This is a genomic window from Streptomyces sp. NPDC005263 (genome assembly GCF_042872365.1).
GTDB lineage: Bacteria > Actinomycetota > Actinomycetes > Streptomycetales > Streptomycetaceae > Streptomyces.
In genome coordinates, this window is sequence record NZ_JBIAKJ010000002.1 from 1,318,832 (window position 1) to 1,375,474 (window position 56,643).

Here is a 56,643-nt window from a genome sequence, read left to right on the forward strand (position 1 = left end):
CCAGGGAAGACCGGCCGCCACCGGCGCCGAGACCGCCCCCGACGCGATCGCCGACAGCGGCGCGACCGGTAACTCCCCGTACTACACGGACCTGCCGCCGCTCAACAGCCCGAACCCCTCGCCGAGCGCCGACCCGCCCGCCGCCCAGGGCGGCACCACCGCAGGCGTTCCCGCGACCGTCCTCGACGCCTACAAGAAGGCCGCCGCCGAGTTGCGGGGGTCCAAGCCCGGCTGCAACCTGCCCTGGGAGCTTCTCGCGGCCATCGGCCAGGTCGAGTCGGGCCAGGCCCGCGGCGGCAAGGTCAGCGCGGACGGCACCACGCTCTCCCCGATCCTCGGCCCGCAGCTCGACGGCAACGGCTTCGCGCTGATCAAGGACACCGACAACGGCGCCTACGACGGCAACAGCTCGTACGACCAGGCCATCGGCCCCATGCAGTTCATCCCGTCCACCTGGGCGTGGGCGGGCCGCGACGGCAACGACGACGGCACGAAGGACCCCAACAACGTCTACGACGCGGCGCTCGCGGCCGGCCACTACCTGTGCCGCTTCGACTGGGACCTGTCGACCGACGCCGACCGTGACAGCGCGATCCTCAGCTACAACAACTCGCAGGACTACCTGAACACGGTCCTGACGTGGCTGGAGTACTACCGCAAGGGCACCCACGAGATCCCGGACGGCACCGGCACCCTGCCCGGCAACCGCAGCGACGGCAACACCGGGTCGAACCCCGGCTGGACCCCGCCGTCCTCGGGTGGGCCGGCCAACCCCGGCGGCCGGCCGGGCCACGGCACCCAGAGCCCCACCCCGCCCGCGACGACGCCACCGGCGACGACCCCGCCCGCGACCACGCCGCCGAGCACGCCCCCCTCCACCCCGCCGAGCACGCCGCCGAGCACGCCGCCCAGCACCCCCCAGACCCCCACCGAATCGGTCGATCGCCTGGAGGACGCGGGCACCGCCAAGCTCACCGCGACCGCCGGTGACACGTTCACCCAGAAGATCCGCACCCGTGCCGAGACCAAGCTGGGCGTAGCCGTCGCCAAGGTCCGCGTCCGCTTCACCATCGTCGGCGACACCGACACCACCTTCACCGGCGGCGAGAGCGTCGCCACGGTCGTCACCAACACCACCGGCGTGGCCGTGGCGCCCGCGCTGAAGGCGGGCGAGAAGACGGGTGACTTCACCGTCCGTGGCACCGTCGTCGGCCGCTCGATCAGCGCACCCGACTACAAGGCCACCGTCACCGAGCGCACCGCCGACGCCCTCACCCGCACCAGCGACACCGCGCTGACCTGCGCCCCGGGCGGCGAGTTCGCCGACCAGGTCGAGGTGAAGGCCACCGACCAGGGCGAGATCGCCGACCAGGTCGCGGTCACCGCGACCCTGGTCAAGTCGGCACTCGACCCGACCGAGAACGACAAGGGCCCCTACTTCAAGGACGCGGACGGCAAGACCGTACGCACCCTCACGGGCCTGAAGACGGACGCGAAGGGCCTGCTGAAACTGCCGAAGCTGTACGCCGACGACACCGCCGGTTCGTACATGCTCCGCATCACCACCGCGGGCGGCGCCTCCCTCAACGTCCCCCTGACCGTCGCGGCGGCCGAGACGTCGTCGCCGAGCCCGTCCCCGTCCGGTAGCAGTTCGGACAGTGGTTCGACCAGCGGTTCGGCCGACGGTTCGGCCAGTCCGAGCGCATAGCACCCACGACCGACACGGCGGCGCCCCTCTTCGGAGGGGCGCCGCCGTTGTGTGCGCGTGTGTTCTCATCTCACCCGCCCGTTGCTACGGTGCCGGACCTGACGATGCATCAGTTCCAGCTCGCCCGGAGGCAGGCATGCGCGCACTGATCGCCGCCGCGACCGGCCTCGCCGTCGCGCTCGCCCTGGTCCTGACCATCACGGCCATGGGCTCCCCGACCGGGAGCACATCCCCGAAACCCATGCTGACGACGGTGCCCGCACACCCGTAACGATCCGGGAGGGAGACCGAGATGCGCCGTAAGACCAGTCTGGTCCTGCTCGCCCTCGCCGTGTTCTTCGCGGCGCTGTCCCCGCTGATGCGCTGGTACGCCTTCCCGCGCCTGGCCAAGATCCCGGCGAACCAGTACCAGGACATGGTGCTGGAGGCGAGGAACGCGACCCTCCTCGACTACAGCGACCAGATGAAGGAGAAGAAGGTCTCCAAGGTCACCATCGTGCAGACCCTCAAGGGCAACGTGGAGGCCTCCGAACAGATCGAGAAGACGGCGGGCAGAGACGTCGTGGTCTGGGACGGCCTGTCCTACATCCAGGGACCCGACGGCAAGATGGTGTCCAGGATCCCCGAGCGGTACATCTTCGACGCCCACAGCCAGGAACCCGTCCACGCCACCGGCGAGATGGTCGACGGCGACCCGGTCAAACGCGAGGGCATCGAGTTCAAGTGGCCCTTCCTGACCGAGAAACGGGACTACGAGTACTTCGACGCGCAGACCCGCACGACGTCCCCCATCCACTACCGGGGCACCCGGAACTTCCGGGGCGTGGAGGTCTACTACTTCGAGCAGACCATCCCCTGGACCAGGGTGGCGTTCCCCAAGACCATGCCCGTCGCGGGCATCACCCCCGAGACGGTCGCCAAGACCGGCACCACCCGCTGGTACACCACCGTCCGCAAGTTCTGGGTCGAACCTCTGACCGGTGCCCCCGTCTACGGCGAGGAGATCCACAAGGAGGAACTGCGCGGCGGCAGCCTGCTGGGCGGCCGGGAGAAGGTGACGGCGTTCGCCGGGCACGTGAAGATGCGCGAGGACTACATCGAGCACACCGTCGACCTGGTCAAGTCCAACCGCACCCTCGTCCTGCTGCTCACCTCGTACCTGCCCTGGGGCTTCCTGCTGCTGGGCGTCCTGCTGCTGTCCCTGTCGCTGTATCTGGAGGCCCGCGGCCGGCGCCCCGGCGACGCGGCCCCGGCCGAGACGACCGAACCGGAACCGGTCACCGCCTGAGCCGCGCGTTGGTGTGCCGCGTCGGCTCGGCGACGGCCGGGTCCTCGGGCCACGGATGCTTCGGATACCGGCCGCGCAACTCCGCCCGTACGCCGTGGTAGCCGTCCTTCCAGAACGACGCCAGGTCGGCGGTGACGGCGGCCGGCCGCCCGGCGGGCGACAGCAGGTGCACCAGCAACGGCACCCCCGCGACCCGCGGCGACTCCTGCAGCCCGAACATCTCCTGCAACTTCACCGCCAGCACCGGCTGCGCCGGATCCCGGTAGTCGATCCGGATCCTGGACCCGCTCGGTACGGCGATCCGCTCGGGTGCGAGCTCATCGAGCCGGGCGGCGTCCCCGGACGCCCAGGGGAGCAGCCGCGCGAGCCCCGCACCGGCGTCGATCCGCGCGAGGTCGGCGCGCCGCCGCGCCCGGCCCAACTCGGGCTCCAGCCACTCGTCCACCCGCGCGTGCAGCGCCTCGTCGGACATGTCGGGCCACGGCTCCCCGAGACGCGATCGCAGAAAGGCGAGCCGCTGCCGCAGGCCGACGGCATCGTCCGACCACCGCAACAGGCCGAGCCCTTCGAGCCGCAGCCCCTCGAGAAGCGCGTCGCGTACGAGCCCGGCGTCAGGGTCGCGCATCGGACGCACGGTCAGCTCGACGGCCCCCAGCCGCTCCACCCGCCGCGCGACGACATCCCCCTCGGCCCAGCGCACCTCGTCCCGCACATCCGCCAGTGAGCCCGCCGCCAGCCGGGCCACACCCTCGTCCACGGCGGCCCCGAGCCGCACGCGCGCGTGCCCCTTGCCGACGGGCCGGTCGGCGACCGCGACGGCGATCCAGGGCGCGCCGCGCAGAGCGGTGCCCTCGCCGACCTCGGCGCGGGTGCCGGAGACCATGAGGTAGGAGGCGCCGTCGGCCTTGGCGACCCGCTCCGGGAACGCCAGCGCGGCGACGAATCCGACGAGACCGTCCTCCCCGGCGTTCACCGGAGGGTCCGTGGGAAGGGAGACCCGGCCAGGCTCCGTAGGGGCTTGCGCGGCGAGGGCGCGAAGTCGCCGGACCTCCGCTCGCCACCGTCCCCCGTAGGCGTCGGCTCCACGCCGCGCGGCCCGCACGGCGGCCGCCAGGTCGTCCCCGTACTCCCGAGGCGGCTCCTCACTCAGCGACGCGACCACCTCGGACGCCCGCTCCACCCCCACCACCGCGGCCGCGTCCAGCAACGCGCGCCCCAGCCGGGGATGCAGCCCCAGCCGCACGAGCCGCAGGCCCCGCTCGGTGGCCCGCCCGCCGGAGTGGACCGCCCCGATCGCCGTCAACACGTCCCGCGCCGCCGTCATCGCCCCACCCGGCGGCGGATCCAGCAGCGCAAGCCCGGACGCGTCCGGGTCCCCCCAGCACGCCGCCTGCAGGGCGAACGCCGTCAGATCGGCCACCTTGATCTCCGGCGAGGGGAAGCGCGGCAACCGCACGTCCTCCGCCTCGGCCCAGCACCGGTACACCGTCCCCGGCGCCTCACGCCCGGCCCGCCCGGCCCGCTGCCGTCCCGCCGCCTGCGACGCCCGTACCGTCGTCAGCGCGCTCAACCCGCGCGCGTGATCCACCCGCGGCTCCCGCGCCAACCCCGCGTCGACGACCACCCGCACCCCGGGAACCGTCAGCGAGGACTCCGCCACCGACGTCGCGAGGACCACCCGGCGCCGCGGAGCGGGAGCCAGCACCGCGTCCTGCACGGCCGCCGGCGCCCGCCCGTGCACCTGGAGCACGTCCACCGCACCCAGACCGCCCAACTGCCCGGCGACCCGCGCGATCTCACCCACCCCGGGAAGGAAACACAGCACGTCTCCCTCCCGCTCGGCGAGCGCCCGCCGCACCACCGACGCCACATGCGTCAGCAACGCCGGATCGACCCGCATGCCGTGCGGCGGCCGCACCGGCCGCACCGGCGGAGCCCACACCACCTCCACCGGGTACGAGACACCGGCCGCCTCGACCACCGGCGCCCCGCCCAGCAGCCGCGCCCAGCCGTCCGCGTCGGTCGTCGCGGACGCGGCCACCAGCCGCAACTCCGGCCGCAGGGTCTCGCGCACGTCCCACAGGAACGCCGCCGCCGTGTCCGCGTCCAGGTGCCGCTCGTGGCACTCGTCCAGCACCACCACGTCGACACCGGCCAACTCCGGGTCCCGCTGCACCCGTTGCAGCAGCACACCCGTCGTGACGACCTCCACGCGCGTGTGACGCCCGACCACCCGCTCCCCGCGCATGGTGAACCCGACGCTCCCGCCGGCCTTCTCACCCAGCAGCCACGCCATCCGCCGAGCCGCCGCCCGCGCCGCGATCCGCCGCGGCTCGGCCACCAGCACCCGCCGCGCGGGCCCCTCGCCCAGCAGGCCCGCCAGGGCCAGCGGCACCAGCGTCGTCTTGCCGGTACCGGGCGGCGCGACGAGCACGGCGGTGCCGTGCCCCTCCAGGGCGTTGTTCAGACCGGGCAGGGCCCCGCGTACGGGAAGGGCGTCCAGAGCGTCGTAACGGATCACGCCCCCAGTGTCGTACGCCCGCGAACAGCCTCTCCGGCCGCGGGCGTCAGTCCCGCTCGCACACGAAGATCGCCGTCCCGGGGATCAGGTTCCCGCGCAGCGGTGACCAGCCGCCCCACTCGGACGTGTTCCAGGCCGGCCACTCCGGCTCGACCAGGTCGACCAGGCGGAAGCCCCCGGCCACCACGTCCCGGACCCGGTCGCCGATCGTGCGGTGGTGCTCGACGTACACCGCGTTCCCCTCCTCGTCCTGCTCCACGTACGGGGTGCGGTCGAAGTACGAGGAGGCGACCGACAGCCCCTCGGGGCCCGGCTCGTCCGGGAACGCCCAGCGGATCGGGTGGGTCACCGAGAAGACGAAGCGGCCGCCGGGCCGCAGCACCCGGCGCACCTCCTTCAGGACCAGCACCGGATCGGCGACGAACGGCAGCGCCCCGTACGCCGAGCACGCCAGATCGAAGGAACCGTCCGCGAAGGGCAGCGCGCCCGCGTCGGCACACACCAGCGGAAAGGAGCCGCCGATGCGCAGCGCGTGCTGGAGCTGGCGGTGGGAGAGGTCCAGGGCGACCGGGCGGGCCCCCTGGGCGGCCAGCCAGCGCGCGCACTGGGCCGCGCCGGCGCCGATCTCGAGGACGTCCTGACCCTTGAGCTCGTCCGGGGGGCCGAGCAGCTCGGCCTCCACCTCGTCGAGGCCCTCGGGCCCCCACACGAAACGGTCGTCGCCGAGGAACGTGCCGTGGTCGACCTGGTACTCGTCCGCGTTGCGGTCCCACCAGCCCCGGTTGGCCCGGGAACTCTCCGTGACACCGGCGGTGCGCCGGGTGGCTTCCGGCTCGGACGCGTCGGGCTCGGGCGCTTGAGGCTCTTGGATGATCGGCTCCCTCGTATTAATGTGCGGGCTCGCCCGCCCCCGCTGTCGCGGTGACGCCACGAATGGGACGTCGTCGGGCCCGCGTGGCCTCGTGAGACAGGTTTTGTGCCGGGTATGCGGCGATCCGCCCCTGGTGTGCGCCTTCGCGCATTGACCCTGTCCGGCTGCCCCCGTATGCTACAAGTTGCGCTGCGAGCTTGCGCTCCTCAGACCTAGCAGGCTGCGCTCGCATCTGTTGTATGTCCCCTCGGTTGTCGAGGCGCCGCCAGAGTTTCTGGTGTGGCGCTTCCTTGGCTGTCCGGCTTCTTCAGAGCGAAACGGGCTCCCGGCGTAAGCAGTACCTACGACTTCAATGTCCGTACCGGAGCCCTTTCCCACATGACGAGCAGCACCGAGACCACCGCAACGACCCCGCAGGTTGCGGTCAACGACATCGGTAACGAGGAAGCCTTCCTCGCCGCGATCGACGAGACGATCAAGTACTTCAACGACGGCGACATCGTCGACGGCGTCATCGTGAAGGTCGACCGGGACGAGGTCCTGCTCGACATCGGTTACAAGACCGAAGGTGTTATCCCGAGCCGCGAGCTCTCGATCAAGCACGACGTCGACCCGAACGAGGTCGTCGCCGTCGGTGACGAGATCGAGGCCCTTGTTCTCCAGAAGGAGGACAAGGAAGGCCGCCTGATCCTCTCGAAGAAGCGCGCCCAGTACGAGCGCGCCTGGGGCACCATCGAGAAGATCAAGGAAGAGGACGGCATCGTCACCGGTACCGTCATCGAGGTCGTCAAGGGTGGTCTCATCCTCGACATCGGCCTCCGTGGCTTCCTCCCGGCCTCCCTGGTCGAGATGCGCCGGGTCCGCGACCTCCAGCCCTACGTGGGCAAGGAGCTCGAGGCGAAGATCATCGAGCTGGACAAGAACCGCAACAACGTGGTCCTGTCCCGCCGTGCCTGGCTGGAGCAGACCCAGTCCGAGGTCCGCCAGACGTTCCTCACGACCCTCCAGAAGGGTCAGGTCCGCTCCGGTGTGGTCTCCTCGATCGTCAACTTCGGTGCCTTCGTGGACCTGGGTGGCGTCGACGGTCTGGTCCACGTCTCCGAGCTGTCCTGGAAGCACATCGACCACCCCTCCGAGGTTGTCGAGGTCGGCCAGGAAGTCACCGTCGAGGTCCTCGACGTCGACATGGACCGCGAGCGCGTCTCCCTGTCGCTGAAGGCGACCCAGGAAGACCCGTGGCAGCAGTTCGCCCGCACCCACCAGATCGGCCAGGTCGTGCCCGGCAAGGTCACGAAGCTGGTTCCGTTCGGTGCGTTCGTCCGCGTGGACGAGGGCATCGAGGGTCTGGTGCACATCTCCGAGCTGGCCGAGCGCCACGTGGAGATCCCGGAGCAGGTCGTCCAGGTCAACGACGAGATCTTCGTCAAGGTCATCGACATCGACCTCGAGCGCCGTCGCATCAGCCTCTCGCTGAAGCAGGCCAACGAGTCCTTCGGTTCCGACCCGGCCTCGGTCGAGTTCGACCCGACGCTGTACGGCATGGCCGCGTCGTACGACGACCAGGGCAACTACATCTACCCCGAGGGCTTCGACCCCGAGACCAACGACTGGCTCGAGGGCTTCGAGGCGCAGCGTGAGGTGTGGGAGAACCAGTACGCCGAGGCGCAGACCCGCTTCGAGCAGCACCAGCAGCAGGTCATCAAGTCCCGTGAGGCGGACGAGAAGGCCGCTGCCGAGGGTGGCGGCGAAGCCGCGGCTCCGGCGGCGTCCGGTGGTGGTGGCGGCGGCGGTTCGTACTCCTCCGAGGGTGCCGACACGTCCGGCGCGCTGGCCTCGGACGAGGCGCTCGCCGCGCTGCGCGAGAAGCTGGCCGGCGGCCAGAGCTGACGCTCTCCGCTGGGATTAGCCGGTAACTGAGGGGCCGCACCTTTCGAGGTGCGGCCCCTCAGCGTTGCCCGGGGACAAGGCGGGTCGGGCAGGCGGGTCGGGCAGCTCCTCGACGTCGTTTCATGAAAACCCGGCCAGGTGTGCCTGATCAGGGCCCCGGACGGGAATGCCCATGTCCTGCGCCGTGTTGTGGAGTACGAACACGAGGAGGAGCGGTCACAGTGCTTGATCCGCAGGGTTTGTACGCATGGGAGCCGAAGGGCCTCGCCGTCGTAGACATGGCGCTCGCCCAGGAGTCGGCCGGACTTGTCATGCTCTACCACTTCGACGGCTACATCGACGCGGGCGAGACCGGCGACCAGATCGTCGATCGGCTCCTCGACTCGCTGCCCCACCAGGTCGTCGCCCGCTTCGACCACGACCGGCTCGTGGACTACCGCGCACGCCGCCCGCTGCTGACGTTCAAGCGCGACAGCTGGGCCGAGTACGAGGAGCCCACCCTTGACGTGCGGCTCGTCCAGGACGCCACCGGTGCGCCCTTCCTGCTGCTGTCCGGGCCCGAGCCGGACGTGGAGTGGGAACGCTTCGCCGCGGCCGTCCAGCAGATCGTGGAGCGGCTCGGCGTCCGCCTGTCGGTGAACTTCCACGGCATCCCCATGGGCGTCCCGCACACCCGCCCGGTGGGCCTCACCCCGCACGGCAACCGCACCGAGCTCGTCCCCGGCCACCGCAGCCCCTTCGAGGAGGCGCAGGTGCCCGGCAGCGCCGAGGCCCTGGTCGAGTACCGCCTCATGGAAGCCGGCCACGACGTCCTGGGCGTCGCCGCGCACGTCCCGCACTACATCGCCCGCTCCCCGTACCCGGACGCGGCGCTGACCGTCCTGGAGGCCATCACGGCGGGCACCGGCCTGGTCCTCCCGGGCATCGCGCACGCCCTGCGCACGGACGCGCACCGCACGCAGACCGAGATCGACCGTCAGGTCCAGGAGGGCGACGAGGAACTGGTCGCCCTCGTCCAGGGCCTCGAGCACCAGTACGACGCAGCCGCCGGCGCCGAGTCCCGCGGCAACATGCTCGCCGAGCCCGTGGAGATCCCCTCGGCCGACGAGATCGGCCTCGAGTTCGAGAAGTTCCTGGCGGAGCGGGAGGGTGACGGCTGAACCGGGCCGAGGCCCCAGGGGCGCGTTGTCGGTGCCAGGCCCTAAGCTACCGCTCATGCTGAAGGTGGGCCTGACCGGCGGCATCGGTGCCGGTAAGAGCGAGGTGTCACGGCTGCTCGTGGAGTGCGGTGCCGTGCTGGTCGACGCCGACCGCATCGCGCGCGAGGTCGTCGCGCCGGGAACGCCGGGCCTCGCGTCGGTCGTCGAGGCCTTCGGCACCGACGTGCTCGCCGCCGACGGAAGCCTGGACCGGCCTCGCCTCGGTTCGATCGTCTTCTCCGATCCCGAGAAACTCGCCGTCCTGAACTCGATCGTCCACCCGTTGGTGGGCGCCCGCTCCCGCGAACTGGAGAGTGCCGCCGCCGCGGACGCGGTCGTCGTCCACGACGTCCCGCTCCTCGCCGAGAACGGCCTCGCCCCGCTGTACGACGTCGTGGTCGTCGTGGACGCCGCCCCCGAGACCCAGCTCGACCGCCTCGTCCGGCTGCGTGGGATGACCGAGCAGGACGCACGCGCGCGCATGGCAGCCCAGGCGACGCGCGAGAAGCGCCTGGAGATCGCGGACGTCGTCATCGACAACGACGTTCCCCTGGAAGACCTGCGGCGAAGGGTCCTGGACGTGTGGACCGACCTCGTCCGCCGAGCCCACGCGGCACCGGGCCCGCCGAAATAGCGGCCCCCCGCCCGGGCGTTGAACCCTAGGAGTGAGGGAAGGACTCAGCCGTGCCCGACACCAGCGGATCGACCGGACGTACTCCGGAGACGCATGTCATCGACTTCCGCGCCGCCGAGCAGTTGCTCGCCGCGCGGGACCCACGGGGCGCGGTGAAGCTGCTCGACTCGGTGATCGCCGCGCACCCCGAGAACACCGCGGCCCGGCTGCTGCGCGCGCGTTCCTTCTTCGCCGCCGCGCAACTGAGACCCGCGGAGCTGGAGTTCACCATCGTCCTGGAGCGCGAGCCGGACAACGCGTTCGCGCACTTCGCGCTGGCCCGGACCTACGAACGTCAGGGCCGGCCCGAAGAAGCCAGGCGTCACTTCCGGCTGGCCGCCGCGCTGGACCCGAAGCCTGAGTTCCTGAAGGCGGCCCGCTTCGAGGAGTGAGACGGGCACCCCGCACGGCCCGGGCGGCGGGAACTCGTGGGCGCGTCGCGTCCTCGGCGAGGTGTCCTAGGTGTATTGACCTAGCGGCGACGACTGTCCGGGGGCGGGTACGGCGGGATGTCAGGGCCCGGCTGGAAGTGCGGGCCCTGGCGCATGTGCCTGACGATCAGGGCCAGGTCGACGGTGATCACCAGCCACAGCACCCCGCAGGCGATCGCCCACCCGGGGCGCCCGGCCAGTGCGAACGCGGCCGTACCGAAGACCGCCCAGACGACACCCCACACGCTCAGCCAGAACCGCGCTCGCAGCGCACTGCGCGCGGTCGTCGGCTCACTGCCCGTACGCATCCCGGATCACCGTTCCTCTCTGCAACGTACCCTTCGGAACGGACGTGCACCACCGCGTCCGAACCGTTCACCACAAGGTCCCGACAGGGGGTTGTCGCGTGCTTCCGGATGCCGATGAGCTGGCCGAGGTGCTGCTGGACCTGGCGGTACCGCACGAGGACATCAACGACCTCGTCCGAATGGGACGCAGAGTCACCGACGACCCGGAGCTGAGACGGTTCCTGGAGGCGTCGGTCGAGGAACTCGTCCGGGACATGGGGGAGATCGGCGGCGCGGCCGACCTGCCGGAGCTCGACTGGGCCGAGGGCGCGCTGCGGCGCTGCTTCCCCGCGTACGTGTTCGTGGCCGCGCTGCCGCACACCCGCGCCCACCACCGTGAGCGGGGCATCCCCGCCGAGGTCTCCCGGCGCACTCTCGCCGACCTCGGGCGGAACATGGCGGTGTACCGAAGGCGCCATGGCCGAGCCGGTGTGCAGGCCCCGTGGTGGCTCACCCACCACTTCCGGGGTGAGCTGTACCAGCTGGGCCGATTGCAGTTCGAACGGGCACGGCACGGGGCGCGTACGGCTGTGGTGCTCGCGGCGGCCGGACTGGACGTGGCCCCGGGCACGCCCTGCCTGAACCTGCACGTTCCCGACTTCCTCGGTCCGCTGTCACCGGCCGCCTGCGACCGCTCGCTGGCACTGGCCGGCGAGTTCTTCGCGCGGCACTACCCCGGGGAGACGTACCGGGCCGCGCTCTGCCACTCCTGGCTGCTCGACCCGCAGCTGAAGAGCTACCTGCCCGACGACTCCAACGTCATCCGGTTCCAGGAGCGCTTCCGGGTCGCCCGCGCGGACCGGGAGCCGGCGGACACCGAACCGGTCCAGTTCGTGTTCGGCGACCCGGAGCTGCCGGTCGAGAGCCTGCCCCGCCGGACGTCCGTGGAGCGGGCCGTCGGCGACCACCTGCGGGCCGGCGGACACTGGTACATCGGTCACGGCTGGTTTCCCCTGCCAACCACCGGTCGCTGAGGGCGAGTTGGTTCCGCGACATGCCGGCCGCCCCCGGATGCCACTCGGACGGGTGAACGTGTGCGAGGCGGGAACGGACATGCGCATACGGGCCGTTGGACGGGCATGGAGCTGAAAATGCGAGCGGGACATGAGGGGACCGGTCCCGGGGCCATCACCCCGGACGGCTGCGCGGTCGAGTTCTACGCACGACTCGCGGTGGGGCCCGAGCCGGACATCATCGCCGGTGCCGTGCCGGCGGGGGCAAGCATCCTGGAACTGGGCAGCGGGGTCGGGCGCATGACCCACCCCCTGCTGGAGCGTGGTTTCACGGTCACGGCGGTGGACGAGTCCGCCGAGATGCTGGAGCGCGTCCGCGGGGCGCGCACCATACACAGCACCATCGAAGACCTGGACCTGGGCGAGACGTTCGACGTGGTGCTGCTCGCGTCGTTCCTCGTCCACAGCGGAGACGTCCGGGTGCGGGACGCGCTGCTGCGTACCTGCGTCCGGCATGTCGCACCGGGCGGCTGCGTGCTGATCCAACGCGAGGGCGAGGACTACCACACCAACGTGCCGCGGGAACGGAAAGACCCCGGCGGCTTCACCGTACGGATCGCCTCATCGGAGCCCCTCGGCGACGGGGCCCACATGGTCCGCGCGGAGTACGACTTTCCGGACGCGACCTGGACTCAGACGTTCCGGGCCCGTCCGCTGACGAAGGAACAGTTCGAGGAGGCGCTCGCGGAGGCAGGGCTGGAGGTGGACAGATATCTGACGGAGGACCGGACCTGGGTGCGCGCCGTACGGAGATGAGTTCGGCGTCACTGCTGCTCGGGGTTGCCCTGGCCGAACAGCCCCCGCAGGCGTTCCAGCTCGCGGCGGTCGCGTTTGGTGGGGCGGCCCGCGCCTCGGTCACGGACACCGGCCGGGGCGACGGCCGCACGGGGCGGGGGCGGCGGGCTGTTGTCGATGTAGCACTGCGCGGCCACCGGGGCGCCGACCCGCCTGCGGATCAACCGCTTGACGACCACGATCCGCTCCCGGCCCTCGCCGCGTAGCCGCACCTCGTCGCCGACGTGCACGGTGTAGGCGGGCTTCACCCGCTCGCCGTTCACCCGGACATGGCCGCCCCGGCAGGCGTTGGCTCCGATGGAACGGGTCTTGACCAGCCGGACCGCCCAGATCCAGCTGTCGAGACGCACGGTCTCACCGGTCTTCGGAGCGGCGGCCTCCGCGGCGGCCACCGCTTCGGCGATCTTGGCGTCCACGCCCAGCGGGCCCGCACCCGGGGTGGGGGAGGGCTCGGGGCTGGTTCCTTCACTGCCGGTCACCCCTGCGGCGTCGGCGTCGCTGGTCCTGCGGGTCGTGTCCGGGCCGGTCGACCCGCTCGGCTTCTTGTCGTCCGCGTGCTCCACAGCCATGCTTGCGACCTTAGTACGCCGGGTCGGGCGGCACGGACGGGTTTTCCCGGCGGAGCGGACCGGGCGGGCCGGACCAGGCCGGACCAGGCCGGGGAGGGCCGGAGCGGGGCGGATCGGAGCGGAGCGTGCGGACGGGACCGGGCCAGGGCAGGGAGGCGGCGAGGCAGTGGCCAGGGCTCCGTACGGTGGAGACATGAACACCAGCGGCGGTTCCGGACCCGAGGGACCCGGTGGACCCGGTGGACCCGGCGGGTCCGGGGGCGTCGGCGGGCTTCGCGGGCTGGACGAGCGGGTGGCGGGGTGTCGGGCCTGTTCCCGGCTGGTCGCCTGGCGGGAGGAGGTGGCCCGCGTCAAGCGCGCCGCCTTCGCCGACTGGACGTACTGGGGCCGCCCGGTACCGGGCTTCGGACCGCCGGACGCCCGGCTGCTGATCGTCGGGCTGGCCCCGGCCGCGCACGGCGGCAACCGGACCGGCCGGATGTTCACCGGCGACCGTTCCGGGGACGTGCTGTACGAGGCGCTGTACGACGTGGGGCTCGCCTCGCAGCCCACGTCGGTCTCCGCCGACGACGGCCTGGAGCTGCACGGAGTGCGGGTCACCTCGCCGGTGCACTGCGCCCCGCCCGCCAACAAGCCCACCCCACAGGAGCGGGACACGTGCCGGCCCTGGCTCGTCCAGGAGCTGAACCTGTTGCGGCCGACCCTGCGAGCCGTGGTGGTGCTGGGCGCCTTCGGGTGGCAGGCCGCGCTTCCGGCGTTCGCCGAGGCGGGTTGGCGGGTGCCCCGGCCGCGCCCCGTCTTCGGCCACGGCACGCACGTTCCGCTCGACGGCCTGGAGCTCTTCGGCTGCTTCCACGTCAGCCAGCGCAACACCTTCACCGGTCGGCTCACGCCCGCGATGCTGCGGGAGGTGCTGGGGACGGCGGCCGAGGCGGCCGGACTGCCCGGTACGACCTGAGGCGGGCCGAGCCGGCGCCCTGAGGGGGACCCCGCGTGCGGCGCTGAAAATGCGGCGACGAGGACGGGTACGAGGGTTAGGGTCCCCGGATGGCGCTCTACCCGGAGATCGAACCCCACGACCGCGGCATGCTCGACGTCGGCGACGGCAACCACGTCTACTGGGAGACCTGCGGGAACCCGCGCGGGAAGCCCGCGCTGGTGCTGCACGGCGGGCCGGGATCTGGTTGTACGCCGTACTTCCGGCGGCTGTTCGACCCTGCCCTGTACCGGATCGTGCTGCTCGACCAGCGCGGCTGCGGGCGTTCGACGCCGCACGCCGGAGTGTACGAGACCGACATGAGCGTCAACACGACCCCACATCTCATCGCCGACCTGGAGCTGCTGCGGCGCCACCTCGGGATCGAGCGATGGCTGGTGTGGGGCGTGTCGTGGGGGGCGGTGCTGGGGCTGAGGTATGCGCAGACGCATCCCGAGGCCGTGTCCGAGCTGGTGCTGACCGGAGTCGCCACCGGTTCGGACGCCGAAGTGACCCTGCTGACCAGGGGGCTCGGCAAGATCTTCCCGGAGGACTTCGAGCGGTTCCTGGCCGGACTGCCGGACGACGAGCGGTCCGGCAATCTCGCCGCCGCCTACAACCGGCTCATCGAGTCGCCCGACCCCGCGGTGCGGGAGCGGGCCGCGCGGGCGTGGACGGACTGGGAGACGGCGATCGTCCCCGCACCGCCGCGTTCGGTCCCGCGGTACGAGGACCCGGTGTTCCGCCTGGCCTTCGCCCGGACGGTCACCCACTACTTCGGCAACGACCACTTCCTGGGCGAGGGCAACGACGAGGGTGTCGTCCTGCGTGACGCGCCGCTGCTCAAGGGGATCCCGGGCACCCTCGTCCAGGGGAGCCTCGATCTCGGCAACCTGCTCGGCGTCGTCTGGCGGCTCCACCACGCCTGGCCGGGGAGTGAGCTGGTCCTCGTGGACGACGTCGGTCACAACGCGGGAGCGCCGAGCATGGCAGCGGAGCTGGTGAAGGCGACGGACAAGTACGCGGTTCGCTAGCGGAGGTCGCTGGTGTCCACGAACAACTGCCGGATCGTCGAGCGGTAATTGGTCCGCACATGGGTGAGGGCGTGGGCGCGTGCCCGCTCCGGGTCGCCGGACGCGATCGCCTCGTACAACTCGCGGTGCTCCACGAGAAGTTGGGGCCACTCCTCGTTGCGCCGCGTCATCCAGCGCAGGCGGCCGGCCACCGGTTCCAGGGCCTCGATCAGCAGGGTGTTGCCCGCCATCGCCGTGATGCGGTCGTGCAGACGGCTGTTGATGTCGGTGATGGCCTCGGCGTCGCCCGCCTCGGTCGCGGCGGCGGCCTCGTCCAGGAGTGCCTCGACCTCGGCAAGGTCCTCGGGTGTGGCGCGGGTCGCGGCGAGTCCGGCCGCGTAGACCTCCAAGGCCTCGCGCAGTTCGAAGAGTTCCTTGACGTCGTTCGGGGTCAGTCGGCGGACGACGGTGCGACGCGGGGTCTCGAAGTGCACGAAGCCCTCGGCGACCAGGGCACGGACCGCCTCCCGTACCGGGACGCGCGAGACGCCGAAGCGCTCGGCCAGCTCCCGCTCGACCAGTCGGTCGCCTGGGCGCAGACGGCCCGCGATGATCTCCTGGCGCAGAGTGGCCAGGACGCGTTCGCGCACCGCGCCGAGGGGCTCGATCTTCGTCGTGGAGCTCATGGGCCCATCTTCGCCGACTCCGAGGGTGTTTTACCGAGCGTTAACGGCAGCGACATCGGTCAGAACGGTTGACGCGGGGACCATGTCGGCAGTTTGGTATACCAAACGCGTCGCCGGCTCCACTCGCTCATGGAGGCCCCGTGTCCCTCGCCGAATCCGCCGAAGCCACCGGCACACCAGCGTTCGTCCCCGATCCCCGGCTCACCAACGAAGACCTCGCCCCCGCGGGCAAGCGCAACTGGAAGGTCTTCGACCTCTTCGCCATGTGGATGTCCGACGTCCACAACCTCGGCAACTACACCTTCGCCGCCGGCCTGCTCTTCCTGGGCATGAACGTGTGGCAGATCTTCACCTCCCTGCTCGTCGGCTTCGTGATCATCTACGCCGGGATGAACATGATGGGCCGCGTCGGGCAGCGCACCGGCGTCCCGTTCCCGGTGGTCAGCCGTATCGCCTTCGGTGTCTGGGGCGCCAACATCCCCGCCCTGATCAGGGCCGTCATCGCCATCATGTGGTACGGCATCCAGACCTACCTCGCCTCCGTCGCCGTCAACGTGATGCTGCTGGCAGCCTGGCCCGGCCTGGAGTCCTGGACGCACAACTCGTTCCTCGGGCTCGACGCCCTCGGCTGGGTGTCGTTCGTGGCGCTGTGGCTGGTCCAGGCGGCGATCATCAGCCGGGGCATGGAGTCGGTGCGCAAGTTCCAGGACTTCTGCGGCCCGGCGATCTGGGTCGTGATGATCGCGCTGGCCGTGTGGATCCTGGCCAAGGCGGGCTGGACCATCTCGCTCACCAGCACCCCGCATCCCGTCTCCGTCGGGGAGCAGTGGCGGCAGTGGTTCGGCGCGGTCGGCCTGATCCTCGCCACCTACGGCACCCTGATGCTCAACTTCTGCGACTTCTCCCGCTTCGCCCCCGACTACCGCACGGTCCGGCGCGGCAACTTCTGGGGACTGCCCGTCAACTCGACGGCCTTCGTGATCGTGTCGGTCATCGTGACCGCCGGTGCCTACGAGGTGTTCGGCAAGGAGATCACCGACCCCGCCTACCTCGTCGCCGAGATCGGCAACACCTGGGTGCTGGTGGTGGGCGCGCTGACCTTCGCCGTCGCCACGATGGGCGTCAACATCGTCGCCAACTTCGTCTCCCCGGCGTACGACCTCGCCAATGTCTGGCCGCAGAAGATCACGTTCAAGGTCGGCGGCATGATCAGCACCGTCGTCGCCCTGTTGGTGACCCCGTGGAACCTCTTCTCCAACCCCACGGTCGTCAACTACTTCCTCGGCGGCCTCGGCGCCTTCCTCGGCCCGCTGTTCGGCGTGATCATGGTCGACTACTACTGGGTGAAGCGAGGCCGCGTCGACGTCGACGCCCTGTTCGACGGCCGTCCCGGATCCCGCTACTACTACGCCAAGGGCGTCAACCCCAAGGCGCTGTGGGCCTTCCTGCCCTCGGCGGCGGTCGCGGCGGTGTTCGCGCTGGTGAAGACGTTCAGCGACGTCGCGCCCTATTCCTGGTTCATCGGGACGGCGCTGGCCGCCGGACTGTACGTGGCGCTGTGCCGCGCCGACCGCGCGGCCGACTCCGAGGCCCTGTCCAAGAAGACCTTGGAGGTCTGAGGACGTGCGGATCGTCGTCACCAACTGCAACACCACGCAGGAGATGACCGAGGAAATCGTACGAGGTGCCCGGGCCGCGGCAGGCCCGGGCACCACCGTGACCGGGCTGACACCCGCCTGGGGACCCGAGTCCGCGGAGGGCTGGCTCGACAGCTACCTGTCGGCCGCGGCGGTCATCGACCTGCTGCGCACCTACCACGGCCCGCCGTACGACGCCGTGGTCATGGCCGGTTTCGGTGAGCACGGACGGGAGGGCGTGCGGGAACTCGTGGACGTACCGGTGGTCGACATCACCGAGGCCGCGGCCCATCTGGCCTGCCTGTTGGGACGCCGGTACGGGGTAGTCACCACGTTGGAACGGTCATGCGGCCAGATCGAGGACAGCCTGGAACTGGCGGGCGTGGGACGCAACTGTGCCGCCGTCGTCGGCACCGGGCTGAGCGTCCTCGACCTCGGTGACGCAGCGGGGGACGGGCGCGGGGAGCGGGCGGGTACGGAGGCGGCGTTCCTCACGGCGGCCGAGCAGGCGTGCCGGGCCGGGGCGGAGGTGCTGGTGCTGGGCTGCGCCGGGATGACCGGCCTGGAGCGGACGGTGGGGGAGAAGCTGGGGATTCCGGTGGTCGACGGGGTCGCGGCGGCGGTGAAGCTCGCGGAGTCCCTGGTCACGCTGGGCCTGACGACGAGTCGCGCGGGGAGCTACGCGAAGCCGCTGCCGAAGGGGCGGGCGTGGGGGCCGCCGACGGCGGGGTGACGTCGAGGCGCGGGGACGCGTCGATACGGGGATGGTCTTCTGCCGGTTTCCGCTGCCACTGTCACCCGCTCCGGTGCTCCCCGGACTCGCGCGCGGGTCCGCCCTCCGGCACCACGGCGGTCGCCGTGATCTCCACCAACTGCCCCGTGTATCCGAGGCAGGCCACGCCGAGCAGCGTCGACGAGTGCGGCCCGGTGCTGAGCGCGGACGCCTCGACCACGTCCCAGACGGCGGAGAGCGTCGCCGGCTCACCGCTCACGACGTACACGTCGGTCGCCACGACGTGTTCCAAGTCGCTCCCGACGGCACGCAGTTGTTCGCGCAGGTTCGCGATCACCTGCTCGGCCTGCCGCACCGGGTCTCCCGCGCCGACCACATTCCCGTCGGCGTCCAGCGGTACCGCCCCGGCGAGAAACGCGAGCCTCGTGCCGGCCTCGACGACGGAGACGTGGGAGTAGGTCGGCGGCGGGAAGAGGGTGGGGACGGTGACGCGCTGGATCACGTGGGCTCCTCGGACAGGCGATGGCCAACCCGTCGATCATCCGGACCCTTGACCGGCATCGCATCCGAGTTTCCCGTCAGGGGCCGCGGGACGGGCGCGACCTGGGCGGCGTGCGCCTACTCGTCGTCCCAGGCCATCGAGCTCATCCTCCAGCCGGCCGGCGTCCGGACGAACTGGGTGGTCTTGCGGCCGGCGCCCTCGAACCACTCACCGTCCAAAAAGCCCGACTTGCGGTATTCGCTGAACCGGTGCGCGATCGACCCGAAGATCTCGGTCCGCTCGGCGACCTCCCATTCGGAGAACTCCGTCAGCGTCCCATCGGTGAGGATCTTCTCCCGGGGCTCGATGAACGCGTCGAGGTCGTAGATCACCGGCTCACCCCCCACGTTCTTGATGATCATCCCTTGTGGAATGAACACCTCGTGGACGACCTCGACGTTCGGTCGGCTGCCGCCGGTGTTGGTGAACGCGCCGAGGAAGGCGTGCGTCAGCTGGTCCAGCTCGGCCTTGACGTCGGACACGGGTACTCCTCCACATGGTGAGACGCCTCGCGTCTGATCGTCTCGTACTGCCGACGTGCGCGACCAGGGGTTCGGCAGGGCCGGGGCAGGAATTGCGTTCATAAAGAAACCGCCCCTGCAGCCGATCGTCACATCTCCGAAATACATCCGTCCCATCTCCTCCAAGACCGCGATCTACCGTGGAGACACGGGCCGCACCCCTCATCGGCCCCGCCCATCAGCCCGGCCACCGTCGCCCGCAGGCTCACCCCCGCCTCGTACAGACGACAGGAGCCCCGTGTCCCGCCCCGCCGCTCTGTCCCTCCCGCCCTGGCTCGCCCATGCCTTCCGTGCGCAGCGGGGGCCCGTGCCCTGGAACGCGGTCGTGCGGGGCGCGCTGTCCGCCGGGCCGGTGCTTCTGGTCGCTGTGCTCGTCGGCCACACCTCCCTGGGGGTCGTCGCGGCCATCGCGGCCATGCTGGCCGGGGTCAACGACCGCCCCGGCAGCCGGCGCGCCTCCGTCCGGCGGATCGGGGTGCCCGCGCTCGCCGGAGCCTGCGGGCTCCTCATGGGGACGTACACCGGAGAGCAGCTCGGGGCCGTCGCCCTGACCGTGCTGCTCACCCTCGTCGGACTCGTCGCCGGAGGCGTCAGCGCCGTCGGGCCCGTCGCCTCGGCGGCCGGGACGCAGTGGCTCGTCGCCTCCGCCATCGGAGCCGGGATGCCGCTGCCCGAGCCGGGATGGCTGCGGGCGCTCGCCTACCTGGTGGGAGCCGGGTGGTTGCTCGGCCTGCGGCTGGTCCTGCCCACACCCGGCGGCCTCACCGGGGACTTCCGGTTCGACGGGGAGCGGGAGGCCGTCGCCGCCGTCTACGACGCCGTGGCGGCGCTGCTCGACGCCTCGGGCACGCCGGACGCCACCTCCCGCCGGGTGGCGCTCACCGCCGCGCTCGATCACGCGCAGGACGCGCTCGCCGGGCCCCGGCTACGTCGCTATGCCAGCTCGGCGGCCGAACGGCGGCTGCACGCGCAGTACGCCGCCGCGCTGCCGCTCGGCGAGGCCGCGACCGCGCTGGCCTGGGCCGGGGAGGAGGTCGCCGAGCGGTCCTCGGCGGGGCCTCGGCGTCTCGCGGCCGCCGTACGGGAGAACACGCACACCGGGCCGCTGCCGGCGCCCTCCCGATCGGCGCCCGGGCTGCGTGCCCTGGACGACGCCCTGCTGCACGCCGCCGAGGCCTTCGACCGCACCAAGGGTTCCGACCTGCACACCCGCAGGCGCGGCGCGGGGGCCCTGCTGCGAACCGTGTTCGGCGCCGGGGGCCGTGAGTACGGGCTGCGGGTCGCCCTCTGCTTCGGAGCCAGCGTCGGAGTCGCCCAGGCCCTGCACCAGACCCGCTGGTACGGGCTGCACGAGCACTGGTACTGGCTGCCCGCCACCACCGTCTTCCTGGTCAAGCCCGACCTGGGGCCACTCGCCTCGCGTGTCCTGTGCCGCGCGGCCGGGACCGTCCTCGGGGCCCTCGTCTTCGCCGGGTTCGCCGCGGTGCTGCCCCGGCCGGAAGGGCTCATCGCGCTCGTGGCACTCAGCGGTGCCCTCATCCCGGTCGCCACCCGGCATTTCGCCGCGCAGACCGCGGTCGTCACCGTCCTCGTGCTGGCGCTGGTGATGGTCGGCGGCGAGGCGCAGGCCTCCGCCGGCCGGATCGGGGAGACGCTGCTGGCCTGCGCGATCGTACTGATCGTGGGTCACCTGCCGATGCCGGGACAGCGAGCCGGCGGGGTACGGTCCCGGCTCGCGGCGGCGGAAGCCGCGGCACAGGCGTACCTGGCGCATGTCCTGCGCGAGTCCGACGCGCACGCGGTGGAGGACTCAGGCTCGCACCGGTCGAGCGTCGGTGCCGAGGTCGCCGCCGTCGGCACAGTCAATACCACCGGCACCGGCACCGGCAGTCGTGCCGTCCGCTGGACGCTGCGTCGCGAGGCTTACCGGGCCCTCGCCGAGGCCCGTACCGCCATCGCCCTCGCCGCCGCCGAACTCCCGCCGCTCGCCCGGCACTCGGAGGGCGCCGACGAGATCGCCACCACCCTCGAACGGCTCCTCGACACGACCACCGCCTGTGCCGTGCACGTAGACGACACCGGACGGCTCACCCCGCGGCACACCCAACGCCTCTCCGAACTACTGGCGGAACTGGCGAAGGAGAGCGAGCGCGCCCGTCTGCGGATCCCCGAACTGCCCGCGGCGGGGTGACTGAGGCGGGGCAACTCCGAGGCAGGGGTGACCAGGTGAGGACCGCTACCCCACCCGCACCCACACCGGTGCGTGATCCGACCCCGGTTCCCCGCGCCGCTCCGATGGATCCGGACCCACCGACGGCAGCCGCGGCGCCTCGTGGGCCGGCAGGCCCGTCCCCGCCTTGGTGATCCGGTGGACGAGGCGGTGGCTCACCAGGACGTGGTCGATGAGTTCGCGGCGGCCGAAGTTTATGCGGGAGAAGCGCTGCTCGGCGGGTATGAGCGGGGCCACGTTCCACAACCGGACCGCGTCGCCGTGGTCGGGCGTCTGGAAACCGGCGGTGCCGATCTCCGATCCGGGCGGGCCCAGCAGGATCTGGGTGGTCGCCGCCTGCACCTCGTCATTCAGGTCGCCCAGCACCGCCACGTCCCGCTCGCGGCCGTGGCCGGCCAGCAGTTCGTCGGCCAGGGCCCGCAGGGTCGTCGCCTCCGCGGCCCGCCGGTAGAGCGCGTACGCCCCGTACCGTGCCCGCTCGCCCTCGTCGTGCGGCTGGAAGCGGTTGCCCGGATACGTCAGCAGCTTCGACTTGAGGTGGGTGACCGCCACCCGCAGCGGCCCGATCTCGGTGTCCGCCTCCACCGCCAGGAAGCCCCGGCCCGCCTGTCCGACCGTCGCCCCGTCGTCGTCCGACTGCACCGGACGCAACGTCGGCGGGAAGCTGTTCCTGTCCGACAGCACCTGCAACGGCGTACGGCTGAGGAAGCCGACCCGGATGCCCCGGTGATCCGGGTGCTGGGAGAGCGCGACGGTCCAGTCGCCGTGCAGCATCTCGGTCAGGTCCCGCAGCGCCTCCGGCTCCCCGACCTCCTGCACACCCAGCAGCGTCGGGTCGAGTTGGGTGATCACGTCGGCGAGGGCGGCCAGTTTCGCCTCGTACGTGGCTTTGTCCTTGGGGCCGAACGGCCCGCCGGGACGATAGAGGTTCTCCAGGTTCCAGGTGCCTACGAGCATGCCGGGCTCCTTTCCAGAAGCCGTCGGGCGGGCTGTGGTGAGGCCAGGGTGCTGGTCCGGCCGAGGAAGCGACAGGGCCGGTGACGGGATGCGCGGTCCGGCTCACGCGAGGCGACTACGGCGTCGTACGTCGGCGCGATGAGCGGCTCTCCCGCTCCTCTCATCATTACCGGAGGCACCGTCCTCGTGCACGACGATCAAGAGCGGATCGGGTTCGAGGAGGACGCCGCGATCGTCGTACGGGACGGACACGTCGTGTCCGTGACGGTCACACCCACGCCCTGGTGGTCGCCCTGCGGGGCCTCGCCGCGGACCTGCCCACCGATGGACCACGGCAACTGAACCCCCGGGTCCTGTCGTACCCGGCGGATATCGTTGTCGTGGTCCGCGGGACGGCCTTTGCGATCGGGGAACGATGCTCGAAGTGCGCTTGTTGGGCTCCGTCGAGGTGTGGCAGGACGGTCGGCGACTGCGGCTCGGCGGCAAACCCCTCACGATCCTGTCGGCGTTGGTCGTCCACCTCGGGGAAGTCCTGGCCACCGGCCGTCTGGTGGACCTGATCTGGGAAGAGCGGGCACCCGCCACGGCCACCGCCCTGGTCGCGTCGCATGTCTCGGCCGCCCGGCGGGAGTTCACCGGTGCGCCGGGGACGTCCTTGATCCGTACCCGAGCTCCCGGCTACGTCGTCGAGCTGGACCGCGGCCAGGTCGACGCCCACCGCTTCGAGACACTGCTGCGGGAAGGGGAGAGCCGCGCCCGGCAGGGGCGCCCGGCGGAGGCGGTGGACGCGCTCTCCGACGCGCTGGACCTGTGGCGTGGCCCGGACGCGCTGGAAGGCATGGACCAGTCGTTCGCGCGCATCGAGGCGGCTCGGCTGGGGGAGTTGCGGCTGATCGCACACGAGGAGCGCTTCGCCCTCGGTCTCGTGCTCGGGCGAGAGGAGCGTGTCATCGCTCCCTTGCTCGCCCACGTCGCGGCCCATCCGCTGCGCGAGCGACCGCGGGGACAGCTGATGACCGCCCTGTTCCGTACGGGACGCACCCCCGATGCCCTGCGGATCTACCAGCAGGGGCGTGACCTGCTCCGCGAGGAGCTGGGAATCGACCCCGGGGACGAACTGCGCGCACTGCACCGAGCGGTGCTGAACCATGACACCTCCGTGCTCGGTACGGGCCGGCAGGCACCCGAGATGGTGCGGGTGCCCTCGCGGGCCAGGTCGTCCACTGCCGGCCCGGTGGCCTCGCCGGGCCGATCCTCGCCACTCGGCCCGGTGGTCTCGCCGGGCGGATCGTCGCCACTCGGCCCGGTGGTCTCGCGGCACACGGCTTCTCCCGTCGACCCGGTGGCCGCGCGGGCCGTGGCGCCGCTCGTCGACAAAGCGGGCGCGAGCGTGGCTCCGGCCGTCCGCCGTGCCCAGCGCGGCGATCGCGGTGCGGGCGGACGAGAGTGGCCGCAGGCGCCCGCCCGCGAGCCGTCGGCTGTCGAGCCGTCGGCCACCGAGCCGTCGACCACCGAGTCGTCGGTCCCCCCGTGGCCGGCTCCCGCGCCGTCCCATCTGCCTCCTGACGTGGACGACTTCGTCGGACGGAGCGAGGAGAGCGACTGGGTCACCTCCTTGTTGCGCCGGGTGGACGACCCCGGCAGGACAGCCCCGCCCATCGGGGTGATCTCGGGCCGCTCGGGTGTGGGGAAGACGGCACTCGCCGTCCATGTGGGGCACCGCGCGGCCGCCCTGTTCTCCGACGGCCGGCTCTTCCTTGATCTGCGAGCCTCGGACTCCGCCCCCGTACAAGCCTCCGACGCGCTGGCCAGGCTGCTGCGTGCGCTGGGCGCCGACCCCGAGCAGGCGGCCGGTGGACTGGACGACCTGGTCGGCCTCTACCGCACCCGGGTGGCGCACCGGCGGATCCTGCTGATCCTCGACAACGCGGCGGGCGAGAGCGATCTGCGTCCACTGCTGCCGCCCGGCCCCGGTTCAGCCGTGCTGATCACCAGCCGCAGAAGGCTGGCGGGGCTGGAAGGCGCGCAGCACCTCGACCTGACCGCGCCCGGCGAGCCGGAGGCACTCGAACTCCTCACCCGGGTCGCCGGTCGCACGCGGAGGGAGACGGGCCGACCGGAGTTCGCGGAGATCGTCGCGCTCTGCGGACGCCTGCCGTTGGCGTTGCGGATCGCCGGCGCCCGGCTGGCCGCGCGCCCCCACTGGGCGCCCGGCCGGCTGGCGGCCCGGTTGCGCGACGAGCGGCGGCGCCTCAACGAACTCCGCGCCGGCGACCTGGAGTTGCGCACCAGCCTCGAACTGGGCTACTCGGACCTGCGGCCGCAGGACCAGGAAGCGCTGCGTCGGCTGGCCCTGGTGGACCTGCCGGACTTCGCCTCGTGGATCGCTTCCCCGCTGCTCGACATCGACACCGACGACGCGGAGGAAGCCGTCGAGAGGCTGGTGGACTGCCACTTCATCGACGTGATCGGGGTGGACGGCACCGGTCGTATCCGCTACCGCATCCACGACCTCGCCCGTGAGCACGCGCGGGAACGCTGCGTGGCCGAGGAAAGTCCCGAGGAACGCTCGCGTGCGGTACGGCGTCTGGTCTCCTGCTGGCTGCAACTGGCCGACCAGGCGGCCATTCGCGGGCCGGGCGGCGGGGCCGCCCGGCTCTTCCCGCCGCCGCGGACGCCACACCGTCTCGACGAGGCGACCGCGGAGGCACTCCTGGCCCGGCCCGCCTCCTGGTTCACCACCGAACAGGCCTGCCTGGTGGCCGCGGTCACCCACTGCGCGGACCAGGGCATGACGCGGGAGGCTCGCGACCTGGCCGGCGCGGTGATCGCGAGCTCCGCTGTGCTGTACAACCAGTTCGACGCCTGGTCACAGTCGCACACGGTCGCTCTGGAGGCGGTACGCCGCAACGGCGACAGCGCGGGGCGAGGCCTGGCTGCTCATGGGACTCGGCCAACTCCGGTACGAGCAGGACCGCTTCGAGGAGTCGTATCTCTTCTTCGCCGAGGCGCTGGAACTGTTCGACGGCACAGCCTGCCGGGAAGGCCCGGAGGCCCTCGGGCAGGCTGACGTGGTGCGGGGGCGGGCCGCGGCGCTGACCGGCATGGGCACCGCCCGACGCGAACAGGCCCGGTTCGCCGACGCGTTGGACCTCCTGCGCGCGGCGCTCGCGGCCTACGAGGAGACGAGCGATGACTCCGGTACGGCCTGGGCGCTCTACGGCATCGGCTACGCGCACCGTGAACAGGGGCGCACGGCGCAGGCATGGGCGGCGCTGGAGCGTTCCCTCGCGCTGTACCGTTCGTCCGGCGACCGGCACGGAGAGGCACTGGTGCTGCGTTCCCTGGCGCTGTGTCACCGCGCCGAGGGCGAACTCACCGAGGCCGCAGACCTGTTGGAGCAGGCGATGAGTGTGTTCGAGGAACTCCAGGACCGCTTCGGCCAGATGTACACGGGGCAGGCGCTGGCGAAGGTCCAGCTGCGCCAAGGGCGTATGACGGAAGCACGTCGACGGCTCGACCGGTGTCTGGAGGTGGCTCTGGAGCGCCAGGACAGATTTGGCCACGCACTCGTGCTGCGGACCATCGGCGAGTGGCACCTGGCGGCCGGCGACGCGAGGGGCGCGCAGACCCCGCTCCGGCAGGCCCTCGCGGCGTGGGAGTCCCTCCGTCTGCCGTTGTGGCGGGCACGCACCGGCTGGGATCTGGCCGAGGCGTGGGCGCGCTGCGGAGACGAGGTCGCCGCACGGGAGGAGCGGGAGAGGGCGCTGGAGGTGTTCCGGGCACTGGAGAGCCGTGAGGCCGCGGAGCGTGGTCGGTGACGAGTGACGGGTGACGGCTGGGGGGGGACGGTGAGGGGCGCGGGGCACTGCGGGGACCGGCCGTTCACCGGCCCGCGTTCCCCTCCCGAAGCGAGGCCTGCGCGGCACGTTGCAGCCGATCTGCAGACCTTTTGCAGGCGTGGTCGTCAGGCTCGTCCCGTGGAAGAAATCATCCCGCTCTCCGATCCCCGCGTGGCCGCGGTCGCCCTGACCGAATGCGGTGAACCGCTGGTCGACCTGAGCCAGTGCGCCGCCCTACGGATCGACCACCGGCAGGCGGACCCCGACGGCCACTACCGCCATGTCCGGGCGGGCGTGCGGCGGCGGCTGCTCGCGGCCCAGCGCACGCTGCCCACCGGCGTCCATTTCCTGGTCGTCGAGGGATACCGGTCGCCGGAACTGCAACGCCGGTACTTCGAGGAGTACACCACCACGTTGCGGGCCGCCCGTCCCGGCCTGTCGCCGTCCGACCTCAGGGAACTGGCGAGCGCCTACATCTCCCCACCGGAGGTCGCCCCGCACGTGAGTGGCGGAGCAGTCGATCTCACCCTGTGCCGCGACGACGGTACGGAACTCCCGCTGGGCACCGAGGTCAACGCCACGCCGGAGGAGAGCGGCGGTGCCTGTCGCACCGCCGCACCGTGGATCGGCACCGAGGCGCGCGCCAACCGGCTCGTGATGGAACGCGCCCTCACCGCGGTGGGTTTCGTCAACTACCCCACCGAGTGGTGGCACTGGTCGTACGGGGAGCGGTACTGGGCGGTACTGCGGAAGGTACCGGCTTCCCGTTACGGCCCCGTGGCCCCACCGGTGACCTCGGCACGCCCCAGCATCTCACCGGCCTGACCCGCCCCTGCGGACCAGCACCTGACCAACCGTCGCGCACCACCACCTGACCGGCCTGACCAGCCTTTGCGCACCAGCACTTCACGGGCCTGACCAGTCGGCCCACCGCCCGCCCGCCCGAACCGGCGGCGGTCCTTCATCGGCACCACGCATCGGGGGAAGACGATGGACATCACCGACCGGACCTGCGGCAGCGGCCTCGTCCGCGACGACACGATGAGCGCCGGTGAATTCGACCGGGTCTTCAGCGACGTCATGCCACGGCTGCGCAGACGTCTGCTGGCGTTGACGGGCAATCCGTACGACGCCGACGACCTCCTTCAGGAAACGTATCTGCGCCTCTCGCGTCGCGCCCGGGCACACCATCTCGTCCGGGGACGGCACCCGTACGCCTATGCCTGCGCCGTCGCGACGAACCTCCTGCGCGACCGGTGGGCGCACCCCTCCCGGCGCGAGTCCTGCGTGGACCGGCTGCCCGACGACGGCTGGGACGGAGGACTCGCCCTGTTCGAGGCCCGATCGGTGACCCTGGCCCTGCTCGGCGCGCTGTCGCCGAAGGAGGCTGCCGCGGTGATCCTCGTGGACCTCGAAGGGCTGAGTCACGACGACGCCGGAGAACGCCTCGGGACGCACCGCGGCAGTGTGCAGCGCAATCGCATGCGCGCACTGGCCAAGTTGCGCGTCCTGCTCGCCGTATCGGCCGAGAACACCGCTCCGCACCCGAAGTTGACCTGACCCACGGATGCTGTGACCCACGTCACTGTCGACGGGGTCATATGGACGAGCCCCCGGACCGGTCCTGTTGATGAAGCACCCCACGAAGGAAGAACTCGGATGACCGACGGAATGCTCCGGACCACCAGGTGTACGGCCGCGTTCGCCCTGGCCGCGGCCATCACCGCCCTCGCTCCCACTACGGCCTCCGCCGCAACCGCGCCCGCCCCCGTCGCGCCGGCCGCGACCCGGGACACCGCCTGCGGGGTGCTCGCAGCGGGTGCCTCGGCCACGGCCCAGGCCGCGGTGAGCGCGGCCTGTTCCCAGGTCGGCGTCTGGTACAGCTGGGGCGGCGGTCACGGGGCGACCCCCGCAGCCACCTACGGCTACTACGACGGGGTGGACCCCGACAGCCTGCACGACGGGGAACGCAAGGGCTTCGACTGCTCCGGACTGGCCCGCTACGCCTACTACGAGGCGACCGGCAAGGACCTGCTCAACGGCACGGCAGACGACCAGTTCCACAGCTCGCGGACGGCTGCCCGCTTCTCGGCGGCTCAGGGAACGGCACCGCTGCTTCCCGGCGACCTGATGTTCTGGGGCGGCGGCCACATCCATCACGTGGCCATCTACCTCGGCGCCGGGCAGATGGTCGAGGCCTACGAGTCCGGAACACACATCAGGGTGGCCCCAGTCCGTCCCGGCGGCGACTACGCGGGTGCGATCCGGGTGGACGGCGGCGGCACCGTGCCCACGCCCCCGGCGAACGGCGGCACCACCTTCGAGACCTGGGGAACCGGCGTGCGCACCCACTCGTCACCGAGTGCCCGCGCGTCGACCGTGAGCACCTTCGCAGGCCCGACACAAATATCCGTCCTGTGCCAGGAGCACGCCGAGACCGTCACCGCCGAGGGGCACACCAACGACATCTGGTCCAAGCTGGCCGACGGCTCATGGCTGACCAACATCTACGTCAAGGGCGCCGCGTGGCTGCCCGGCGTCCCGACCTGCTGAGAGTGAGGAAGGACGATGAGAGCCATCGGTGGCGGACGGGGGCGAGGACGCCTCCTCCTTCCGGTCACGGTCCTTCTGGCCGGCACCCTCGCAGGCTGCTCCACCGCATCCGAGCGGGCTCCGGCCGTGCGCTCCGACCAGAGCCGGTTCGAGCCCCGCACCGCGGACCAGACCCTCAAGTTCGCGGAGGAACTGCTCGTCAAGACCTGTATGGAGAAGCGCGGTTACCAGTACTGGGTCGTCGTGGACACGTCTCAGGACACGTCACACGCCTTCCCCTACGTGGTCGACGACGAACGATGGGCGAAGACCCACGGATACGGTACGGACCTGCGCCGCCGCCTGGAGCGGGAGGCCCGCGACGACCCCAACCAGAAGTACCTGTACTCGGTGCCGCCCGACCAAAGGCCCGCCCTGATCGGCGCGCTCAACGGCCCGACACCGCAAGGGCTGGAGGCCAGGCTGCCCAACGGGATCCGGGTCACGCACAGCGATCAGGGCTGCGTCGCCGAAGCGGAACGAGACCTCTACAAGGACCTGCCGAAGTGGTTCAGGGCGACCCGGGTGACCGACGGCCTGGGCGGCATGCGCGTCGAGATGGTGACGCAGGACAAACGCTACAAGGCGGCGACGGCATCGTGGGCCCGCTGCATGCGCGGCCAGGGGCAGCCCTACGAGGACCCCTTCCAGGCCCGTGCCGCCGCCACCACGCCCGGACACGAATGGCCGCACGGCAGGGAAGTGCGGCTGGCCACGGCCGAGGCGTCGTGCGCGAACTCCACCGACCTGGCCTCGGTCGTCACGTCACTGGACAAGGCGTACAAGGCCGAGTTGCGCCGGCGCTACCCGCAGGAGACGGCCGACCGGGCCCGCCTGAAGCGTGAGGCGCTGCCCCGCGCCCGCGCGATCATCGCGCGCCAGGGCTGAGTCCGTACCGGGGCGCCCTTTCCTTCCCTTCCTTCCCTTCCATCCCTCCCGGACCACCGCGGCGATCCGACCGCGGTCGCACCACACCACACCGCACCGCACCTCACCCCACCCGAAATGAGGAACACCCATGTTCATCAGACGTGTCAGCGCCATCGCGGCAGCGGCCGCCGGCCTCGCCGCCCTGCTGGTGCCGGCGGCCGACGCCAACGCGGCCGAGGCGAGCTCCCAGGGATCCGCCACCGCGCGCTCCGCCCAGGCTGCGGACGGCTACCTGCACGTGTGGACCGATCCGCACGGTGGCGGCACCCCCTGCTTCTGGTCCGTCAACGCCGACGACTGGGGGCCGTGCACGAACAAGGCCTCCGACATCTGGAACAACGGATACGAGGCCCGCAACGACGCCGTCGACCTGTACTGGGGAGCCGGCGCCACCGGCGCCCACGCCTGCATCAGCCGGGGTGACAGCTGGCCCGACCTCACCACCGACCAGTACCGCTTCACCTACGACTCCGGAAAGAAGGGGTTCGGGCAGAGCGTCAACGACAACATCCACTCGCACCGCTGGGTCGACTTCTGCAGTCAGGGCTGACCGACAAGCTCCCCTGAGCTGACCCGAAGAGCCGTTGTCGTACCGAGTCCCCGGACCGGTACGACAACGGCATCACCTCATGGGCGCGCGTCGGCATTCGGGGCGCCTGTGGGAAGTGAGCGCCCTCGATGTCACGACGAGTACGAGAACTGACACGAACGGTAGCGGAAGTGACCGTTCGGTAACCGAATTCTCACGCTGCGCGCTGAACCGGTGTCGAGTACGTCTCAGTCCCGCAACTGACCGAGCCGTTCAGCCCCTGGAAGGCGTTAACTCCTACAGGCATGACGCTTTCTGGAGGTGCAGGGTGGTGAACGGGCGAACAGTGCTCGAACGCTTTCCCGCAGGTGGGCCGCGAGGCTCGTGGCCGGCGGAGGAGTTCGCGCAAGCGCGGCGACTTGAAGGACTGCCCGCCGAGGTCGTGATGGACCTCGCGACGGACACGTTCCTGGTGATCGTGCGCAGTGGCGAGGTGGACGTCGTCGCGTGAGGTCAGCCTGCCTTCGGGGCCGGGGCCGGGGCCGGGGCCGGGGCCGGCACGTGCGGTGTCAGGGCGGTACCCCGCGTGGGGACCTTCGCCGCGAACTGCTCCGCCTGGAGCGAGTACAGCTCCGCGTAGACCCCGCCGGTCGCCAGTAGCTCGTCCGGGGTGCCGGACTCCACCAGGCGGCCCTGCTCCAGGACGTGCACCAGGTCCGCGTGCCGGACCGAGGCCAACCGGTGGGTGATCAGGATGACGGTCTGCCCGGTGCCTGCCAGAGCGCGGATCTTCTCGAAGACCTCCAGCTCCGCCCGGGCGTCCAGGGCGGCCGTCGGCTCGTCCACGATCAGGATGCGCGCGCGCCGGTACGCGGCCCGGGCGATCCCCAGCCGCTGCCACTGACCGCCGGACAGCTCGTGGCCTCCGCTGAAGTTCCGGGCCAGCAGGGTGTCCAGGCCGCGCGGCAGATTTACCACCACCTCCTCGGCCCCGGCCTCCGCGACCGCCTCCCTGAGCCGCTCGTCGGTGAGCGGCGCCGCGGAACGGCCGACCGCCACATTGACGCGGGCGGTGAACGGCCACCGCTTGAAGTCCTGGGCGACCATCGCGACCCGCTCGGCGAGCAGGTGCCGGTCGGCGGTGGCCGCGTCCACGTCGTCCCACAGGATCCGGCCGCCGTCGGGCGCGTACAGCCCGGCCAGCAGCTTGACCAGGGTGGTCTTGCCGGAGCCGTTCTCGCCGACCAGCGCCACGATCTTGCCGAGCGGGACGCTGAGCGTCACGTCGTCCAGCGCCGGACGGGTCGCGTCACCCGGGTACGTGAAGGAGACGTTCTCGAACCGGATCTCGCGCGGCTCGGCCGGCAGGGCGGCCCCGCCCACCGGGATCGCCCGCTCGGCCGCCTCCACGTAGAGACGTTGCAGGTCACCGACGAACAGCGCCTCCTCGTGCAGCGCGTTCAGCTCGACGACCAGCGTGTCGAGGCTCTGCGAGCCGGTGCGGATGGCGATCACGGCGGTCCCCGCCACCGACAGCGCCATCGCGCCCGCCAGCAGCAGTCCGCCCAGCGTGGCGTACGTCGCCGCCGTGGCCAGCCCCGTCCAGGCCGCCGCGATCAGACCCGTACGGGCCGCCAGCCGGGCGAGGCGGGCCTGCTCCGCCTCCGCCGTCTCCGACATCGCGCGGAAGTGCCGCAGCAGGAACGGGCCCACCCCGTGCACCCGGATCTCCGGAGCCGCCTCCGGCTCGATCAGCAGCGCGCCGAGCAGGCGCCCGGCGCGCGCGTGCTGCACCCAGGCGTGGAAGGACTCGTAGCGCCGACGGGCCATGGTCAGCGCGCTCCAGGCGCTCGGCAGGGTCATCGTCACCAGCAGCGGCAGCAGCGCCGGGTGCAGCACGGTCAGTACGCCCGCCGCGGCGACCAGCGAGATCATCGCGTTCACCACCCGAGTGGCGTACGAGATCATCCGCCGGGCGGACTGGGCGCCGTACTGCGCGGTGTCGAGGAGCTTGTGGAAGGCGTGGTCCTCGATCGCGGCCAGCTCCACGGCCGCCGCCCGCTCCAGATAGCGCTCGGTCGCCACCCGCTCCACCTTGGGCTCCAGCCGTCCGGTGGCGTAGGTCGACGCGGCCCGCAGCAGTGCCCCGACCAGCATCGCGGCCGCCATCACCACCAGGGCGGGGACGGCACCGCGCAACCGGTCCTCCAGGGCGCCGCCGCCGATCAGCCGGCCCAGCACGCTGTTGACGGCGAGCAGACTCACGGCCTGGGTCAGGCCCCGGCCCACCTCGGCGGCGAGCACGGTCCGGGCGGCCCGTCGGTCGGCCTGCCAGGCGAGACCGAAGCTGGCCGTCAGCAGGGACGGCAGGCGGGTCACCATGGCCCGGAAGTTCAGCTCCAGGAACGCGTCCGCGTGCGAGTTCCAGCCCATGTCGTAGCGCAACGGCCCGCCGAAGAGCAGTTGCTCCGACTCGGACACCTCCGGTGTGCCCGCGCCGCCCTGCCGCGCGTCGCGCCTCTGTGCCACCGTCGACCTCCCCTGATCGTGGACGAACGGCCACTATCGCGAAGCGGGCTCGTCGCGGGCAGGGCGTGTGCCACAGCGGTCGGGGCACGCGGGCGCACACCGAGCGAGGCGCAAGCGCACGCCTGGAGAGGGGGAGAGGGGTGGGACGAGACGAGGAAAGAGGTGAGCAAGGGGAGGCGGCGAGGAGCCAGGGTTCTGGAGGCGGAAGTCGTGGAGGCGCTCTACGCGCTGACCGGTCGCGACCACGTCGGCGTCGTGCCCGTCAGTCGGCACAGGGCCAGATACAGCGGTATCGGCGGGGTGTACGGAATGGTCCCTTCCGGCCGGTGGATCAGGCCCGGCGCGGCCGGAGTGTCCGGTACGACCGCCCCGGTGGCGTACTGAGCCGGGGCGGGCCACTCCAGGGCGAAGTCGGAGTCTGAAGGAACGATCCACCACCAGTGCGCCTCGTCGGCGTAGACGCACCCGACCCGCGGCAGCCGCGGCATCAGCCGGGGCCCGAACCGCGCGGGCACCACCACGGCGTCACAGCCCAGCGGAGCCGTCATGCCCTCGGGCACGGACAGACGCCGGGTCGTTCCCGGGGTGCGCGGTCCGCGTCCGAGGCGGACCAGCGTGTCCAGGCTCAGTATCGGACCGCCGTCGGCCCCAGCCCCTATGCCCATTCGACCCCCGTCCTGTGCTGCCGGGCTCCCGCCGTGCCACCGGTCTCGGCCGCGGGCGCGGTGCCGTGACGTGGCTCCACATCCACCCGCGGATCCACGCTCATGCCGGCGCCGGGACCGGCCTCCGCCGTGGCGGCGCTGCCCGGGCTGCCGGACGGGCCCGGCTTCGGGCGGGCGCCCCAACCCAGGTCGTTGCGGGGGCCGGAGTCCCCGCGAGACAGGTCGTCCTGCCGGGGGAGTTCCGCCCAGACCAGCAGACCGGGGCCGTGCTCCTGGGCTCCCCAGGCGTGACAGAGGGCGTCGACGAGAAGCAGTCCCCTCCCGTGCTCCTCGTCGGGCCGCTGCGCCGAGGGGTGCGGCTCACCGGGCGCGCAACCCTCGTCACGTACGGCTATCCGCACCAGGTCCTCACCGTCGTGCAGCTCGCAGATCACACGGCGGCTCGCGGTGTGCACGATGGCGTTGGTGACCAGCTCGGTGACCACCAGGGCCGCCGAGTCGCAGGTGTCCGCGCACACCGACCAGCCGGTCAGCCGGGCCATGGTCAGATGTCTGGCCTGTGCCGGAGAACCGGGATGGGCGGCCAGCTCGAACCGGAACCGGCGCTCGGCAGCGGGCCGCTCGGGGCCCACTCCCTCGCTCGCTGCGGGCCGCTCGGGTCCCACTGCCTCGCTCGCTCCCGAACGGGTCCGAGCGGGGGGAACCCCATCAGCGCCGAGGCCGAGGGGGCGGCCTGCGGCGGCGTCTGTTCCTAAAGGCGCGGGCGGAATCACGCTTGCCACTATCGCCCCGCCATGAACACTTGGCAAGTGTCACTCTGAAAAATGCAGAGTGCTGCGTGACGGGGCGAGGGACCGTGGCACACTGCTGGCAACAGCACGTCGAGCGGCGCCAGTTGGGATCGGCGAAGATCGGTACGTATCCGTACAGAACTTCGTTCAGGTCGTCGAATGGCGCCGCAGGGCTGTCAGCATGCCGTGGTGACCGGCTCGCTCCCAAGGGGCCGTCTGATCAGGGACTTTGTGGAGGTGCAGGTGAGCGAGCCGCGGTCCGCGCCTACGGTCGGCCAGGTCGTCCTCGGTCGGCGTCTTCTGGACCTGCGGGAACGCGCGGGGCTCAGGCGTGAGGAAGCCGCCCGCATACTCCGGGTCGCCCCCGCCACGGTCCGCCGGATGGAGATGGCCGAGGTCGGGCTCAAGATCCCGTACCTGCAACTGCTCCTGAAGGCCTACGGCATCTCCGACGATGAGGCGGACGCGTTCGTCCAACTCGCGGAGGACGCCAACAAACCCGGCTGGTGGCAGCGGTTCCACGACGTCCTGCCCGGCTGGTTCTCGATGCACGTGAGCCTGGAGGGGGCGGCCGCCCTCATCCGGCAGTACGAGCCGCACTTCGTCCCCGGCCTGCTGCAGACCGAGGACTACGCACGTGGCGTCCTGAGATCGGGCGCCATCGGGCAGACCAGCCCCGACGACATCGAGCGCCACGTCGACCTGCGCATGCGGCGCCAGGAACTGCTCACCCGTCAGGACGCGCCCCGGCTGTGGGTCGTGATGGACGAGACCGTGCTGCGCCGCCGCGTCGGCACCCCGGAGGTGATGCGGGCCCAGATCGACAAGCTGCTCGACGCGACGAAGCTGCCCAACGTCACCCTGCAGGTCGCCCCGTTCGCGAACGGGCCGCACCCGGGCACGTACGGCCCCTTCGTGCTCTTCCGATTCGCCGTGCCGGAACTCCCGGACATGGTCTACAGCGAGTACCTGACCGGCGCCGTCTATCTGGACGCGCGCGCCGAGGTGGCGACCCACCTCGAGGTCATGGACCGCATGGCGGCGCAGGCCGCTACTGCACATCGCACGAAGGAGATCCTCCGGGATCTCCGCAAGGAGTTGTGAATGGATCGCATCAAGCCGCGCCGACGGGTCTACAACGGCATGCCCGCACGGGAGTTGGGCAGCGAGGGCTGGCACAAGCCCTGGAGCGGCGGCAACGGCGGCAACTGCCTGGAGGCGATGAAGCTCGCCGACGGCCGGATAGCCGTCCGTCAGTCCACCGACCCGGACGGTCCCGCGCTGATCTACACCACGGACGAGATGACCGCCTTCATCGAGGGCGCCAAGGCGGGGGAGGCCGACTTCCTCCTCTCCTGACTGGTTGCCGTCCTGTCGATTGATTGCGCTATCTCGCTGAACTTCTTTGTTATTGGTGCTGAATTGAACACCCATTGCGTCTTACGGAGTGCCTCATGACCGGTCAGGAGCCCCTCGGCGCCGCCCAGATCGACACCAGCAGACCGCATCCCGCGCGGATGTACGACTGGTATCTCGGCGGCAAGGACAACTACCCCGTCGACGAGGCGATGGGACGGCAGATGCTGGCCCTCGACCCGAGGGTGCCGGTGATGGCGCGGGTCAACCGGGCCTTCATGCACCGGGCCACGCGCTGGCTCGCCCAGCACGGCGTCCGCCAGTTCCTGGACGTCGGCACCGGCATCCCGACCGAACCGAACCTCCACCAGGTCGCCCAGCGGATCGCCCCCGACGCGCGGGTCGTCTACTGCGACAACGATCCGATCGTGCTCGCCCACGCGGCGGCCCTGCTGCGGGGCACGGACCAGGGGGCGACCGAGTACCTGCAGGCCGACGTGCGGGACCCGGACGCCGTCCTGGAGGGCGCCCGGAAGGTCCTGGACTTCGGCCGGCCGGTCGCGCTCTCCCTCATCGCGCTGCTGCACTTCGTCTCCGACGAGGACGGCGCCCACGAGTTGGTGGCGCGGCTGCTGTCCGAGCTGCCCTCGGGCAGCTACCTGGTGGTCAGCCACGCGACGGCCGACTTCACACCCGAGGAGTCGAAGGCGGCCACCGAGAAGCTCAAATCGGCCGGCGTCACCTTGGCGCTGCGCTCCCGCGAGGAGTTCGCCCGCTTCTTCGACGGCCTGGAACTCGTCGAACCCGGCGTGGAGGTGCCGCAGCTGTGGCACCCCGAGCTGGGTGACCCTGTCCCGGGCCAGGACGACGGGGTCATTCCTGGGTACGGGGCGGTGGCACGGAAGCTCTGAGGTTTGGTGCGGGTGGGGCGCGCTAGGGGTGACCGCCGCTCCGCGCCCTTCCGCGGCGGGTGCGCCCCGTGCGCCTCGTGCGCTCTCTGCGGCGGGTGCGCCTCGTGCGCCCGTCCGAAGGGCCGCCGGGCCGCTCGTACCCCTGTGCAACCCCTGGCTCATCCGCCCGCAGGATCCGCCCCGGGCACCTCGACCGGCGGCAACGTGCCGCACAGCGCGTCCAGCGCCGCCGCGTAAGCGTGCTCCGAGGGTGTCGCGTACCCCACGACCAGGCCGTCGCTCGCAGCCATGTAGGTGTCCGGGTGCCGGAACTCGGCGAGCCCGTCCAGGGCGACGCCCTGCAAGGCGGCCGCCTGCACCACGGACCGCTCGGTACCCGGTGGCAGCCTCAGCACCGCGTGCAGGCCGGCCGCGATACCGGTGACCTCGACATGCGGCGCGTGCGTGGCGAGCGTCGCGACCAGCCGGTCCCGACGGACGCGGTACCGCTGACGCATGCGCCGCACATGACGGTCGTAGGACCCGCAGGACAGGAAGTCGGCGAGGCTCAACTGGTCGAGAACGCTTGCCCAGGCCTCGCGCTCCCCCTTGGCCGCGAGCACGTCGTCGACGTACCGCTCCGGCAGCACCATCCACCCCAGCCGCACCGCGGGCGACAGGCTCTTGCTGACCGAGCCGATGAAGATCACACGTTCCGGATCGAGGCCCTGGACGGCACCGACCGGCTTGCGGTCGTAGCGGAACTCGCCGTCGTAGTCGTCCTCCAGGATCACCGCCCCACGCGCGCGTGCCCAGTCGACCACCGCGGCACGGCGCCCGGGATCCAGCGGTCCGCCCGTCGGGAACTGGTGTGCGGGTGTGAGCAGTACCGCCCGTTCGTCCCGCAGACCGTCGATCCGCGCGCCGTGTTCGTCGAGGGGGAGCGGCACGGTCCGCACCCCGGCGTCCCGCAGCAGCGCCCGGTGGAAGCCCAGCCCGTACGCCTCCACCGCCAGGGGGCCGCTGAGCACGCCGCCCCCGCCGCCCCGGTCCTGGCCGAAGAGCAGCCGTAGCGCGTGCGCGAAACCGGAGCAGATCACGATCCGGCCCGGCTCGGTGCGCACACCACGCGCGCGTGACAGGTACTCCGTGAGCGCCTCCCGCAACTCGACGCGGCCGGCCGGGTCGCCGGGCCCGAACACCTCGCTGGGCGCCTGCTGCAGAGCCCGCCGGTAGGAGGTGAGCCAGGCCGCGCGCGGGAACGCCGACGCGTCCGGGGTGCCCTGGCGCAGATCATGCCGGGGCGCACGCGCGCGGGCAGGCCCCTGGCGAGGCACTCGTTGTCGCAGCGGCTCCGCCCGCTTCGCCACCCGGGTGCCTGAGCCCTGCCGGGCGGTCAGCCAGCCCTCCGCGACAAGCTCCGCGTAGGCGTCGGCCACCGTGTTGCGGGCGACTCCGAGGTCGGCGGCGAGTGAACGGTACGGCGGCAGCCGGGTGTCGGGGGCGAGCCGCCCGCTGCGTACGGCCTCGCGCAGCGCCGCGATCAGCGCGGCCCGTCGGCCGCCCGGGCCGGACAGCTCCAGATGCAGGTCGGCACCGATCCGCTCCGCGGAATCGACCCACGATTCATCCATGGAAACGCACCCTACAGACGGTCAAGGCGCCAGGCCGGACGAGCGCCGCTGACGCATCCCTCGCATCGTCCGTACCGGGCCGCACCGCTAAACGGCCATGGGGCGGTCATACGGACCGATCGGTGCCGGCAGGCGCGAGGTGCCCGTCAGATGGCGGTCGACGGCCGCCGCCACCGCCCGCCCCTCCGCTATCGCCCACACGATCAACGACTGCCCCCGCGCGGCGTCCCCCGCGGCGAACACACCGGGGACGTTCGTGGCGAACCCGGCGTCCCGCGCGACAGTCCCGCGCGGGTCCAGTTCCAGCCCCAACTGGCCCACGAGCCCGTCCTCCAGGTCCGGCCCCGAGAAACCGAGCGCGAGCAGCACGAGGTCGGCGGGGATGCTGCGTCCGCTGTCCGGCACCGGCCGGCGCCGCGCGTCCACCTCCACGAGGTGCAGCGACCGCACATGCCCGTCGGCGTCCCCGGTGAAGCGGAGCGTGGACGCCGCGAACAGTCGCGCGTCGGCGTCCGCCGCCGGCGCCGTCCGAAGTTCCCGCGCCTCCTCGTGCGCGGCCGACAGCCGGTAGACCTTCGGATACGTCGGCCAGGGCTCCGCATCCTCGTCGCGCTCGGCGCCGGGCTGGGCGTAGATGTCCAACTGGGTCACGGACGCGGCTCCTTCCCGCACCGCCGTACCCAGGCAGTCGGCGCCCGTGTCCCCGCCGCCGACGATGACGACGTGCTGCCCGGCGGCGGACATGGGCGAGACCTCCAGATCCCCCTCACGCACCCGGTTGGACAGCGGAAGGTACTCCATGGCCTGTCGCACCCCGGCCAACTCCCGCCCAGGAACATCGAGTTCCCGCCAGGCCGTCGCGCCGGTGGCGATCACCACGGCGTCGTAGCGCGCCCGCAGCTCCGCGGCGCCGATGTCCCGTCCGACCGCGGTGGACGTACGGAACTTGGTGCCCTCGGCCCGCATCTGCTCGATGCGCCGCTCCAGATGCCGCTTCTCCATCTTGAACTCGGGGATGCCGTACCGCATCAGCCCGCCGAGCCGGTCGTCCTTCTCGTACACCGCGACCGTGTGCCCCGCGCGGGTCAGCTGCTGTGCCGCGGCGAGGCCGGCGGGACCCGAGCCGATCACCGCGACCGTCCGCCCGGACAGCCGCTCCGGCGGACGCGGTGGCGTGAACCCGAGTTCCCAGGCCCGGTCGGCGATCGCGACCTCGACGTTCTTGATCGTGACCGCGGGCTGGTTGATCGCCAGCACACAGCCCGCCTCACAGGGTGCCGGGCACAACCGGCCGGTGAACTCAGGGAAGTTGTTGGTGGCGTGCAGCCGGTCCGAGGCGGCCCGCCAGTCGTCCCGGGAGACGAGGTCGTTCCACTCGGGGATCAGGTTGCCGAGCGGACAGGCGTGGTGGCAGAAAGGGACACCGCAGTCCATGCAGCGGTCCGCCTGCTTGCTGACGATGGGCAGCAACGCCCCGGGGACATACACCTCCTCCCAGTCCCGGACCCGCTCCTCGACCGGCCGGCGCGGCCAGTCCTGGCGGGGCGTGGTCATGAATCCCTTGGGGTCGGCCATGGCCGTCTTCCTTGCCTGCGCGTGCGACACCTGCGCGTCCGACACATGCCCGTCCGACGTGGCCGTGCGTCATCGGGCGGCACTCTTCGGGGCTCTCCTGGATACCTAGCCCGGTTCATCCACCGGTACACGGGGTTCGGTGCGTCGTTCGGCACCTCTCCCGGTACGTCTTTCGGCCACGATACGTCCCGTCGGTCGCCCGCGCAGAGCGTTGGACGGAGCTTTCTCGCAGGCTGGGGCAGGTTCATGCTCAGCCGGCACCCAGGGCGCGCTCAGGTGAGTGCCAGCAGGTACGCCACCGCCGCGGCGGCTGAGGCGACCGCGCGGACGTGGTTCCACATCGTCCACTCGCGCACATACGTGGGCCAGTACGCGGCCGCCTCATGGGTGCCCGGGTCCAGCTGCGCCAGCGCGTTGTTGCGTGGCACGTTCGCCACGACGGTCACCCCGAACACGCCGAACAGGTACAGCGCGCTGCCCACCAGCAACTCGACCGTCCCCCCGTCCGGCCACAGGACGAACGTCACCACCGCGATCACCGCGCACACCACGGCCGACCCGGTGAAAACGACCATGAACGCGGGCCGCACCGCGGTCACGTTGATCGCTTTCATCGCGGCGACACCCTGGGCGGGCGGCAACGCGGCCAGCGCCCGCATCACGAAGGTCGAGAACCCGTAGAACACCCCCGCCACCACACCGGCCCCCAGCACACCCAGCATGGTCAGTACGAAATACGGCCCATCGATCACGCCGACACCCACTCCCGCCTCCGGCCGAGCCCCCGCTCGGCATCCACCGCCACCACCGTCACTGCCGTCACTGCCGTCACTGCCGTCACCACAAGTGAATCCCCGCACAACGCGCCCGGCCATGCCTGAATTACGCGGGAACATACGCGAGCGTCCAGGCAGAACGTCCCGTACTCACGGCCTCCGTCCAAAACCCTCCACGCCTACGCCCCCCACCTCGTTTCCCCACGACGCCCCGGCCCTGTTCTCACCCCGCCGCCGAGGCCACCCCGGCCTCGTCCTCCCGCCACTGCCTGAGTACCGCCTCCACCGACGGCGCGATCCGCCGCCGTGCCTCGTGTCTCGCCACCCCGCTCATCAGAAGCTGGTCGTAGGGCGTGTCCACGTGCCGTACGGACGCCGCGACCGCCGAGGTCACCGCCCCCTCGGACAACGCCCGCCCCGCCGCACTCCGCCCCACCCGGCCGCTGCCCCGCACCGAGGCGTGCTCGGCGATCGCCCGCGCCCGTGGGCACCCGGGGAACAGCCGCCCTATCTCCGCCGCGAAGGCATCCGTGAACCGCACGTCCTCGGCCGCCCGCCGCGCAGCGTCCCGCACCCGGCGTCGGCGCCGTGCCTCCGCGTCGGCGAGGCACCGCGCCTCGGCCCGGGCGAGCCCCGCCTCCTCGACGAGGACGCCCTGGCGCTCGTAGCGCCCCTTGCGCCGGTTGAACCGCACGACCACCGCCGCCAAGGTGCTCTCCTCCCGGGACCGGCGCGTCAACGCGGTGTCGCCCCGTGGCAGGAACACCAGATGCCCCAGATCGGCACAGTCGAGGCACCGCGGCATCCCGTCCTCGACGACGAGCAGCGACAACGGTCCGCCCCGGCACTCCGCGCACTGCCGTCTGCGCAGCGGCTGAATGACGACAGGCCCGGTTCGGGATCCGGCAGGGGAAGGGGGAGTTGCGAGGCGCGCCATACCGGGTTCATTCCCGTCTCCAGCCCCCGGAACTACGCCCTCCACCCGTCCTGGTCCGCCGAGGCGGGTCGGCGGCAGCCCCCATGGGCACGACGCGTCCTGAACACGATCTGACGCATCATGGGCCGTGTGCGACTCGAAGCGATCACCTGGGACCGGCTCGGCGACCAGCTCGCCGAACGACTGCTCGACCTGAAGCCGGCCGACGGCAGCCCCTGGCCGCGGGTCGCCTTCGACGGGGCCCCCGCCGCCCGCCCGGGCGACCTCGCCGAACGGGTGGCGCAAGCGCTCCGGGTGCGCGGCCGTGCCTCGCTGGTCGTCGGGGCCCAGGGCTTCCTGCGTCCCGCCTCCCTCCGCCTGGAGTACGGCCACCAAGACCCGGAGGCCTACTACACCGGCTGGTTCGACACCGGCGCCCTGTGGCGCGAGGTGTTCGGTCCCCTCGAACCCGGCGGCGACGGCCGCATCCTGCCCGACCTGTGGGACCCCGACACCGACCGTGCCACTCGCAGCCCTTACGTCCAACTCCCGCCCGGCGGTCACCTGTTGCTGCACGGCCCCCTCCTGCTGCACCACTGGTTCCCCTTCGACCTGACCGTTCACGTACTTCTCTCGCCGGGGGCCCTGCGACGCCGCACCCCCGAGTCCGACCACTGGCAGCTGCCCGCCTTCGAGCGCTACGAGAACGAGACCGACCCGGCCGGCACGGCCGATGTCCTGATACGTGCCGACGACCCACGCCACCCGGCCTGGAACGGCTGACCAAGGCGAGCTCTGGCCCGCTCCGGGGGCGTGTGCCGAAGGGTGCCGCGAGAATGGATGATGCCGGGACTTGCGGTGCCGCCTTGCTCCGCGCCGGCCGTCCGGCACCGGGAGGTACTCCATGACCACAGCCGGAGACATCATGCACCGTGGCGCACAGTGGATCCCCGCCCAGGAGACCCTGGACCGCGCCGCCCAACTGATGCGCGACCTCAACGTCGGCGCCCTGCCCATCAGCGACCAGAACGAACGGCTCTGCGGGATCCTCACCGACCGCGACATCGTCGTCGGCTGTGTCGCCATCGGCCACGACCCGGCCAGGGTCACCGCGGGCGAGATGGCCCAGGGAACACCCCGCTGGATCGACGCGAGCGCCGATGTCAGTGAGGTGCTCCACGAGATGCGGGAGCACCAGATCCGCCGGCTCCCCGTCATCGACGACAAGCGCCTGGTCGGCATGATCAGTGAGGCCGACCTGGCCCAGCACCTCACGGAGGACCAGATCGCGAGCTGGGCCGAGAGCGTCTACGCCCGGACGCCCGGCGGTCACTGACCGACCTCGACCGGATCATGCTCGACTGACCGGCTACCGGGTCGCCCCTGAGGGACTCCGTCCTTCCCGCGTCAGATCCAGCCGTTGCGCCGGAAACCCCGGTACAGCAGCACACAGGCGACGGTTATCACGCCGATGATCAGGCCGTAGCCGTACCGCCAGTGCAGCTCCGGCATGTACTTGAAGTTCATGCCGTACACGCCGCACACCATCGTCGGTACGGCGACCACGGCGGCCCACGCCGTGATCTTCCGCATGTCCTCGTTCTGCGCGACCGTCACCTGAGCGAGATGCGCCTGGAGGATGGAGTTGAGCAGCTCGTCGAAGGCGGCGATCTGTTCCTTGGCCCGCAGCAGGTGGTCGGAGACGTCACGGAAGTAGGCCTGTATCTCCGGAGCGACCACCCGCATCGGCCGGGTGGCGAGCTCCTCGAGCGGACGCCCGAGCGGCACGACGGCCCGCTTGAGCTCCAGGAGCTCCCGCTTGAGCTGGTAGATGCGCCCCGCGTCCACCCGGGCGCCGTTCTCCGCGAACACGGCCATCTCGACCTGGTCGATGTCCTCCTGCACCGAGTCGGTGACGTGCAGGTAGTCGTCGACCACATGGTCCGCGATCGCGTGCAGCACCGCGGCGGGGCCTTTGGAGAGCTGCTCGGGAGAGGCCTCCAGCGTCTCGCGCAACGGCCCCAGTGAGCCGTGCCGTCCGTGGCGCACCGTGATCACGAAATCCTCGCCGGCGAACACCATGATCTCGCCGGTGTTGACCACTTCGCTGGTCGCCGTGAGCTCCTCGTGCTCGACGTAGCACACCGTCTTGAACACCGCGAACACCGTCTCGCCGTAGCGCTCCAGCTTCGGGCGCTGGTGTGCCTCGACCGCGTCCTCGACCGCCAGCGGGTGCAGGTCGAAGAGTTCGGCGACACCCGCGAACTCCTGGTCCGTAGGCTCGTGCAGGCCCAGCCAGACGAATCCGTCGCCCTTCTTGCGCACCCGTTCCACCGCGTCGACGAGATCTCTGCCGGCGGGAATCCGGACACCCTCCTGATAGGCCACGCAGTTGACCACCGAGGAGCCCAGCGGAGACCGGGCCGGATGGCTCAGGTCGACGCGGGGACGTCGCCGGGCCAGCCGTGCCACCTTGCGGAGGCCGCCCACCCTGCCGAAGCTCGTGACCTTCCGCAGATTCCCTGCCATGGACATCTGGATCTCCTTGCGTGGATCTCCCCGTGCCGCGTTCCCGCGCCCTGGCGTGCCAGTTTGCCAGCTCGGGGTGAGCGGCGGGTAAGCCTGTGGGAGCGGAACGTTCCGCTTGGTTCCCGGCTGTGGACAACGGTTCAGTGCCTGGACACGGGCCGTGCGTCGCAGGAGCGCGGCCATCTCGTCGTAGGAGTCGCCTCGCGTCAACCGCTTCGGACAAGCCGGGCAACTGGGATGATCGCGGTATGACGCAAGCTGACGGGTACCTCCTCGACAACCGGCAGACCGAGGCGGGGGAACGTTTCGACGCCTTCGCCACCCTCTTCGACCCCACGACCTTCCGACACCTCGAGGGCCTCGGCGTCGGACCCGGCTGGCGTTGCTGGGAGGTCGGTGCCGGCGGCACTTCCGTGGTGTCCTGGCTGGCCAAGAAGGTGGGCCCGACCGGACGGGTCCTCGCGACCGACATCGACACCTCACGGGTTGCCGCGGCCGCCCGCCAACCGGTGCATGTACGGGTGCACGACGTGGGCGCCGAGGACCCGCCGGAGGAGGGGTTCGACCTGGTGCACGCCCGGCTGGTCCTCGTCCATGTGCCGGACCGTGACAGGGCGTTGCGGTCGATGATCAAGGCGCTGCGACCGGGCGGGCGGCTCCTGGTCGAGGACGCCGACCCTGCCCTCCAGCCGCTGCTCTGCCCCGACGAGCACGGCCCCGAGCAGCAACTCGCGAACCGGCTGAGGCAGGGATTTCGCCGACTTCTCGCCGACCGGGGCGCCGATCTGGCCTACGGGCGCAGGCTTCCCCGGCTGCTTCGCGAGGCCGGTCTGCGCGGGGTGGAGGCCGATGCCTACTTCCCGGTCAGCTCGCCCGCCTGCGCCGCCCTGGAATCAGCCACCGTCCGCCAGATCCGCGACCAGCTCGTCACCGCCGGCATCGCCACGGCCCAGGACATCGACCGCCACCTCGCGAACATCGCCACCGGCGACATGGACCTCGCCACCGCCCCGATGATCTCCGCGTGGGGGCGCAAGGGCTAGGAGGGGCGGAAGTTGCGGCCCGCTACCCCCTCCGCCTCACCTCGGACGGCCGCCCCCCGACCCCCTCCACCGCAACCGCCCCCGCCCGGCAGCCCTCCGCCGCCGCCTCCTCGGGGGTGGCGCCCATGAGCAGAGCCGCCAGGAAGGTGCCGGTGAAGGCGTCGCCGGCTCCGGTGGTGTCGCGGGGAGTCGCCGCCACGGCGGGAACCCGGGCGACGACGGTGCCCGACCGGGCCACCAGCGCCCCCTCCGCTCCCTGCTTGGCGACCACCAGCGGGATGTGACGGCTCAGCTCGGCCGCCGCGTCCGCCGCCTCGGGCAACCCGGTGAGCAGGCAGGCCTCGTCCCGGCTGGGCAACAGCAGGTCCACGCCTTCGACGAGCGCGAGGAAACGATCCACTCCCAACGCCACCAGGAAACCGGCCGACGCCGGGTCCAGGCTCACCGGCACTCCTCGTGCGCGTGCCGCCGCCAGGGCCACCGTCACCAGCGCCCGGCTCGGTTCGGAGAACAGCAGGTAGCCCGACAGATGCAGCCGTGCGACCCCGTCGAGCAGGGTGTCCGACCAGTCCTCGGGCGCGAGCCGCAACGAGGCCCCGCTGTCGGTGAGGAACGTCCGCTCCGCCGCCGCATCGCCGTCGACGAGGCAGATCACCGTCCCGGTCGGAGCCCGCGGATCCACGACGAGCGCGGGCCGTACTCCGCAGGCGACCAGTTCCCGCTCGTGCCAGGCGACCGAGTCCGCGCCCACCCGCCCGACCAGCCGCACCTCGCAGCGCCCCTGGTGAGCGGCCCAGCACGCCACGTTCGCGCCCGCTCCGCCCGGCACCGTCCGGATCGTCGCGACGGTGTCCGTGCCTGGGGTGAGCGGCCCCTGGTGCCGGGCGACGACGTCCGTGATGACGTCCCCCACGACCAGCAGCGCGCCCTCGGGACGGACTGCTCGGGAAGACCGACGATCCGCCGCGCCGACCGCACCGGGCCGGGGACGCTTCGCGGTCACGTGCCGGCCCAGGCCGCCGCGATCCGCCCCGCCAGCCGTACGTTTCCGCGCACCGCCGCCAGATTGGCGCTCAGCGAGGCCCCGTCGGTGTGCCGTACCAGGTAGTCGAGCAGGAACGGCGTGACCGCCTGACCGGTGATCCCCTCCTCGCCGCACGCGTGCAGCGCCTCGGCGAGCACCCGCGCGTGCAGGTCGGGATCCAGCTGCTCCGCCTCGGGCACCGGATTGGCGACGATCAGCGCCGACCCGGGGCCGTCGAGCGCGTCCTGGGCTCTCATGACGTCCGCCACCTGCCGGGGGGTGTCCAGCGTCCACTCCACCGGGTGGCCCGAGTCGGACAGGTAGAAGCCGGGGAACCGGTTCGTGCCGTATCCGGCCACCGCGACGCCCAGGGTCTCCAGCCGTTGCAGGGTCGCCGGGACGTCCAGGATCGACTTCACACCGGCGCACACCACCGTGATCCGGGTGCGTGCCAGCAGCCCGAGGTCGGCGGACTCGTCCTGGGTCACCGTCCACTCCCGGTGCACCCCGCCGAGCCCACCCGTCGCGAACACCCGTACGCCCGCCAGAGCCGCAAGGAGCGCGGTCGCCGACACCGTCGTCGCCCCGCTCGCTCCGGAGGCCACCGCGAGCGGCAGGTCCCGGTGGCCCAGCTTGCGGATGCCGTCCTCGTTGGCGACCCGCTCCAACTGCTCCTTGTCCAGGCCGACATGGGGCCGCCCGTCCAGCACGGCGATGGTCGCGGGAACCGCGCCCTCCCGCCGCACCACGTCCTCGAGCTCCAACGCCACCTGGATGTTCCGTGGGCGCGGCAAACCGTGCGCGATGATCGTGGACTCCAGGGCCACCACCGGTTGACGCGCGTTGATCGCGTCCCGCACTTCTTCGGACAGCACCAGCACCAGCACCACGAGCCTGCCTCCTGTCGGTCGGTCTTCCCTCATCTCTGGCGGGCGGCACGCCCGGTCAAACACTTGCGCCCGGTGGAGGACGCCACCAGCCTGGCCGCATGACGGCCAACACGACACGACTCGACCACGTCGTCCTCTGGGTGCACGACCCGGTGGCGTCGGCGGACTTCTACGAGAAGACGCTCGGCATGGAACCCGTGCGCCTCACCGACTTCGCCGCGGGAGCGGCCCCGTTCCCCTCCGTGCGGCTCAATGACGAGACCATCCTGGATCTCATGCCACTCTCCACGGCGGAGCACATGACGATGGTGCCCGGGGCCGCCGACAGCGCCGGCCACCCGGTCAACCACGTCTGCCTGGCCATGCCCGGCGACGCATTCGAGACACTGCGCGCCCGCCTGGAAGAACGGTCGGTCCCTGTCTCGGAGATCTCCTACGACTCCTTCGGCGCCCGCGGAACGGCCCGCCGCAGCTTCTACTTCCGCGACCCCGACGGCAACGTCTTCGAAGCACGACACTACGACTAGCGAGGACCAGTCAGGACCAGCGCGGCGCGGTGACGCCGGACTGCCGACGTCAGCGCCTGGAGGCTCAGAACAGCGGCTCGGGAAGGACTCCCTCCAGCGCGAGCAGCTTCCGCTTGGTCTCCAGCCCGCCCCCGAAACCGCCGATGCCGCCGTCGCTCTCGACGACCCGATGACAGGGCACCACGACCGGCAGCGGATTGGAGCCCATCGCCACCCCCACCGCCTGGGCGCCACCAGGCTGGCCGACCCGGCCGGCCAGATCGCCGTACCCGACGACCGAGCCGAACGGCACGCCGGACGCCAGCTCCCGCAGCACCTGTCGGTTGAAGCCGGAGATCAGCGACCAGTCCAGGGCCAGCTCGAAGTCCTGCCGCTCGCCCGCGAAGTACGCCCGCAGCTGACGTATCGCCTCTGCCAGCAGCGGGGAGTCCGGTGCCTCGACCGGCTCACCGCCCAGCCGGGACCCGAGCCGGTCGAGCGCCTTGTCGCGGACCGGGTCCGTGGCGTGGAAGACGACGTTGACCAGGCCCTCGCGGGTCGCGGCCAGCAGCAGCGGACCGATGTCGGTGGGGACGACGGTCCACACGACCCGCTGCTCGTTGTGCCCTTGGCTGTTCATGCGACCCACCGTACGACCAGCCACTGACAACGCCCGGAAAAGACCGGAAAGGCCGGACGCCACCCACGCCGGCTCCCCGGGCGGCACCGGGGTCAGGCGGCGGGCAGCGCGTCACGCACCACGTCGGGCTTGTTGCTGATGACGCCGTCGACGCCGTACGACGCGACCAGCCGGGCGGTGCTCGCGTCGTTGACGGTCCAGGTGAAGACCTCAAGCGGCCTGTCGTGCGCCCCTGTGCGGGCGTGGACGGCGGAGACGTACCCACGGGACACAGAGCCGTACGACGGGTTGATCTGGTCGACGAAGGCGGCGTACGCGGGCAGGTCCGCCACGGACGGTGTACCGAGGAAGCCGGTCTTGACGCCGGGCTTCAGCTGATGGACGGTCCGCACGCTGTCCGCGCTGAAGCTCTGCACGATCAGCCGGTCTGCGAGATGCCCCTGGTCGAGCCAGCCCTCGTTGCTCAGGAGCTTCAGGGTCTGCTTCTCGATGCCCGGATACAGCTCCGGATTCTTGACCTCCAGGAGCAGCTTCTGGTGGTGCAGCTCCACACGGCGTACGTACTGCCGGAGCGTCGGCACGCGCGCGCCCGCGTACGCCGGACCGAACCAGCTTCCCGCGTCCAGGTGCGCGACTTCGGCCGCGGTGAAGTCCCTCACCTTCCAGGGCGCCCGCCCGGGGAAGACCTCCTCGGCGTCGGTGGTGCGCTGCAGACTGTCGTCGTGCAGGACGACGAGCTCTCCGTCCCGAGTGCGCTGGACGTCGTTCTCGACCCAGGCGATGCCCAGCTCCGCCGCCTTGTCGACGGCGGCCAGAGTGTTTTCCGGCGCCCGGGCGGAGGCCCCCCGGTGGGCGACGACCACGGGGCGCCCCCCGTCCTCGTCGGCCCGCGCGTGGGAGAGCGGAAGCAGGAGGGCCGCGGTCCCCACGAGCGCGGTGGTCGTGGCGGCAATGGCGCGCGCGTGCATGCGTACTCCTCGCGACGAGCGAACACGTACAGCACAACTGTGACAGCAGAGGGTCAACGGCGGACGGGTACAGGATGACCACAACTTGAACGCCGTTGTCCCAACTCCGCTCACTGGTACGGCACAACTGAGGCAAGGCCGTGTTTCTTTGCCGGAAAATCGTTCGACCATTCCGGTGGGGGTCATACTCTCTGCCTCAGCCCTGACCGCTCATGTGGTCCTGGGAAGGGGTGCACATCGGAAAATTCCGGGACGTAAGAAGGCGGAAGGGCAGCCGCGCATGCAAGGCACGGTCGACGGATTCAGCTACGGACTCGTCACACCGCTGGTGGCCTACCTCATGGCCTGCTTGGGCGGCGCCCTGGGGCTGCGCTGCACCACCCGGTCCATGCTCGTCGGCAACTCCTGGCGCCTGGGCTGGCTGGCCCTCGGCTCGGCCGCGATCGGCTCCGGAATCTGGACCATGCACTTCATCGCGATGATGGGCTTCACGATCGAGGAGGCCCCGATCCACTACGACCGGGTCACCACCTACGCGAGCCTGGGCGTCGCCATCGTCATGGTGGGCGTCGGGATCTTCATCGTCGGCTACCGGGGAGCCAGCGGGACGGCCCTGATGACGGGGGGCGCCGTCACCGGACTGGGCATCGCCACCATGCACTACATGGGCATGGCCGGAATGCGCTTCAACGGCAACCTGGAGTACAACACGGTCACCGTCGCCGTGTCCGTCGTGATAGCCGTCGTCGCCGCCACCGCCGCCCTGTGGTCGGCCGGTCAGGTCAAGGGCTTCATGTGGAGCGTGGGCGCGAGCATGATCATGGGGCTCGCGGTCACCGGCATGCACTACACGGGCATGGCCTCCCTCAGCGTCCACCTCCACGGCACCGCCGCCCCCACCACGGGCGACTCGCCCGCCTCGCTGCTGGCGCCCATGATGATCGGCCCGCTCGCCTTCCTGCTGCTCGCCGGCGTCGTGGTGCTGTTCGACCCCTTGATGGTCATGGGGAAGCCCGTCTGGACACCCGCGGAGAACAAGCCGGGCATACCCGCGAGCGAACTCGTCTCGTACGCCACCACCCGCCACCCCGTCCTCCGCGAACGTCGCCACACCGACCACCACACCTCCCGCACCCCGCAGAACCGCTGACGGCGTCACCACCGTCACCAGGAACGCCCCGGCACGTCCTGGCCCCCGCGCCCTCGCAAAACCGCTGATCGGGCCGCGTTGTCAGTGGGGAGTCGTACGGTGGATGACATGCGGCCCGTTTCCCACATCGAACGCACGGTGGCGCCCTTCGAGGTCGTCAGCCCCTACCAGCCCAGCGGCGACCAGCCGACGGCCATCGCCGACCTGGCCCGACGCATCGAGGGCGGTGAGAAGGACGTCGTACTGCTCGGCGCCACCGGCACCGGCAAGTCCGCCACCACGGCGTGGATGATCGAGAAGCTCCAGCGCCCCACCCTGGTGATGGCCCCGAACAAGACACTGGCCGCCCAGCTGGCGAACGAGTTCCGCGAGCTGCTGCCGAACAACGCCGTCGAGTACTTCGTCTCGTACTACGACTACTACCAGCCCGAAGCGTACGTTCCGCAGTCGGACACCTACATCGAGAAGGACTCCTCGATCAACGAGGAGGTCGAGCGGCTGCGCCACTCGGCGACCAACTCGCTGCTCACCCGCCGTGACGTCGTGGTGGTCGCCTCGGTGTCCTGCATCTACGGCCTCGGCACGCCCCAGGAGTACGTGGACCGCATGGTCCCGCTCCGGGTCGGCGAGGAGTTCGACCGGGACCAGTTGCTGCGCCGCTTCGTGGACATCCAGTACACGCGCAACGACCTGGCCTTCAGTCGCGGCACCTTCCGCGTCCGCGGCGACACCATCGAGATCTTCCCGGTCTACGAGGAACTCGCCGTGCGCATCGAGATGTTCGGCGACGAGATCGAGGCCCTCTCCACCCTCCATCCGCTCACCGGGGAGATCATCAGCGACGACCAGCAGCTGTACATCTTCCCGGCCTCCCACTACGTGGCGGGACCCGAACGTCTGGAGCGGGCCGCCAACGACATCGAGAAGGAGCTGGGCGAGCGGCTGGCCGACCTGGAGAAGCAGGGCAAACTCCTGGAGGCCCAGCGACTGCGCATGCGTACCACCTACGACCTGGAGATGCTCCGCCAGATCGGCTCCTGCTCCGGTGTCGAGAACTACTCGATGCACTTCGACGGCCGCTCGCCCGGCTCCCCGCCGAACACCCTGCTCGACTACTTCCCGGACGACTTCCTGCTCGTCATCGACGAGTCCCATGTCACCGTCCCGCAGATCGGTGCCATGTACGAGGGCGACGCCTCCCGTAAGCGCACCCTCGTCGACCACGGCTTCCGGCTGCCCTCCGCCCTGGACAACCGCCCGCTGAAGTGGGAGGAGTTCCAGGAGCGCATCGGACAGACCGTCTATCTCTCCGCGACCCCGGGCAAGTACGAGCTCTCGCGCGCGGACGGCACTGTCGAGCAGATCATCCGCCCCACCGGTCTGATCGACCCGGAGGTCGTCGTCAAGCCGACCGAGGGCCAGATCGACGATCTGGTGCACGAGATCCGGGAGCGCGTCGAGAAGGACGAGCGCGTCCTGGTCACCACGCTCACCAAGAAGATGGCCGAGGACCTCACCGAGTACTTCCTGGAACTCGGCATCCAGGTCCGCTATCTGCACAGCGACGTCGACACCCTGCGTCGTGTCGAACTACTTCGCGAGCTGCGTTCCGGCGAGTTCGACGTCCTGGTCGGCATCAACCTCCTGCGCGAGGGTCTCGACCTGCCCGAGGTGTCCCTGGTGGCGATCCTCGACGCCGACAAGGAGGGCTTCCTGCGCTCCGGAACGTCCCTCATCCAGACCATCGGCCGCGCGGCGCGCAATGTCTCCGGTCAGGTCCACATGTACGCCGACAAGATCACCCCGGCGATGGAGAAGGCCATCGAGGAAACCAACCGCCGCCGGGAGAAGCAGGTCGCGTACAACACGGAGCGGGGCATCGATCCCCAGCCGCTCCGTAAGAAGATCAACGACATCGTGGCCCAGATCGCACGCGAGGACATCGACACGGAGCAGCTGCTCGGCTCCGGTTACCGCAAGTCGAAGGACGACAAGGGCACCAAGGCACCTGTGCCGGCACTCGGCGGCAAGGCGGCCAAGGGTGCCAAGGCCGCCAAGGGCAAGGAACCGGTCCCGACCGACCGTCCGGCGGCCGAACTCGCCGAACAGATCGAGGAGATGACCGCGCGTATGCGCGCCGCGGCCGCCGACCTGCAGTTCGAGATCGCGGCCCGACTGCGCGACGAGGTCTCCGAGATGAAGAAGGAGCTGCGTCAGATGCGGGAGGCCGGGCTGGCCTGACCGACCGGCTCCCGTGAGGCCCTCGGGCCTGCGGCGCGTACGTGCTGTGTTGCAACACCGACACAAAGCGCGGACGAGGGTGCGTGACTGTCAGTGGCCCTGCGTAAGGTTCTGGACATCCGCGGATCCCGCGGCAACAGGGGAATCACGAGAGGGGACCAGCGGTGGTGGACGTATCCAAGGGCGGCACGCCCGGCGGCGGCGTGAATCTGACCAAGGGTCAGGCCATCAGCCTGCAGAAGAACGACGGGGGCAGCCTCACCGCCGTGCGCATGGGCCTCGGCTGGCAGGCAGCCCCCCGGCGCGGCCTCTTCGGCTCCCGCACCCGGGAGATCGACCTCGACGCGTCCGCGGTGCTGTTCGCGGACAAGCAGCCGCTCGACGTCGTCTTCTTCCGTCATCTGGTGAGCGATGACGGCTCGGTGCGCCACACCGGTGACAACCTGGTCGGCGGTGTCGGTCAGGGTGGCGACGACGAGGCGATCCTGGTCGACCTGTCGCGGGTGCCGGTCCACATCGACCAGATCGTCTTCACCGTGAACTCGTTCACGGGCCAGACCTTCCAGGAAGTGCAGAACGCGTTCTGCCGGCTGGTCGACGAGACCAACGGCCAGGAGCTCGCCCGGTACACGCTCGCGGGCGGTGGCGCCTACACGGCCCAGATCATGGCCAAGGTGCACCGCACGGGTCCGGGCTGGACGATGACGGCACTCGGTACCCCGGCCAACGGCCGCACCTTCCAGGACCTGATGCCGGCGATCCTGCCGCACCTGTAGGCGCGCCGGGGGGCGCCGACACCACACAGCGACACAGCAGGGGGAGAAGGCGATGACGGCCGAGCTGGCGCGGGGACAGAACCACCCGCTCTCCCAGGTCCGCCTGGAGATCAGGGTCTCGGCCGGCACGCCGGTCGTGGCGGGAGCCACCGTCGGCGACGAGCAGGGCAAGGTGCACGGCGTCGAGTGGGTGGCCCATCCGGGCGCGCCCATCCTGCCGGGGCTGGAGGTCTCCCGGCAGGCGGCGGCCGACCATCGTCTCGCCGTCGACCTCGACGCCGTGCCGGAAGCCGGGCACCGGGTCAGCGTGCTGCTGGCCCTGCCCGCGCCGGGCACCGGGGGACCCCTCCGCTTCGGTGCCGTCGCCGCCCCGTTCGTCGCGGTCACCGGTCTCGACGGCGTCGAGATGGCCAGCTACACCATCACGGGGCTGGACACCGAGTCGGCCGTGGTCGCCGTGGAGCTCTACCGCAGGCAGGGCGCCTGGAAGGTACGGGCCGTCGGTCAGGGATACGCGGGCGGCCTCGCCGAGCTCCTCACCGACCAAGGTCTGCCCCAGGCCCACCAACTGGCGAGCCGTATCGACGAAGCGGTCACCCAGGGGCTGTCCCGCTCGGTTGCGGCCCCGCCGCGCCCCACGGATACCGACCGCTCCCGTCAACCGGCCGCGCCGACGCCCGGCCCGGACCAGGGCGGACCGCCGCCTCCGGGCACCTCCGGCCCCGTACCGCCGCAGCCGATGCCTCCGTACGGGAGCCCGGCCCCCGGCATACCGCAGCAGCCCGCCTCGCCGTACGTCCCGCAGGGCGCATCGCCCGGCGCACCGCCGCCGCCCACCCCACCCGCGGCCGGAACACCGAACCCCTACGTCGACCCGGCCGCCGGCGCCCAGCCCACCGGCCCCGCCTCGGGTGCTCCGATCGACTACAGCCATCCGCGTCGGCAGAACGCGGCGCCGCCCCCGCCCCCGCCCGCGGTGCCCCCAGCCCAGCCCGGGCAGCCCGCGGTGCCGATCGCGGGCGACGCGACCGGCTGGTCGATGGACGAGCGGCTCTACAACCAGGTGTGGGGCATGTTCGAGGACCTGGCTCGCACCATGGCCGCGTACCGCAGCGCCGTCGACTTCGCCGACTCGCGGATGGAGAAGGAACTCGACCAGGCTCTGTCCGACCCGCGCAGTCGGATCGGCGGACAGGTCGACGCCGCACGGGAGACGGCCCAAGCCAAGCACGCCCAGCTCGTCGACCGAGCCAGGGCCGCCCTGGACCGGGACCTCGCCCAGCTCACCGCCGAGGCCGAGGTCGTCGAGCCCGCGCTGCCGCCGCCCTTCGCGCGCTGGGACAACCCCGTGTGGCACGCCTATCGGGTGCCGATGGAGATCCCGATGGCGTTGCGACTGGGCGATCTCCATCTGCCCGAGGCTCCTGACGTGCGCGTTCCGATGCTGGTGAGGCTGCCACTGGAACGTGGCCTGTGGATCGACAGCGGGGCCGCGGGCTCGTTCGACGGCTCCTTCACCGACACCGACGACCTGCGGAGCCTCGCGATGGAGGCAGCGGTGGCGCACGCGGCCCGGCTGCTCGCGGCCCACCCGGCGGGCGAGTTCACCGTGCATGTCATCGATCCCGCCGGGTCCGGTGCGCAGCCGCTCGTCCCGCTGGTGCGGGCCGGCGTCCTCGCAGCGCCGCCCGCGACCGGAGCGGCGGGGGTGGCGCAGGTCCTGGCCCGACTGACCCAGCGTGTCGACCTGGTGCAGATGGCGGTCCGCGGCGGCGCCGCCGACTCGCTCCCGCCCGACCTCGACCCCGCAGGGCAACTGCTGATCGTCAACGACTTCCCGCACGGCTTTGACGACCGAGCGGTGAATCAGCTGCGCTACCTCGCGGACGAGGGCCCTGCCGTCGGCGTTCACCTCATGATGGTCGCGGACCGTGAGGAGGCCACCGCCTACGGTCCCTTGCTCGACCCGCTGTGGCGTTCGCTGCTGCGGCTCACGCCGGTGCCCGACGACCACCTCGCCGACCCGTGGGTCGGACACGCCTGGACGTACGAGCCCGCTCTCGTGCCCATGGGCAGCCAGGTGCTCCAGCAGGTGCTCAACCAGGTAGCCGCCGCCCGCACCAAGCACACGTAAAGTCGCCTGACCAGCTATTTTGACTCTTCTTTTGCCAATCGCTTTACCTTTCCTTGGTGATTGGGGTACCGTTTTCCTCACGGAGGGGAGTACTCCCTGTCGACTGCGGCGTTCCCGTCAATACGGATCAGGCCTGATCCCGGGGCGTCGGCCCATCCTGGGTGGAAGAGACCTCCGGCAGCGCGACGACGCTGGTTCCTGCCGTTACGTATGTCGGAGGCGCAAGTGGATGTTTCCCTGACCCTGTGGGTCCTCACGATCGTGGGCCTCGCCGCCCTGATCGCGGTCGACTTCTTCATCGGCCGCAAACCGCACGACGTGTCCATCAAGGAAGCGGGGATCTGGACAATCGTCTGGATCGCGCTGGCCGGACTCTTCGGCCTCGGCCTGCTGATCTTCGGCGGGGGGCAGGCCGGCGGCGAGTTCTTCGCCGGCTTCATCACCGAGAAATCGCTGAGCGTCGACAACCTCTTCGTCTTCGTCCTGATCATGGCGAAGTTCGCGGTGCCCTCGCAGTACCAGCAGCGGGTGCTCCTCGTCGGCGTCCTCATAGCCCTGGTCCTGCGAGCGATCTTCATCGCCGCGGGCGCCGCCATCCTCGCCAGCTTCGCCTGGGTCTTCTACATCTTCGGTGCCTTCCTGATCTGGACCGCCTGGAAGCTCATCCAGGAAGCACGCGCCGACGACGAGGACGAGGACTTCGAGGAGAACAAGCTGCTCAAGGCCGCCGAGCGCCGCTTCGGCGTGGCCGACCGATACCACGGCACCAAGCTGTGGATCGAGGAGAACGGCAAGCGGATCATGACCCCGATGCTGGTCGTGATGCTCGCGATCGGTACCACCGACGTGCTCTTCGCCCTCGACTCGATCCCCGCGATCTTCGGCCTGACCCAGGACCCGTACATCGTGTTCACCGCCAACGCGTTCGCCCTGATGGGGCTCAGGCAGCTGTACTTCCTCATCGGCGGCCTGCTGCGGAAGCTGGTGCACCTCAGCTACGGGCTGTCGATCATCCTCGGGTTCATCGGCGTCAAGCTGGTCCTGCACGCGCTGCACGAGTCCGGGGTCCACGTCCCGGAGATCAGCATCCCGGTCTCCCTCGGCGTGATCTGCTCCGTCCT

At 71.2% G+C, this 56,643-nt stretch carries 53 protein-coding genes and 2 pseudogenes (2 of these 55 only partly in view); 35 read left to right on the forward strand and 20 right to left on the reverse strand.

The window, feature by feature from the left end:
• The 3 genes from ACFYRY_RS13150 to ACFYRY_RS13160 all read left to right on the forward strand — a co-directional run.
• Positions 1-1,708: the 3' portion of a lytic murein transglycosylase gene (locus tag ACFYRY_RS13150; protein ID WP_389143446.1), read on the forward strand. It extends 113 nt beyond the left edge of the window; only the last 1,708 of its 1,821 coding nucleotides appear in the window; the start codon falls outside the window, past its left edge; its stop codon occupies positions 1,706-1,708.
• Between the two features lie 136 nt (positions 1,709-1,844).
• Positions 1,845-1,979: an SPW_0924 family protein gene (locus tag ACFYRY_RS13155; RefSeq protein WP_356766977.1), complete on the forward strand. Its 135-nt coding sequence runs from the start codon at positions 1,845-1,847 to the stop codon at positions 1,977-1,979.
• 21 nt (positions 1,980-2,000) lie between these two features.
• On the forward strand, positions 2,001-2,996 hold the full coding sequence (locus tag ACFYRY_RS13160; protein WP_389143449.1) for a DUF3068 domain-containing protein: 996 nt from the start codon (positions 2,001-2,003) through the stop codon (positions 2,994-2,996).
• Here the strand turns inward: ACFYRY_RS13160 and hrpB are convergent.
• The gene (gene hrpB / locus ACFYRY_RS13165) at positions 2,986-5,517 is read right to left on the reverse strand and encodes an ATP-dependent helicase HrpB (RefSeq protein WP_389143451.1); all 2,532 of its coding nucleotides are present in this window, start codon (positions 5,515-5,517) and stop codon (positions 2,986-2,988) included. The genes ACFYRY_RS13160 and hrpB overlap by 11 nt on opposite strands.
• Before the next feature lie 46 nt (positions 5,518-5,563).
• Entirely contained in the window at positions 5,564-6,448 is an 885-nt protein-coding gene (locus ACFYRY_RS13170; RefSeq protein ID WP_389143454.1) for a class I SAM-dependent methyltransferase, read from the reverse strand.
• A gap of 318 nt (positions 6,449-6,766) precedes the next feature.
• Between ACFYRY_RS13170 and rpsA the strand changes: the two genes are divergently transcribed.
• The 4 genes from rpsA to ACFYRY_RS13190 all read left to right on the forward strand — a co-directional run bounded on the left by rpsA (position 6,767) and on the right by ACFYRY_RS13190 (position 10,539).
• Complete coding sequence (gene rpsA, locus ACFYRY_RS13175; protein ID WP_389143456.1) at positions 6,767-8,275, forward strand: 30S ribosomal protein S1; 1,509 nt, start codon at positions 6,767-6,769, stop codon at positions 8,273-8,275.
• A gap of 221 nt (positions 8,276-8,496) precedes the next feature.
• Positions 8,497-9,435, forward strand: a complete 939-nt coding sequence (locus ACFYRY_RS13180) for a PAC2 family protein (RefSeq protein WP_389143459.1) — start codon at positions 8,497-8,499, stop codon at positions 9,433-9,435.
• Between the two features lie 55 nt (positions 9,436-9,490).
• The gene (gene coaE, locus ACFYRY_RS13185) at positions 9,491-10,108 is read left to right on the forward strand and encodes a dephospho-CoA kinase (RefSeq protein WP_389143462.1); all 618 of its coding nucleotides are present in this window, start codon (positions 9,491-9,493) and stop codon (positions 10,106-10,108) included.
• Positions 10,109-10,158: 50 nt separating this feature from the next.
• Positions 10,159-10,539: a tetratricopeptide repeat protein gene (locus ACFYRY_RS13190; RefSeq protein ID WP_356766963.1), complete on the forward strand. Its 381-nt coding sequence runs from the start codon at positions 10,159-10,161 to the stop codon at positions 10,537-10,539.
• An 80-nt stretch (positions 10,540-10,619) separates the two neighbouring features.
• Here the strand turns inward: ACFYRY_RS13190 and ACFYRY_RS13195 are convergent, their stop codons facing one another.
• Positions 10,620-10,886, reverse strand: coding sequence for a DUF6343 family protein (locus ACFYRY_RS13195; protein ID WP_389143465.1), 267 nt, complete (start codon positions 10,884-10,886; stop codon positions 10,620-10,622).
• A gap of 98 nt (positions 10,887-10,984) precedes the next feature.
• On the opposite strand from ACFYRY_RS13195, the gene ACFYRY_RS13200 reads away from it, so the two are divergent.
• Positions 10,985-11,899, forward strand: a complete 915-nt coding sequence (locus tag ACFYRY_RS13200; protein ID WP_389143468.1) for an acyltransferase domain-containing protein — start codon at positions 10,985-10,987, stop codon at positions 11,897-11,899.
• A 117-nt stretch (positions 11,900-12,016) separates the two neighbouring features.
• Positions 12,017-12,694, forward strand: coding sequence for a class I SAM-dependent methyltransferase (locus ACFYRY_RS13205; RefSeq protein ID WP_389143470.1), 678 nt, complete (start codon positions 12,017-12,019; stop codon positions 12,692-12,694).
• An 8-nt stretch (positions 12,695-12,702) separates the two neighbouring features.
• Here ACFYRY_RS13205 and ACFYRY_RS13210 read toward each other — a convergent pair whose 3' ends face one another.
• Positions 12,703-13,302 carry an RNA-binding S4 domain-containing protein gene (locus ACFYRY_RS13210; RefSeq protein WP_389143473.1) on the reverse strand — a complete coding sequence of 200 codons (600 nt, stop codon included), beginning with the start codon at positions 13,300-13,302 and terminating at the stop codon, positions 12,703-12,705.
• A 193-nt stretch (positions 13,303-13,495) separates the two neighbouring features.
• On the opposite strand from ACFYRY_RS13210, the gene ACFYRY_RS13215 reads away from it, so the two are divergent.
• Both ACFYRY_RS13215 and pip read left to right on the forward strand, forming a co-directional pair.
• Positions 13,496-14,260, forward strand: coding sequence for a uracil-DNA glycosylase (locus ACFYRY_RS13215; protein WP_389143475.1), 765 nt, complete (start codon positions 13,496-13,498; stop codon positions 14,258-14,260).
• A gap of 89 nt (positions 14,261-14,349) precedes the next feature.
• Positions 14,350-15,312: a prolyl aminopeptidase gene (pip, locus tag ACFYRY_RS13220; protein WP_389143478.1), complete on the forward strand. Its 963-nt coding sequence runs from the start codon at positions 14,350-14,352 to the stop codon at positions 15,310-15,312.
• Here pip and ACFYRY_RS13225 read toward each other — a convergent pair.
• A complete protein-coding gene (locus ACFYRY_RS13225) occupies positions 15,309-15,977 on the reverse strand; it encodes a GntR family transcriptional regulator (protein WP_389143480.1) in 669 nt (222 codons plus the stop codon). The genes pip and ACFYRY_RS13225 overlap by 4 nt on opposite strands.
• Before the next feature lie 140 nt (positions 15,978-16,117).
• Here ACFYRY_RS13225 and ACFYRY_RS13230 point away from each other — a divergent pair, with 140 nt between their 5' ends.
• A complete protein-coding gene (locus ACFYRY_RS13230; RefSeq protein WP_389143483.1) occupies positions 16,118-17,596 on the forward strand; it encodes an NCS1 family nucleobase:cation symporter-1 in 1,479 nt (492 codons plus the stop codon).
• Positions 17,597-17,600: 4 nt separating this feature from the next.
• A complete protein-coding gene (locus tag ACFYRY_RS13235) occupies positions 17,601-18,347 on the forward strand; it encodes an aspartate/glutamate racemase family protein (RefSeq protein ID WP_389143486.1) in 747 nt (248 codons plus the stop codon).
• A gap of 61 nt (positions 18,348-18,408) precedes the next feature.
• On the opposite strand, the gene ACFYRY_RS13240 is transcribed toward ACFYRY_RS13235, so the two are convergent.
• Entirely contained in the window at positions 18,409-18,849 is a 441-nt protein-coding gene (locus ACFYRY_RS13240) for a RidA family protein (RefSeq protein ID WP_389143489.1), read from the reverse strand.
• A gap of 116 nt (positions 18,850-18,965) precedes the next feature.
• Positions 18,966-19,370: a DUF4440 domain-containing protein gene (locus tag ACFYRY_RS13245; protein WP_389143492.1), complete on the reverse strand. Its 405-nt coding sequence runs from the start codon at positions 19,368-19,370 to the stop codon at positions 18,966-18,968.
• Positions 19,371-19,647: 277 nt separating this feature from the next.
• Here ACFYRY_RS13245 and ACFYRY_RS13250 point away from each other — a divergent pair, with 277 nt between their 5' ends.
• On the forward strand, positions 19,648-21,600 hold the full coding sequence (locus ACFYRY_RS13250; RefSeq protein ID WP_389143495.1) for an FUSC family protein: 1,953 nt from the start codon (positions 19,648-19,650) through the stop codon (positions 21,598-21,600).
• 45 nt (positions 21,601-21,645) lie between these two features.
• On the opposite strand, the gene ACFYRY_RS13255 is transcribed toward ACFYRY_RS13250, so the two are convergent.
• Positions 21,646-22,596: an endonuclease/exonuclease/phosphatase family protein gene (locus ACFYRY_RS13255; protein WP_389143498.1), complete on the reverse strand. Its 951-nt coding sequence runs from the start codon at positions 22,594-22,596 to the stop codon at positions 21,646-21,648.
• Between the two features lie 138 nt (positions 22,597-22,734).
• Here ACFYRY_RS13255 and ACFYRY_RS13260 point away from each other — a divergent pair.
• From ACFYRY_RS13260 to ACFYRY_RS13300, 9 genes and pseudogenes are all read left to right on the forward strand, one after another.
• Positions 22,735-22,922 (forward strand): annotated as a pseudogene (locus tag ACFYRY_RS13260) (amidohydrolase); the annotation flags it as partial.
• A gap of 89 nt (positions 22,923-23,011) precedes the next feature.
• Positions 23,012-25,666, forward strand: coding sequence for a BTAD domain-containing putative transcriptional regulator (locus ACFYRY_RS13265; RefSeq protein WP_389143501.1), 2,655 nt, complete (start codon positions 23,012-23,014; stop codon positions 25,664-25,666).
• 34 nt (positions 25,667-25,700) lie between these two features.
• Entirely contained in the window at positions 25,701-26,417 is a 717-nt protein-coding gene (locus tag ACFYRY_RS13270) for a tetratricopeptide repeat protein (RefSeq protein ID WP_389143772.1), read from the forward strand.
• 159 nt (positions 26,418-26,576) lie between these two features.
• Entirely contained in the window at positions 26,577-27,263 is a 687-nt protein-coding gene (locus tag ACFYRY_RS13275; RefSeq protein ID WP_389143504.1) for a M15 family metallopeptidase, read from the forward strand.
• A gap of 165 nt (positions 27,264-27,428) precedes the next feature.
• Positions 27,429-27,998, forward strand: coding sequence for an RNA polymerase sigma factor (locus ACFYRY_RS13280; protein WP_389143507.1), 570 nt, complete (start codon positions 27,429-27,431; stop codon positions 27,996-27,998).
• A gap of 111 nt (positions 27,999-28,109) precedes the next feature.
• Positions 28,110-28,988: pseudogene (locus ACFYRY_RS13285) on the forward strand (C40 family peptidase); the annotation flags it as partial.
• Between the two features lie 18 nt (positions 28,989-29,006).
• Positions 29,007-29,918 carry a hypothetical protein gene (locus ACFYRY_RS13290; protein ID WP_389143510.1) on the forward strand — a complete coding sequence of 304 codons (912 nt, stop codon included), beginning with the start codon at positions 29,007-29,009 and terminating at the stop codon, positions 29,916-29,918.
• Between the two features lie 130 nt (positions 29,919-30,048).
• Complete coding sequence (locus ACFYRY_RS13295) at positions 30,049-30,510, forward strand: hypothetical protein (protein WP_389143513.1); 462 nt, start codon at positions 30,049-30,051, stop codon at positions 30,508-30,510.
• A gap of 310 nt (positions 30,511-30,820) precedes the next feature.
• Positions 30,821-31,000 carry a hypothetical protein gene (locus ACFYRY_RS13300; protein WP_389143516.1) on the forward strand — a complete coding sequence of 60 codons (180 nt, stop codon included), beginning with the start codon at positions 30,821-30,823 and terminating at the stop codon, positions 30,998-31,000.
• 2 nt (positions 31,001-31,002) lie between these two features.
• Here ACFYRY_RS13300 and ACFYRY_RS13305 read toward each other — a convergent pair whose 3' ends face one another.
• From ACFYRY_RS13305 to ACFYRY_RS13315, 3 genes are all read right to left on the reverse strand, one after another.
• Positions 31,003-32,922: an ABC transporter ATP-binding protein gene (locus ACFYRY_RS13305; RefSeq protein ID WP_389143775.1), complete on the reverse strand. Its 1,920-nt coding sequence runs from the start codon at positions 32,920-32,922 to the stop codon at positions 31,003-31,005.
• Between the two features lie 317 nt (positions 32,923-33,239).
• Complete coding sequence (locus ACFYRY_RS13310) at positions 33,240-33,683, reverse strand: hypothetical protein (RefSeq protein ID WP_389143518.1); 444 nt, start codon at positions 33,681-33,683, stop codon at positions 33,240-33,242.
• Positions 33,674-34,492: an ATP-binding protein gene (locus tag ACFYRY_RS13315; RefSeq protein WP_389143521.1), complete on the reverse strand. Its 819-nt coding sequence runs from the start codon at positions 34,490-34,492 to the stop codon at positions 33,674-33,676. Before ACFYRY_RS13315 ends, ACFYRY_RS13310 begins: the two co-directional genes overlap by 10 nt.
• Positions 34,493-34,717: 225 nt before the next feature.
• Between ACFYRY_RS13315 and ACFYRY_RS13320 the strand changes: the two genes are divergently transcribed.
• The 3 genes from ACFYRY_RS13320 to ACFYRY_RS13330 all read left to right on the forward strand — a co-directional run bounded on the left by ACFYRY_RS13320 (position 34,718) and on the right by ACFYRY_RS13330 (position 36,741).
• The gene (locus ACFYRY_RS13320; protein ID WP_389143524.1) at positions 34,718-35,578 is read left to right on the forward strand and encodes a helix-turn-helix transcriptional regulator; all 861 of its coding nucleotides are present in this window, start codon (positions 34,718-34,720) and stop codon (positions 35,576-35,578) included.
• On the forward strand, positions 35,579-35,833 hold the full coding sequence (locus ACFYRY_RS13325) for a DUF397 domain-containing protein (RefSeq protein ID WP_389143528.1): 255 nt from the start codon (positions 35,579-35,581) through the stop codon (positions 35,831-35,833).
• Positions 35,834-35,928: 95 nt separating this feature from the next.
• Complete coding sequence (locus ACFYRY_RS13330; RefSeq protein WP_389143531.1) at positions 35,929-36,741, forward strand: SAM-dependent methyltransferase; 813 nt, start codon at positions 35,929-35,931, stop codon at positions 36,739-36,741.
• A 158-nt stretch (positions 36,742-36,899) separates the two neighbouring features.
• Here ACFYRY_RS13330 and ACFYRY_RS13335 read toward each other — a convergent pair whose 3' ends face one another.
• The 4 genes from ACFYRY_RS13335 to ACFYRY_RS13350 all read right to left on the reverse strand — a co-directional run bounded on the left by ACFYRY_RS13335 (position 36,900) and on the right by ACFYRY_RS13350 (position 41,642).
• The gene (locus tag ACFYRY_RS13335; RefSeq protein ID WP_389143534.1) at positions 36,900-38,354 is read right to left on the reverse strand and encodes a PLP-dependent aminotransferase family protein; all 1,455 of its coding nucleotides are present in this window, start codon (positions 38,352-38,354) and stop codon (positions 36,900-36,902) included.
• Between the two features lie 87 nt (positions 38,355-38,441).
• Positions 38,442-39,929: a glutamate synthase subunit beta gene (locus tag ACFYRY_RS13340; protein WP_389143536.1), complete on the reverse strand. Its 1,488-nt coding sequence runs from the start codon at positions 39,927-39,929 to the stop codon at positions 38,442-38,444.
• A gap of 272 nt (positions 39,930-40,201) precedes the next feature.
• Positions 40,202-40,681: a DUF1772 domain-containing protein gene (locus ACFYRY_RS13345; protein WP_389143539.1), complete on the reverse strand. Its 480-nt coding sequence runs from the start codon at positions 40,679-40,681 to the stop codon at positions 40,202-40,204.
• A gap of 247 nt (positions 40,682-40,928) precedes the next feature.
• A complete protein-coding gene (locus ACFYRY_RS13350) occupies positions 40,929-41,642 on the reverse strand; it encodes a DUF2293 domain-containing protein (RefSeq protein WP_389143542.1) in 714 nt (237 codons plus the stop codon).
• A gap of 129 nt (positions 41,643-41,771) precedes the next feature.
• On the opposite strand from ACFYRY_RS13350, the gene ACFYRY_RS13355 reads away from it, so the two are divergent.
• Positions 41,772-42,404, forward strand: a complete 633-nt coding sequence (locus ACFYRY_RS13355; RefSeq protein WP_389143545.1) for a uridine kinase — start codon at positions 41,772-41,774, stop codon at positions 42,402-42,404.
• Positions 42,405-42,525: 121 nt separating this feature from the next.
• Positions 42,526-42,957 (forward strand): CBS domain-containing protein, encoded by a 432-nt coding sequence (locus ACFYRY_RS13360; RefSeq protein WP_389143548.1) that lies wholly within the window; start codon positions 42,526-42,528, stop codon positions 42,955-42,957.
• 71 nt (positions 42,958-43,028) lie between these two features.
• Here ACFYRY_RS13360 and ACFYRY_RS13365 read toward each other — a convergent pair whose 3' ends face one another.
• Positions 43,029-44,156, reverse strand: a complete 1,128-nt coding sequence (locus ACFYRY_RS13365) for a magnesium and cobalt transport protein CorA (RefSeq protein WP_389143551.1) — start codon at positions 44,154-44,156, stop codon at positions 43,029-43,031.
• 242 nt (positions 44,157-44,398) lie between these two features.
• Between ACFYRY_RS13365 and ACFYRY_RS13370 the strand changes: the two genes are divergently transcribed.
• The gene (locus tag ACFYRY_RS13370; RefSeq protein ID WP_389143554.1) at positions 44,399-45,193 is read left to right on the forward strand and encodes a methyltransferase; all 795 of its coding nucleotides are present in this window, start codon (positions 44,399-44,401) and stop codon (positions 45,191-45,193) included.
• Positions 45,194-45,215: 22 nt separating this feature from the next.
• Here the strand turns inward: ACFYRY_RS13370 and ACFYRY_RS13375 are convergent, their stop codons facing one another.
• Both ACFYRY_RS13375 and ACFYRY_RS13380 read right to left on the reverse strand, forming a co-directional pair.
• Positions 45,216-46,115, reverse strand: coding sequence for a carbohydrate kinase family protein (locus ACFYRY_RS13375; protein WP_389143778.1), 900 nt, complete (start codon positions 46,113-46,115; stop codon positions 45,216-45,218).
• A gap of 77 nt (positions 46,116-46,192) precedes the next feature.
• Positions 46,193-47,101, reverse strand: coding sequence for a pseudouridine-5'-phosphate glycosidase (locus ACFYRY_RS13380; RefSeq protein ID WP_389143781.1), 909 nt, complete (start codon positions 47,099-47,101; stop codon positions 46,193-46,195).
• A gap of 104 nt (positions 47,102-47,205) precedes the next feature.
• On the opposite strand from ACFYRY_RS13380, the gene ACFYRY_RS13385 reads away from it, so the two are divergent.
• A complete protein-coding gene (locus ACFYRY_RS13385; protein WP_389143556.1) occupies positions 47,206-47,634 on the forward strand; it encodes a VOC family protein in 429 nt (142 codons plus the stop codon).
• 64 nt (positions 47,635-47,698) lie between these two features.
• On the opposite strand, the gene ACFYRY_RS13390 is transcribed toward ACFYRY_RS13385, so the two are convergent.
• Both ACFYRY_RS13390 and ACFYRY_RS13395 read right to left on the reverse strand, forming a co-directional pair.
• Entirely contained in the window at positions 47,699-48,253 is a 555-nt protein-coding gene (locus ACFYRY_RS13390) for a methylated-DNA--[protein]-cysteine S-methyltransferase (protein WP_389143560.1), read from the reverse strand.
• 92 nt (positions 48,254-48,345) lie between these two features.
• Positions 48,346-49,221 (reverse strand): glycerophosphodiester phosphodiesterase, encoded by an 876-nt coding sequence (locus ACFYRY_RS13395; protein WP_389143563.1) that lies wholly within the window; start codon positions 49,219-49,221, stop codon positions 48,346-48,348.
• A 280-nt stretch (positions 49,222-49,501) separates the two neighbouring features.
• On the opposite strand from ACFYRY_RS13395, the gene ACFYRY_RS13400 reads away from it, so the two are divergent.
• The 5 genes from ACFYRY_RS13400 to ACFYRY_RS13420 all read left to right on the forward strand — a co-directional run.
• Entirely contained in the window at positions 49,502-50,371 is an 870-nt protein-coding gene (locus ACFYRY_RS13400; protein WP_389143566.1) for an MHYT domain-containing protein, read from the forward strand.
• Positions 50,372-50,479: 108 nt separating this feature from the next.
• On the forward strand, positions 50,480-52,612 hold the full coding sequence (gene uvrB / locus ACFYRY_RS13405; protein ID WP_389143569.1) for an excinuclease ABC subunit UvrB: 2,133 nt from the start codon (positions 50,480-50,482) through the stop codon (positions 52,610-52,612).
• A 209-nt stretch (positions 52,613-52,821) separates the two neighbouring features.
• On the forward strand, positions 52,822-53,388 hold the full coding sequence (locus ACFYRY_RS13410; RefSeq protein WP_356767242.1) for a TerD family protein: 567 nt from the start codon (positions 52,822-52,824) through the stop codon (positions 53,386-53,388).
• A 52-nt stretch (positions 53,389-53,440) separates the two neighbouring features.
• Positions 53,441-55,522, forward strand: coding sequence for a TerD family protein (locus tag ACFYRY_RS13415; protein WP_389143572.1), 2,082 nt, complete (start codon positions 53,441-53,443; stop codon positions 55,520-55,522).
• A 225-nt stretch (positions 55,523-55,747) separates the two neighbouring features.
• Positions 55,748-56,643, forward strand: the 5' portion of a protein-coding gene (locus ACFYRY_RS13420; RefSeq protein WP_389143575.1) for a TerC/Alx family metal homeostasis membrane protein. It continues 106 nt past the right edge of the window; 896 of the gene's 1,002 nt are visible here — the first part of the coding sequence; it begins with the start codon at positions 55,748-55,750; its stop codon lies off the right edge, out of view.

Bases quoted from the DNA above. Each gene is read 5' to 3' on its own strand.
- ACFYRY_RS13155 (WP_356766977.1), top strand. From the start codon at position 1,845: ATGCGCGCACTGATCGCCGCCGCGACCGGCCTCGCCGTCGCGCTCGCC.
- ACFYRY_RS13160 (WP_389143449.1), top strand. From the start codon at position 2,001: ATGCGCCGTAAGACCAGTCTGGTCCTGCTCGCCCTCGCCGTGTTCTTC.
- rpsA (WP_389143456.1), top strand. From the start codon at position 6,767: ATGACGAGCAGCACCGAGACCACCGCAACGACCCCGCAGGTTGCGGTC.
- coaE (WP_389143462.1), top strand. From the start codon at position 9,491: ATGCTGAAGGTGGGCCTGACCGGCGGCATCGGTGCCGGTAAGAGCGAG.
- ACFYRY_RS13195 (WP_389143465.1), bottom strand. From the start codon at position 10,886: ATGCGTACGGGCAGTGAGCCGACGACCGCGCGCAGTGCGCTGCGAGCG.
- ACFYRY_RS13205 (WP_389143470.1), top strand. From the start codon at position 12,017: ATGCGAGCGGGACATGAGGGGACCGGTCCCGGGGCCATCACCCCGGAC.
- ACFYRY_RS13210 (WP_389143473.1), bottom strand. From the start codon at position 13,302: ATGGCTGTGGAGCACGCGGACGACAAGAAGCCGAGCGGGTCGACCGGC.
- ACFYRY_RS13215 (WP_389143475.1), top strand. From the start codon at position 13,496: ATGAACACCAGCGGCGGTTCCGGACCCGAGGGACCCGGTGGACCCGGT.
- pip (WP_389143478.1), top strand. From the start codon at position 14,350: ATGGCGCTCTACCCGGAGATCGAACCCCACGACCGCGGCATGCTCGAC.
- ACFYRY_RS13225 (WP_389143480.1), bottom strand. From the start codon at position 15,977: ATGAGCTCCACGACGAAGATCGAGCCCCTCGGCGCGGTGCGCGAACGC.
- ACFYRY_RS13255 (WP_389143498.1), bottom strand. From the start codon at position 22,596: ATGCTCGTAGGCACCTGGAACCTGGAGAACCTCTATCGTCCCGGCGGG.
- ACFYRY_RS13265 (WP_389143501.1), top strand. From the start codon at position 23,012: ATGCTCGAAGTGCGCTTGTTGGGCTCCGTCGAGGTGTGGCAGGACGGT.
- ACFYRY_RS13270 (WP_389143772.1), top strand. From the start codon at position 25,701: ATGGGCACCGCCCGACGCGAACAGGCCCGGTTCGCCGACGCGTTGGAC.
- ACFYRY_RS13280 (WP_389143507.1), top strand. From the start codon at position 27,429: ATGGACATCACCGACCGGACCTGCGGCAGCGGCCTCGTCCGCGACGAC.
- ACFYRY_RS13290 (WP_389143510.1), top strand. From the start codon at position 29,007: ATGAGAGCCATCGGTGGCGGACGGGGGCGAGGACGCCTCCTCCTTCCG.
- ACFYRY_RS13295 (WP_389143513.1), top strand. From the start codon at position 30,049: ATGTTCATCAGACGTGTCAGCGCCATCGCGGCAGCGGCCGCCGGCCTC.
- ACFYRY_RS13305 (WP_389143775.1), bottom strand. From the start codon at position 32,922: ATGGGCTGGAACTCGCACGCGGACGCGTTCCTGGAGCTGAACTTCCGG.
- ACFYRY_RS13310 (WP_389143518.1), bottom strand. From the start codon at position 33,683: ATGGGCATAGGGGCTGGGGCCGACGGCGGTCCGATACTGAGCCTGGAC.
- ACFYRY_RS13325 (WP_389143528.1), top strand. From the start codon at position 35,579: ATGGATCGCATCAAGCCGCGCCGACGGGTCTACAACGGCATGCCCGCA.
- ACFYRY_RS13330 (WP_389143531.1), top strand. From the start codon at position 35,929: ATGACCGGTCAGGAGCCCCTCGGCGCCGCCCAGATCGACACCAGCAGA.
- ACFYRY_RS13335 (WP_389143534.1), bottom strand. From the start codon at position 38,354: ATGGATGAATCGTGGGTCGATTCCGCGGAGCGGATCGGTGCCGACCTG.
- ACFYRY_RS13340 (WP_389143536.1), bottom strand. From the start codon at position 39,929: ATGGCCGACCCCAAGGGATTCATGACCACGCCCCGCCAGGACTGGCCG.
- ACFYRY_RS13350 (WP_389143542.1), bottom strand. From the start codon at position 41,642: ATGGCGCGCCTCGCAACTCCCCCTTCCCCTGCCGGATCCCGAACCGGG.
- ACFYRY_RS13360 (WP_389143548.1), top strand. From the start codon at position 42,526: ATGACCACAGCCGGAGACATCATGCACCGTGGCGCACAGTGGATCCCC.
- ACFYRY_RS13365 (WP_389143551.1), bottom strand. From the start codon at position 44,156: ATGTCCATGGCAGGGAATCTGCGGAAGGTCACGAGCTTCGGCAGGGTG.
- ACFYRY_RS13370 (WP_389143554.1), top strand. From the start codon at position 44,399: ATGACGCAAGCTGACGGGTACCTCCTCGACAACCGGCAGACCGAGGCG.
- ACFYRY_RS13385 (WP_389143556.1), top strand. From the start codon at position 47,206: ATGACGGCCAACACGACACGACTCGACCACGTCGTCCTCTGGGTGCAC.
- ACFYRY_RS13390 (WP_389143560.1), bottom strand. From the start codon at position 48,253: ATGAACAGCCAAGGGCACAACGAGCAGCGGGTCGTGTGGACCGTCGTC.
- ACFYRY_RS13395 (WP_389143563.1), bottom strand. From the start codon at position 49,221: ATGCACGCGCGCGCCATTGCCGCCACGACCACCGCGCTCGTGGGGACC.
- ACFYRY_RS13400 (WP_389143566.1), top strand. From the start codon at position 49,502: ATGCAAGGCACGGTCGACGGATTCAGCTACGGACTCGTCACACCGCTG.
- uvrB (WP_389143569.1), top strand. From the start codon at position 50,480: ATGCGGCCCGTTTCCCACATCGAACGCACGGTGGCGCCCTTCGAGGTC.
- ACFYRY_RS13415 (WP_389143572.1), top strand. From the start codon at position 53,441: ATGACGGCCGAGCTGGCGCGGGGACAGAACCACCCGCTCTCCCAGGTC.